Below are 44,550 nucleotides of genomic sequence, written 5' to 3' on the forward strand. Positions count from 1 at the left end.
CTACCTAATTATGGTGAAAAACCCGACGGGTGGAGACCCTCTGGAAAGCGTGTCAAGCGGGGCCTGTACCAAACGGCAAAGGGGTGGTTGGTCAACGCTGAGGCGAATGCTGCCGCCAACCTGCTTAAGAAAGTCAGCAGAACCTTGGGGCTTTGCCTTCAGGAACTGTCTAGAGGCGCTTTGACAACGCCTTTGCGACGACCGTGTAAGAATCCCCCGCCTTCAGGCCGGGGAGGATGTCAATTGGTTAAGTCGTCAACCCAGGGATCCCATTGCCCCAAGGTGGTTGGCCAGCGCCCCCAGGCTGGCATAGACACCCTGGAGAGAGGCAAGGGCTTGATCCCAAAGGGTGTGGGTCAGCGACCACCTGTCCAACCCCATGGCACCGCACAACAGCAGCAAGTAGAGGTTGGCAAAGGTGAAGAGGGAGGTTGCCCGCTCCCGGCTGTGCGGCTCCTGGAGCAACTGCACCGCCTTCCAAATTAGAAGGGATCCCAGCAGGGTCGCCGCGCTCAAGTAAAAGGATCCCAGCACGTGCAAAGGGTAAACCAGCAGTAGACTGACCGGCACCAGCAACAGGGCGTAGAGAAGAATCTGGGCGGCAGTCGGCCTTTCTCCGGCCACCACCGGCAGCATCGGCACCCCGGCGCGGGCATAGTCTTCTCGCTTTAAAATCGCTAGGGCCCAGAAGTGGGGCGGGGTCCACAAAAAGATGAGGGCAAACATCACCCAAGCAGCCCAGCTCAGCTCGCCCGTAGCCGCTGCCCAGCCCACTAAAGGGGGGATCGCCCCCGCTGCTCCGCCGATGACGATGTTCTGGGGGCTGGAACGCTTCAGCCAGTGGGTATAGACCCCTACATACACCAGGATCCCCGCCATGGCCAAGCTGGCAGCCAGCAAATTGGTAAAACAGGCCAGCAAGCCAAAGGACATCACAGCCAGGATCCCGGCAAACCTCAGGGCATGGCGTGCCCGAATGCGGCCAGAAGGCAAAGGACGATGGCGGGTTCGCTCCATCATCCGATCAATATCGGCGTCGTACACCATGTTGATGACATTGGCTGCTGCCGCCGCCATCCCCCCCCCCAAGAGGGTGACGCCAAACTTGAAAGGATCCGTATTGCCCGCCATCCACATGGCTCCAGCCGTGGTCATCAGCAAGAGGGCGATGATCTTCGGCTTCACCAACTGGCTATAGCTGCGCAAAACCTGCGCAAGACTTTGGTGATGGCCAAAAGGGATCCCTGTCACCGTGTTCTGACAAGGATCTGGACGGTAGGTTTGAAGGATATCTGCCATGGAACTACTTGCCGTTGATTTCTGCGGCCGCGGCTACCCTCCGAGGGCTCCGGGGAGAGCTTCCTTCCTACTGGCTTTCAAGGCTGTTGCTCGTACGCCAGGCCAGCACCGTAAAGCCCAGCAAGCACCCCAGCAAAGCTGCCCCAATCATCTGGTGGGCTACCGTCAAGGGCTCCACCTGCAGCCGGTAGCGATAGGTAAGAACGCCAACCCCTACTTGCGCCAGCAAAAGGCCCACCGAACCATGGCCCAGCAGCTTGAGAATCCGCGGGAGCTGCCGGCGTCGCCAACTTGTGGCCACCGCCACCACCAACACCGCCAGTGTGGCCGGAGCCACCCCCAGCAAGTGACCGTTCATCACCCCGCACAGCTCGCCAGCAGCTAAGCACTGGTGCAACGCCCATTGGGAAGCCACCAAAGCTCCGAGAAGGCTCTGGACGTACACCAGCAGCACTGCCCCCAAGCCGAGCCAGGGCAAGTAGCCAACAGAAGCTCTCCCCTCCTCCGAAGGAGCGACGCTTGGCAGGGCCAGCAATCCCAAGGTGAGCAGCGTGGCAAAAAACAGCAGGCCCGTGCCCAGGTGAGCCGTCACAATGTCAAAGCGCAACAGCTCCGTTACCGTCAGCCCGCCCAGGATCCCTTGGGCCACGACCAAGACAAAAGCCCAGCTCAGGCCCCAGGGCAGCCAAGCGGGCAAGGCCTTGCGCTTCAGCCAGGCAAACCCCGTTAGCAGCAGGGTGGCCAAGCCCACCCCAGCAGCCACCAGGCGGTGAAACCACTCCAGAAACACCTGCAGGTTCATCTGCTCAGTGGGGACAAGCTCTCCATAGCAGAGGGGCCAATCTGGACAGGATAAGCCAGCATTCATGACTCGAGTGGCACTGCCCAGTCCCATCAACAGCCAAGTGGCCGCTGCTAAACCCAGCAAGGCTTGCCCCATGCGCAGGGAAAGCTCCCTAGACGGCAAGGGATGAGCGTGAGATTGGGAAATCGAAGAGTCCATCGCCGTTGAAAAAGTTATTGCAAGTCAATCCAAGCTCGGAATAATCTGCATAAAAAATAATCGAGATCGATACTTAAGCTATCCATTTCAGTTAGCGAACTTAAATAGGTCTTTGAGGTCTAACTGGCTCAGCATCTAGCTATAGGCAGACAAGGAGACTGACTCCCCTGTAACGGATCCTAAATGCAGACTTGCGGCTGGCGAAGGCTTTTTAAGAATTTCTTTGTGCTGAGCCACGCCTCCTCTGCATGCATCGTTCATCTTCCAGAAGCTCTGTCGATCCTGCCAATCAAGCCGCTCCCCTCTACCAATTCCCAGCGATGAAGATTCTGAAGAGATCCCTAAGCCTGGGCAATCCTCTCCAGCTCCCGTGACCTAAATGGATATGAAGGATGGGTGTGGCCCGCTTCGGCTCTGTTCGCAGAACAGATTTTGTCTAGGGCGGGCGTGCCTTGCATTTGCAGTGGGGAAGAGCAGTCGTGAGTGCGCTCAGTAACATCATTTTGGTGGGTATTGGGGTTCTGCTGACCCTGGCCAGCCTCTGGTATGGCCAGAATCACCATCTGCTTCCCGAAGCGGCAGCCAACTCAGCTCCCCTCTTCGATAGCCTCTTCAACAGCACCATCACCATCGCCACCGGCATCTTTCTAGTGGTGGAAGGGGTGCTCCTCTACTGTGTCATCCGCTACCGCAAGCGACGGGGGGAGCACGGCGACGGGGATCCCAGTCACGGCAATGTGCTGTTGGAGATCGTGTGGACAGCAGTGCCGGCTCTGATCATCCTTTGGTTGGGCCTAGCCAGCATAGATGTCTACCAGGCTATTTACGGAGGCACCAATGTGGGCGGGCATATGCACGCGGCCATGGGGATGGGCTCTTCCGAGGAAGCCAAGGCAGGGGAGCCGGGCTATGCCTATACCCCTGTGGTGCTACCTGGGAAAGAGATGGGCCAGCCGGATCTGGTCGTTCAGGTGCAGGGCATGCAATACGGTTGGCTGTTTACCTATGAATCGGGCTTGGTGACTAGTGAGCTGCACCTTCCCCTCAACAGGCGGGTGCGCTTGAATATGACGGCCCTTGATGTCAACCATGCCTTCTGGGTGCCGCAATTTCGCCTAAAGCAGGATCTCATTCCAGGCCGAGAGACCCACCTGGAGTTTGTGCCTACCCAGTTGGGGACTTACCCCATCATCTGCGCGGAGCTGTGCGGCCCCTACCACGGGGTGATGGCTACGCAATTGATTGTGGAAAGACCAGAAGACTTCGAGCGCTGGCAGCAGGAGCAACTTTTAGCCGCTCGCGGCGATAGCAGTGCCCTAGCTCTTGCTGCAGACTCTCCCCCCACTCACCATCACCCTCCGGCTGATTCCCCTGCGGCTGCTTCGGCTTTTGCCCAAGTCCACCACCAGCGTTTGGGGGTCTCGCCTGCGGATTTGACCTCTCTCAAACTCCACAAGGACTCCGTCCTGCTGACGCGAACGGGAACAGGCTGAAACTAGGAGCTTTTTTGCAATGACTCAGCTACAGGGCAATCCTAGCCTCGTTGCTGCCCCCAGGGGCAGCCTGGATCCGCCTGCAGAACCTTGGTGGCGCTTCTTGACCTTCTCTACGGATCACAAGGTCATCGGGATCCAGTATTTGGTGACCACCTTTTTCTTCTACTTGGTGGGGGGAGCGCTGGCTGTAGCAGTACGAGCCGAACTGGCTACCCCAGAGGCGGACTTTCTTGGCTTTGAGCGGTACAATGGCGCTTTTACCCTGCACGCCACGATCATGATCTTTTTGTGGATCGTGCCGGCTTTGGTGGGGGGCTTCGGCAATTACCTCGTGCCGCTGATGATTGGGGCACGGGACATGGCCTTTCCCAAGCTCAATGCAGTGGCCTTTTGGCTGGTTCCGCCTACTGGGATCTTGCTCTTGGCTAGCTTGTTTCTAGAACCCCCATCTGCTGGCTGGACTTCCTACCCGCCTCTGAGTTTAGTTAGCGGCAAGGTGGGGGAAGAGCTCTGGATCCTGAGTATCTTGCTGGCGGGGACGTCTTCAATCCTAGGCGCAGTTAACTTCATCACCACCATCCTGAAAATGCGCATGCCCGGCATGAGGATGCAGGACATGCCGCTGTTTTGCTGGGCCATGCTAGCAGCGTCTGTTCTCACCCTCATTGCAACACCGGTTTTGGCTGGCGCGTTGATCTTGCTGAGTTTTGACCTGTTGGCGGGCACGTCCTTTTTTAACCCCAGCGGTGGCGGGGATCCGGTGGTGTACCAGCACATGTTCTGGTTTTACTCCCACCCGGCGGTTTACATCATGATCTTGCCGGTCTTCGGTATCATCTCCGAGATTTTGCCGGTGCATGCCCGCAAGCCTATCTTTGCCTACAAGGCCATCGCCTATTCCAGCTTGGCTATTTGCTTTTTGGGGTTGATCGTCTGGGCGCACCACATGTTTACCAGCGGCACCCCGGACTGGATGCGGGTGTTCTTCATGATTGCCACTATGTCCGTTGCTGTTCCCACGGGGATCAAGGTGTTTAGTTGGCTAGCTACTTTGTGGGGCGGCAAAATCCACTTCCGGTCGGCCATGCTGTTTAGCCTTGGCTTTATCTCGATGTTTGTCATTGGGGGGTTGAGCGGCATTATCCTCGCTTCAGTGCCCCTGGATATCCACGTCCACGACACCTACTTTGTGGTGGCCCACCTACACTACGTGTTGTTTGGCGGCAGCGTGTTCGGGATCTATGCCGGCATCTACCACTGGTTCCCCAAGATGACCGGGCGGCTGCTGAACGAGTTCTGGGGGCGGGTGCATTTTGTGTTGACCTTTGTCGGCTTCAACATGTGCTTTTTGCCGATGCACAAGCTGGGCCTGATGGGCATGCCCCGCCGCGTGGCCCAGTACGACCCGCAATTTGCCGACCTCAACTGGATTAGCTCCGTGGGGGCTTTTGTTCTAGCCATTTCCACGCTGCCCTTCTTGGTGAACGCCATCTACTCCTGGGTGGCCGGGCCCAAGGCCGGCGACAACCCCTGGCAGGCTCTAACCCTGGAGTGGGCGACTTCTTCCCCGCCGCCTGCCCACAACTTCTACGGGGATCCCATTCTGCTGACCGGCCCCTACGACTACGGCCTGCACAGCAAGGAGACTTTGGATTACTTTGCCGCCCAGTTGCAGAGCTTGCGGGAGCTGGCGTTGGCGGAAGCAAAGCCTACGACTTCTTCTTAGCAGGGGGTCTCCATCTTCTACTCACCGGGCATTCCAGTCTTGATCCCGGCTGGGCTGGCCACACGGTCTCAGGAATTCTAAGGTTCGATTGGTTTATTTTTTGAGTGGAGAAGAATATGCAAGGATCCCTTGCTGCTGATGCCTTGATAGCCGGCCACACTCAGGCCCACACCGCTCACGCTGAGCACCCAGATCATCGCATTTTTGGTCTGCTGATGTTCTTGGTGGCGGAAGGCTGCTTATTCTTGGGCCTGTTCATGGCCTACTTGGCTTACAGCCTCACGGCCCCCGTCTGGCCGCCGGAAGGGACGCCGGAGCGGGAATTGCTCTTGCCTGGGATCAACACGGCGATTTTGCTCGCCAGCAGCTTGGTTATCCACCAGGCCAAGCCCGCCATCCAGGCCAATAACGTCAAGGGGCTACGGCTGTGGTTTGCCCTCACTGCCCTGATGGGTGCGATTTTCTTGGCCGGGCAGCTCTACGAGTACAGCCACCTGGAGTTTGGCCTTACCACCAACTTGTTTGCCAGCACCTTCTATGTCTTGACCGGGTTTCACGGGCTACATGTGGCGGCGGGGCTGCTGTTTATTTTGGCGGTGCTTTGGCGATCCCTGAAGCCGGGTCACTACAGCGCCCAACACTACTTTGGCGTCGAGGCTGCTGAGATCTACTGGCACTTTGTGGATGGGGTTTGGATTGTGCTGTTTATCCTGCTCTACCTACTCTGAGTTCCGAAGAGGGATCCTCCCTGGTGAAGGATCTGATCCCGGTGGGTAGGCTGCCCGTTGCTAGAACTGTCCCTGAACGAAAAGGCTCAGGATTTCTGGAGAATGGCCACAATCTGGATCAGAGCCTCTTGAAACACTTCTCGCTCCGGTTGACCTTGCTTGAGCTGATACTCCAGTTGTAAAAGTTGCTGCATCACCTGCAGCAGCGCCGAGCTTTTTAGGGATCCCACCTCTTTTTGGAGAAAATAAACCCGGTTGGGATTGGCAATCTCTGCTTTTTGGGCGATGACTTTGGGATCCCGTTCTCCCTCCTCCAGCAATAGCTTTACCCACAGCCAGGTGCGAAATTGCCCCACCAACACCGCCAGGATCTTCAGGGCCGGCTCGTTGTGATCCAAAAGATGGGCCAGGATGCGCAGGGCCTGATCCAAGTTGCCCTGGCGCAGGGAGGCGGCCAGTTGAAAGCTGTTGTAGGCGCTGGCGGGCACCAAAGCCTCGATTTGCTCAGGGGAGATGGGATCCCGTTGGTTGACCGTAAACAAAGCCAGCTTTTCCAGTTCCATCGCCAAGCGGCGGGAGTCGTTGCCCACGGCTTCCGCCAACTTCTGGGCTGCCTCTGGGCTGAGCTTGAGATCCCGCTGCCGGGCCTCGCTGTATACCTGCCTCAGGATACCCTCTTCATCCCAGGGGGCCAGTTGGGGAAACTCGCGGGCAAGGGCCACTTGCTTGAGGAGCTTGGTGGATTTGAGCCGTCCATCGGGCTTGTTGCGGGTGGTCAACAACAAATGGGTGGTGGGGGGTAAAGAGGCTAACGTCCGCTCCAGTTCCCTTACCCACTCTTCCGGACAATCCTGGGTGAGCGTCGTCTCTTCCAGCCAAACCAGGCGAGCGTTGGATCCCAGGGGCGGGGTCATGGCCAGGTTAAGTCCGGCCAGTGTGGACTCCGGCGGCAGGCGATCGTAGTTAAAAGCGGCCCAGTCGGGATCCAGCACTTGCTCCCGCAACTGGTGCACCGCCTGCATCAGCCGATAGGTGTCATCTCCCCAGTAAAGGTAGACAGGCATACTCCCCCAAGTCCCCTCAGCTTGGTCTCCAGCTTTTTTCCGTAGTTTCTCTAGGCGTTATTTTGCTTACGTTAATCAGCGGCAGGTTCCGGATCTTTATCCGGGATCTTCCGGAGAAAGCCTGGCCAAGTTTCAGCTTCTTTTCTCTCTAAAAAAACGCCAGCTTTGCATGATCTAGCTTGGCAAATTCTGTATTCCCACTGAAGAACTATCATCAATCTTCTCCTAAGCTGGGCTTAGAGACGGGGTTGGAGGGAGGGCTGCAAGCGTATGGACACCATTGGCGAACTGGAGTTCAAGGTGCAGGTTTTAGCCCGCTGCCTGGGATCTGCTCTGGGTTTAGGCCGGCCTATTCGTGTGCAAATTCATTATTGTAATCCCCAAGTCTTCAATGCAGGCCAGTTGGGAGCAGGGGTTTCCCCTTTCAACTCTGAAGAGGTTGGGAAATCCCAGCCCCACCCGCTAGCCTCGTTTGCCTAAAGGGCGCTTCGAGGTCGGCGAGGCAGCTAACTCTAGCAATGAGTCTGCGAGTTCTAGAAGGGGGATCCCGCTTGCCTTCCCGCCCTTGCCCCTGTTCGCTGGGGAGATAAACTCGGAAGATAGGCCTGAAGCACAAGTGCCCAGGGCGCTGGAAGGAGCCATGGAACGAGCAACGCGACTGTGGCGCGGCCTGCTGCTGCGGGATTTTCCTATCGAGTCCTGGTGGCAGGGCAGCCTTTTAAGCCGAGTGTCGGGATCCCTGCGGAGTTGGGGCAAAAGCAGCCTACTGGTGCAAACCTCTGACTGGATCGGTTTGGGCCTGGTGCTGCTGTATTGGGTCTTTTCGGCGCAAAGCTCCACCGGCATCCTAGGTCTGATTTTGCTGGCCATGGCGGCGCTTGTGGTCTTGGGCTGGCTGGTGGAAACCCCAACTTGGCTGCCCGTCCATCTGCCCCTAGGCCTGTTTTGGGGAATTGCCACCCTGGCCACGATCCTTTCGCCGGTTCCCTATGCAGCGCGGGAGGGCTGGCTGAAGTTGACGCTCTACCTGGCCGGCTATCTGCTGCTGCAGCGTCTGCTTCGCCAACTGCAGTTTCGGGATTGGATCGTCGGATCCCTGCTTTTGGTCAGCTTGGCGATGGGGATCCATGGCCTGCGGCAATACTTATATGGGGCAGCGGAACTGGCCACCTGGGTGGATCCGGAGTCGGGTTTGGCGGGTCTGACGCGGGTGTACAGCTATCTGCGCAATCCAAATCTGTATGGGGGCTACTTGATCCCGGTCATTCCTCTGGGGCTGGCCGCCACTTGGATTTGGCCCAGTTGGGGGGCGAAACTCCTGGCCGGGTTTACGACGGCGGTGAACCTGATTTGCCTGTTGCTCACCTACAGTCGTGGCGCCTGGATTGGGGGGCTGGCCATGCTCACCCTGATGGCCGTGCTGTTGGCACAGTGGCATTCTGTCGATTTGCCGGCTCGTTGGCGGCGTTGGGCCTTGCCGGTTCTGTTGAGTGGAGGGGGGGCTGCTCTGTTGCTCGGGATCCTGACGGTACGCTCCCTGCGGCTGCGGGTGCAGAGCCTTTTTTGGGGGCGGCTAGACACCAGCAACAACTTTCGCCTCAATGTCTGGGCGGCGGTCTTGGACATGATCCGCGACTTTCCCATCTTGGGGATCGGCCCCGGCAATGTTGCCTTTAACCGCGTCTATCCCCTCTACCAACGAGGCAACTTCAGCGCCCTCGGAGCCTATTCGGTGCCGCTGCAGCTCACCGTGGAGACTGGCTTCATCGGCTCCTTAACTTTCGCCTGGTTCCTCTTGGTGCTCTGGGATCACGGCTGGAGATGCTGGAAAACTTTGCTCAACTTGCGGGATCCCCAGGGTCTGTGGGTGGCAGCGGGCTTGGCTGCTTGCACCGGCATGATGGTCCACGGCTTGGTGGATACCATCTGGTATCGTCCCCAGGTACAAATGCTGTGGTGGCTTGCGGTAGCGCTCATTACAGCCAGCTTGGCCTCTCTTAGCCCTCAGCCGCCCGTGGATGTTGGTGAGACCCCATCGGAGACTTCCTCCCGTTAGGGTAGCTTAAGCTTGACCTTCCAGTCTTGACGGGAGCCAACCCAGAGTGGTAAGCATCTTCAGTAGGAGATAAAAAATGTATCCGTTTTTACAATTCACAGGTGTTGGTAGTGTTAGAAATTAGCGGAACTGTTCAGGGTGCAGGAGGCACATGAAAAAAATCGAGGCGGTGATCCGGCCATTTAAGTTGGATGAGGTCAAAATTGCTTTGGTCAATGCCGGGATTGTCGGCATGACCGTAAGTGAAGTACGGGGTTTTGGCCGGCAAAAGGGACAAACCGAGCGTTACCGGGGATCCGAGTACACGGTAGAGTTCCTACAAAAGCTGAAAGTGGAGATCGTGGTCGAAGATGACCTGGTGGATACGGTGGTGGAGAAGCTGATTGCAGCGGCTCGCACCGGCGAAATTGGGGACGGCAAGATTTTCATCAGCCCCGTCGAAAAAACCATCCGCATCCGCACTGGCGAACTCAACCAAGATGCCCTGTAAGGAGGGATCTTTGGGGTTTGGGCTACCCGTCCTGAGCCTTGTGGGGGTTTGCTGCATGTCTCTTTTGCTGTATCTCTGATGAGGTGTTCTTGCCCCACTTTCCGGGTAACGTCTTTTGAGAAGTACTGTCCCTTTAGGTGAGTCCAAAAGCATGAGTACAACAATGATCCAAAAGCTCAAGAGCCAGGTGCCCCAGTGGCTCTGGCGACCGGCCAGGTGGAGTCTGACTGCTGCTCTAATGGCTGCGCTGGTCTTTCTATTCGGCCAGGGAACTGCCTTTGCTCAAGAGGCCGAGGCAGTTCAGAAACACGCTGACATTGTTTGGACGATCGTGGCAGCAGCCTTGGTGTTCTTCATGCAGGCGGGGTTCGCCATGGTGGAGACGGGCTTTACCCGCGCCAAGAACGCCGCCAACATCATGATGAAGAACTTGATGGACTTCTGCATGGGCTGTTGCGCCTTCTGGTTCATCGGGTTTGGCCTCATGTTCGGCAAAAGTACTGGCTTCTTCGGCACTGACTGGTTTGCTTTTGGCTGGCAGCAGGCTTACGAGGCAGATGGCTGGCCCTTTACTTTCTTTGTCTTCCAGATGGTGTTTGCCGCTACCGCCGCCACCATTGTTTCCGGAGCGATGGCAGAGCGCACCAAGTTCTTGGCCTACTTGATCTACTCCATCGTTATTTCTGGGCTAATCTACCCCATCTCTGGGGGTTGGGCCTGGAACGGGCTGTTCGGCGACTACAACGGCGGCACCAAGGGCTGGTTGGAAAACCTGGGCTACATTGATTTCGCTGGATCGGGGGTGGTGCATTTGGTAGGCGGCGCTGCGGCCTTGGCAGGCGCCATTGTGCTCGGCCCTCGCATTGGCAAGTACGGCCCCAATGGAGAGCCGCGGGCTATTCCCGGCCACAACCTGCCGCTGGGGATGTTGGGGGTGTTTATCCTCGCCTTGGGCTGGATCGGGTTTAATGCCGGTTCCACCACTGCAGCCTCTGTCGATATTGGCTGGATTGCCATGAATACGCTGCTGGCAGCTTCGGCTGGAGCAATTGGGGCGATGTTCACCTCTTGGGTTCATTTTGGCAAGCCGGATATGACCTTTGCCGCCAACGGTGTCCTGGCCGGCTTGGTGGGGATCACTGCCCCTTGCGATAGCGTCCATCCTTTGGGTGCTCTGATCATCGGCTCGGTGGCCGGGATTCTGGTGGTGATTTCGGTGGTGATTTTGGATACGGTGCTGAAGGTTGACGACCCGGTGGGGGCCATCTCGGTACACGGTACCTGCGGCATTTGGGGACTCTTGGCAGCCGGGATCCCTTGGTTTGCCCACGCCGATTCAGGGGTGACCTGGGCGCAATTTGGGGTGCAGGTGGTGGGGGCTTTGGCCTATTTCTTCTGGCCCTTTATCACCTGCTTGATCCTGTTTTTGATCCTCAAGGCAACCGTTGGCCTGCGCACCAGCGCTGAAGAGGAGCTGGCCGGCTTGGATGTGGGCGAGCACGGCAACATAGCCTACCCCGACTTCGTTACTGCTGCCACCGAGGTGGAGGGAGCTTGAGCTTTTGCGCTCGGTTCGACGGGAGGCTGTCGGATCTGAGCGACACAGGACTGAAAATCAAGAGAGGGGGTCAGGTCTGGCCCTCTCTTTTGTGGCTTGTTGATGTATTTGGTGGCATTGGTGTAGGTGGTTACGGGTAGGAGGGGAGAAATAGCTCAAAATCGAGGTGTGGGACTTGGAATCGAGATGAAAAGTCAGATAGGTGAGACTGTTTTCTCTCGTCTTCGGCAGGGGATCCTTTTGGGTTTGAGGACAGGGGGGAAAGTCCTGCTGGGGATTGGAGCTTTGCTGGGGTTGGGAAGTTTGGTTGCCCCGCCTGCTCTGGCCCAGACGGATCTCACGGCTCTGGAACAGGCTCTCCCACCCGAGGCTTGGGCTGAGCTACAAACCTTACTGAAAACTCAGCAATACCACGCCGACATCGTCTGGACAACGGTGGCCGGGGCGCTGGTGTTTTTCATGCAGGCGGGCTTTGCCATGGTGGAGGCAGGCTTCACGCGGGCTAAAAATGCTACCAACATTGTCCTGAAGAACCTGATGGACTTCTGCTTCGGGGCCTGCGCTTTTTGGTTTTTGGGGTTTGGGCTGATGTTCGGATCCCATGTGGCCGGTTTTTTGGGCACCAACTGGTTTTTTTTCAACTGGCAACAGGGAGCTGAAGCCGGCAGTCAAAACGATGCTTGGCCTTTCACGTTCTTCTGTTTCCAACTGGTGTTTGCCGCCACCGCTGCCACCATTGTCTCCGGGGCAATGGCGGAACGCACCCGCTTTTTGGCTTATTTGATTTACTCCATCGTCATCTCTGGGGCGATCTACCCGATTTCCGGGGGCTGGGCCTGGAATGGCCTGTTTGCCGACTACAACGGTGGTACAGCCGGCTGGCTGGAAAACCTGGGCTACATTGACTTTGCCGGGTCGGGGGTGGTGCACTTGGTGGGTGGGGCTGCAGCTTTTGCGGGAACTTTGGTGTTGGGGCCGCGCTTGGGCAAGTATGGTCCCAATGGGGAGCCGCGGGCTATTCCCGGGCATAGCTTACCCTTGGGCATGTTGGGGGCGTTGATCCTGTGGCTGGGCTGGATTGGCTTTAATGCCGGCTCTACAACGGCAGCGATTCCTGATATTGGCTGGATTGCTTTCAATACCTATTTGGCCGGGGCGGCAGGAGCCATCGGCGCTCTCTGTACTTCCTGGGCCATTTTTACCAAGCCGGACATGACGTTTGCAGCCAATGGGACACTGGCGGGGCTGGTGGGCATTACTGCTCCTTGCAACACTGTTCATCCTTTGGGGGCAATCCTTATCGGCTCGGTGGCCGGGGTGTTGGTGGTGTTGTCGGTGCTGTTTATCGAGGGCACCTTGAAGGTGGATGACCCGGTGGGGGCGGTGTCGGTACATGGGGTGTGCGGCGCTTGGGGGGTCATTGCTGCAGGGATCCCGTGGTTTGCCCATGCGGAAGCGGGGGTGACTTGGGCGGTGTTGCCGGTACAGATTCTGGGGGTTATTGCCCTGGGAGGATGGTCTTTTATCTGTTGTCTGGCTTTGTTTTTGATTTTGAAGGGCACCATCGGTCTGCGCGTCTCGGCAGAAGAAGAGTTGGCCGGCTTGGATATTGGCGAGCACGGCAACATTGCCTACCCTGACTTTGTCACTGCTTCGGGAGAGTTGGAAGGTTGAGTTGAGCAGTACACTGGGATCCGGTTGGATGCGCTTTTGGATCCCATGCACCTGTTGATCCCGGCGGCTGGCAGCGGCAAGCGGATGGGGGCGGCGGTCAACAAGCTGTTGCTGCCCCTTTTGGGCCAGCCTATCTTGACTTGGACGTTGCAGGCGGCGGATCGGGCCCGTTCCATCGAGTGGATCGGCATTCTCTCTCAGCCCGGCGACTGGCCGGCCATAGAGCAGATCCTGGCGTCCATCGAGCTGGCCACGCCGGTGCAGCTTCTGCAAGGGGGGGCGACGCGGCAGGAGTCGGTTTACAGGGGGGTGGAGTATCTCTATGGGCGGGGAACGGTGGAGCGGGTATTGATTCACGATGGGGCCCGCTGCTTGGCCACCCCTGAATTGTTCGATCGCTGCAGCGCTGCCTTGGAGCAGGTGGACGGCTTGATTGCGGCGATCCCTGTCAAGGACACGATCAAGGTCACCGAGACCGGCCCCAAGGGGATCCAAATCCAATCGACACCGGAGCGCAGCCGGCTGTGGGCAGCCCAAACGCCGCAGGGGTTTCGCCTGTCGCTGTTGTGGCAAGCCCATCGGGAGGCGCTGGCCCAGGGGTGGCAGGTAACCGATGACGCAGCCCTATTCGAGAAGCTGGGTTGGCCGGTTTACATCGTGGAAGGGGAGGAGTCTAACCTGAAGTTAACCACCCCCTGGGATCTGGTGCTGGCCGAGCAAATTCTCCAGCAGCGCCTTGAGCTGGCGCGCTAGCTCAACTCACTATGGCGATGGCCCTGACGCAGAGCCGCCTTTTGCCACACCCGACTGCGCCAGCGGCTGAGCAACAGGCCGGCCAAGCCGGCGACATAGATCAGCATGGCCAACCAGCCCCCCACAGCCCCCCATCCCAACCCCGGCAGGAAGGGGATCCAACTGTGGGAAAAGATCAGCATCTGCGCCAAAGGCAAGAAAAAGAGCCAGCTCATCCCGAGCATGATCGCCATGGGGGCCCGCACGTCTCCCGCGCCGCGCAGGGATCCCGCGGCAGAGAAGTTGATGCCATCGAAGAGAAACGAAACCGCGATGATCTGCAAAAGCCTCCCCCCCAACTCCACAATCGCCGCGGCGTTGGCATCTGTCCCGGCCACGAACAGGCCGAGCAAGGCTTCTCTAAAAAGCGCCAGCCCGCCGCCGATCACGGCCATGTAGCCGACCGTCCAGGCTATCACCGCATTCCCCAAGCGCATCGCCCAAGCCGGCTGCCCGGCGCCAACGGCCTGGCCCACCAGGACGGTTGCCGCCTGTTCCAAGCCGAGGGCCGGCAAATAGGCAAAGCGAGACAACATCAGACACAGGTGGGCCGTTGCCCCCTCCACAGCCCCCAACTGGCCCAGCAGCAACTGAAACACCGTGAAAGAGCTCATGTCCGCCAAAGCGTAGATCCCCATGGGCAGGCCCAGCCGCAGCAAGGGCCGCAGGGACTTGTGAGCCAAAAGCCAGGTTTGCCGCGTAGCGTAGTCGCGCTGGATCCAGGCCGAGAGAAACAGCAGCAGGTAAAGGGCCAGCTCCCCGTATTCCGACAGGATCGTGCCCCAGGCGGCTCCGGCAATCCCCCAGCCCAGGCCGAAAATGAACAGGGCATTGAGGATGCCGTTGAACAGCACGCTCCAGCCACTCACAGGGTGATCCAGGTGCAACCAATGCCGTTAAAAAAACCCGCCAAGGCAAAGCTGCCCAAGAGAGCGGATCCCCCCCAAACGCGAACTTGCCAATAATCTGCCGCTTGCTCCGCCACCCCCGCCGGCAGGGGCAGCCCTGAATACAGCAAGCTCCCCAACAGCGACAAGAGGCCACAAAGGGGCAATAGGCCCAACCCCAGCTCAACTCCCGACCAGGCATAGCGAGAGGCCCCCTTCGGATCTCCGCCGGCGTAGGTTTGCGCCACCAAGGTTTGCACTGCTCGCCCCAGACTCATGAAAGGGGTCAAGGCCACTTGGGTGGGCAACCAAGCGGCGTTCATCCCGGCCAAGGCTTGGCTGGAGATCTGGCCGATAAACCAGGTGTCGGTTATGCCCATCAGCGCCTGAATGCCAGCGCTGAGCGCCAAGGGCATCGCCAACCTCAGCACAACCCCATGATCCACCCCTGGGATCCCGCGGGCATCCAGCCGCTGCGCTACAACTCCCATGTCCTCCCTGCTCGCCCGTGGCACGCAAAAGCGCGCAACCCTCTGCCCAGGCAGCCTGTATTCTATTGTACTACACATAATACAGGCCAGGTCAAGGGACAGAGCCTGCAGGGGATCCCATCCTCGGGGGTAGCCCTCTGCTGCTAGGATGGGAAGAAACCCGATGAGCCAACCGACTTCGTCCTACTGGCCGGTGCACATTGTCGGCGCCGGCCCTGGGGATCCCGAGCTGATTACCCTGCGCGGCCAGAGAGTACTCTCAGAAGCAGATGTAGTATTCTATACCGGCTCTTTGATGCCGGAGGGGCTGCTGGCCCATTGTCGCCCCGACGTGGAGGCCATCGACACGCGCTCCCTCACCTTGGAAACGCTGCTGCCCCAGATGGTGGAGCGGGTTAAGGCGGGGCGGCGGGTGGTGCGGCTGCAGGATGGGGATCCGTCTCTTTACGGCGCTCTGCACGAGTTGCTGATTCGGCTGGCGGAGGCCGGGATCCCCTTTGAGATCGTGCCGGGGGTGAGCGCCTTTCAACTGGCAGCCGCCCGTTTGCAGGTGGAGCTAACGGTGCCGGAGCTGGTGCAGACGGTCATCCTCACCCGCGCCAGCGGTCGGACGCGCGTGCCGGAAGCAGAAGCCCTGGCCAGCCTGGCGGCCCACCGCGCCTCTTTGTGTCTGTATCTGAGCGCCCGCCATGTGGAACAGGCCCAGGCGGATCTAATGACCCACTATCCCGCCGATACCCCTGTGGCCATCTGCTACCGTCTGGGCTGGCCGGACGAGCGGATCTGGCTGGGATCCCTGGCGGAGATGGCGGCCCTCACCCGGCAAGCCGGCCTAGAGCGCACCGTGCTCTACCTCATCAGTCCCGCCCTACGGGGCTTGGCAGGAGCCGGCTCGGCCCGCTCGCGGCTCTACAGCCCTGACCACGCCCACCTCTTCCGTCCCAAACGGCACCGTTAGACTCTACTGCAACTGGCTTTTTTAGGACTTGCCTTGGAGGCCCCCGGCCTGTCGCAGCTACTTTGGGCACCTGGGCGTGTTGCCCTGCTGGTCAGCGAAAAAGGCCGCCAGCCCCCGCCCAAGACCTACCCTGCTGCCGGTGGAGGGAGCAGGTTCCGGCAGAACTGGGCGGGGCAGCCGTCGAAATCCACCCGCTTGATCTGGGAGATGAGGAGGCCCTGCCTTGCCCCGCCGTTGCAGCCCAGAGAACAGGGTTAAGATTAAGTTAGTTAGCTTGGGCCTAGCCAGATTGGCCGGAAGGAGCCGTAGCCCCTGGAGGGTGGGGATAGGGCTCTGGCCCAAGCAGCGACCAAGCGGGAACGACAATGCCTCTCGACAACCTGCGCGGACTTTATCAGCAAGTCATCCTGGAACGCTACAGAAAGCCCCGCAACTTCGGCAGGGTCGATCCGGTTCATCGTCGCCAACGCGGCCATAACCCCTCCTGTGGCGACACCATCGACCTCACCTTGCAATTGGATCCCGGCCAGGAGCGGATTGCCGATATCAAATTTGAGGGAGAGGGCTGCGCCATTGCCCTGGCTTCTGCCGATCTTATGGCCGATGCCGTGCGCGGGCGCACCATCCCCGAAGCGCTGCAGTTGGTCGAGCGCTTCCAGGCCATGATGCGCGGCGGCGAAGAGTTTCCGCGGGAGTACCGCTCCCTCAATGCCATGAAGGGAGTTGCCCAGTTCCCGGTACGCATCAAGTGCGCCAACCTGGCCTGGCATGCCCTCAAACACGCCCTGGAATCGCCCGCACCCAGTGGATCCCCGGACAACCCAGGTTTTGTGAGCAACGAAGACGCCGACTAGGTTCCGACCTCCGGGCGGCAATGGAGGGGATCCCTGTAATCCAGAGAACTCCTGGGATCAGGGATGCCCGGGCTGCCTCTTTGCTCGGCTGGGAGCCAATGACCTCACCAGCAAGCCCTTCAACGCCGCCACCCTGGCCGCCGCAACCGCGGCTCTGCTGAGCTGGGATCCCTGAACTCACCCCACAGCTCCGTGGGATCCCCGCCGCTATCCGCCAAATGGCGTAGAAAAATCCTAGAAATCGCGTACGTGGATTCTCGGTGTTTTCCGTTTTTTTACGGATATTTGGGCTATGATGGGGACGTAAACGTTGGAAATGCGGAGGAAATACAGATGCAAGCTGGTGTAGATCTAACGCTAGATTACCGTACTTACCGCTTGGCGGCGTTGCTGAGCGAGCACTTTCCCATGGGGGAGCTACTGGGGGTTTCCCTCAAGTGGCAGGACGATGCTTCTGCTGTAGACAAGCTGCAGACTGAGGTCGCCCGTTCCTGGAGGGAGCAGATCGAGCAGCGCTATCTCGTTCCTCGGCACAAGTAATCGGGAACTCTCGAACGAACCCTCTCAAACGGAAACGACCATGAATGCCTCTTTGAATTCTCTCCCTGTTGCTCCGGCCCTTAGTATCGAAGCAATCGTGGAGCAAGTTTTCCGCAGCGGCTTTCTCAGTTTGCAGCAAGAAAACCTCATCAACGAGCTGCTCTTTCAGCGGCGCTACTCTGAGGCCGACTTGGAAATGCTGGATCGCCTGACTTTGGCGTTGCTGAACCAGCAAGTCGAAGCGGACAAACCTTCTGTAGCAAAAGCTGCCTGACCGGCAAAACGCATCAAGTTCCTCCAAAGCAAAAGGGGATCCACAAAGGATCCCCTCACCTGTCGATATTGAGTTAGAACCTTTGGGCTGCAGCGGCTGGGTGTGAGGGCTAGACCGCAACCGTCTTCTTCACCTGAGCCGCCAAAGCGCCAGAAGCATACTTGGCCGCCATCTCGTCCAGGGTAACCACCGGGACTTTGGTGCCGTGGCCGGCACAGCCGAAGGCGATGTAGCGCTCGGCGCACACTTTTTGCATTTCCTTGATAGAAGGCTTGAGGAAAGAGCGGGGATCAAAGTCCTTCGGATTCTCGGCCAGGGCGCGGCGCACCGCAGCCGTGATGGCCAGACGGTTGTCGGTGTCGATGTTAACTTTGCGCACTCCGTTTTTGATGCCCCGCTGAATTTCTTCCAGCGGCACACCGTAGGTTTCGGGAATGGAGCCGCCGTACTGGTTGATGATGTCGATGAGCTCCTTGGGCACCGACGAGGAACCGTGCATCACCAGGTGGGTGTTGGGCAGGCGGCGGTGGATCTCGGCGATGCGCTCCATGTCGAGAATGTCGCCCGTGGGCTTGCGGGAGAACTTGTAGGCGCCGTGGCTGGTGCCGATGGCCACAGCCAGCGCATCCACTTGGGTTTGCTCCACAAAGTCCACGGCTTGATCCGGATCGGTGAGCAGTTGGTCGTGGCTGAGGGCCCCTTCAGCGCCGTGGCCATCTTCTGCTTCCCCGCGGCCTGTCTCCAGGGATCCCAGGCAGCCCAGTTCTCCTTCCACGCTCACGCCGACAGCGTGGGCCACCTTCACCACCTCGGCAGTAACGGCCACGTTGTACTCATAGCTGGCCGGCGTTTTGGCGTCTTCTTTGAGGGAGCCATCCATCATGACGCTGGTGAAGCCGTTGCGGATGGCGGAGTAGCAGGTGGCGGGGCTGTTGCCGTGGTCTTGGTGCATGGCGACGGGAATGTGGGGATAGGTTTCCACTGCCGCCAGGATCAGGTGGCGCAAAAAGTGCTCGCCCGCATACTTGCGCGCCCCTCGAGAGGCTTGCAGGATGACTGGACTGTTGGTTTCATGGGCAGCTTGCATGATTGCTTGAATCTGCTCCATGTTGTTAACGTTGAAAGCCGGAATGCCGTAGTCATGTTCGGCGGCATGATCCAGCAGGATCCGCATGGGAACGAGAGCCATCGGTTACCTCCTGAGGTGCTGACCTGATGCGTGTGAGATTTGCTTACCGTTAATCTTAAGGTATCTTTTACGTTTTGCGGGATGTGACCCCGGAGATTTGGGGATTTCGCCAAAGCCTCCTTGCCACTATTGGCCGCAATGCTCGCGCTGAGGCGCAACGATCCCGCTGCGCTCTCCAGATACACTAGACATGGGTAGAGCGGGGTGCGCTCCGAGGTAAACGTCGCCTTGTCTACGCCCGCCTGTTAACTTCTAGCTTTTTGTGGACATTATTTTCGCCTTTCGTTTTGCATTTTGTCTTGTTTGTCCGGAGGATTGAGAAGGTGCATTGTAATCCGTGGCCAATCCTGGGCGCGAGCTGGGGAAGGACTTTGTCGGGCCGGGGTAGAAGACTGCGTCCCGACGACGCGAAAGGACTCCGTCCCGCTGACGCAATCGGTTTGGCCATAGCCTGCTGGGCAGTGGTGGGCCTTCCATCGGCGGCATGGGGGATCCCTGGGCAATCGCCGGATCAAGCGGCGGCCTGGGTGAGAAATAATCCTGTGCTGCGGCCCCGCCCGGGCGAAACCTTGAACATTCACCGCGTGGAGCCGGATGGATCCCGATTTACCTTTTTGGCCTCGGTGGCCCCGCCGGGCCGGATCATCAACCCGCTGGATCGGGAGACGATTCGCTCGGAGCGCATGACCTTCTTTCGCCCGCAAGGGCTGACGGCAGAGGATCTTTTCCAAGCCATTCGCGAGATCTACGGGCCGGAGATCGCCGCCGATTTGGATCGGGCGGTGGAGGTGATCCGCTACCCGGCCCCTGAAGCCTTGGCCAACAATCCCGGCTACAGTCTTGCCCTGGCCACCCAAGGCGTGGTGCTGCGGGGGGATCAGTTTGTCTATTGGCTGGAGCTAACACAAAACCCGGATGGCCGCGTGCAGCAGGGCCAGGTGTGGGTGTTCCAAGAAGAATGGCTACCCAAGGTGGAAGGGGAGTTGGCCGAACGCTTTCCCCTACAGGTGATGAGCCGCTGAGCTGGGTTTGCAACTTCCCTTGGGCGGGCGGAGGTTCGCGGCTGCTGGGATCCGCCCCTGAATCCAGCACCGGCATCCAAGCTTCTTAGAACTGACAGCCAGGGGTTGGGGGCACGGCTGTGGTTTTGCTGGTTGGCCTCACGTTGTTCGGCAGCGCCTTTTGCCTTTTTTGGGGGCAGTTGTTGGTGGGCAAATTGCTGCTGCCGCTCTGGGGGGGATCCCCCCTGGTTTGGAATACCTGCCTGGTCTTTTTCCAGCTCGCTTTGCTGCTGGGCTACCTGTGGGCAGACCGGCTGGGGCGAGGGCTCGCTCCCGGCTGGGGCGTGCTGCTGCACGGGATCCTCCTGCTGGCGGGGCTGAAGTTTTTGCCCTTTCAGTTTGGGATCCCTGGCCAACTGGAAGGGGTCTTCCCTTCCCTAGCTCTGTTGGCTGACTTGACAGCAAGGGCGGGAGTACCCTTGCTTCTCCTGTCGGGGACGACGCCGTTGCTGCAGCGGGCGCTGGGAGAGGCGAAAAGGGATCCCTACGGGCTCTACGTGGCCAGCAATGCCGGCAGCCTAGCGGGGCTGCTGGGCTATCCGCTGCTCTTGGAGCCGCGGTTGTCTCTGTCGGGGCAAACCCACCTGTGGACGGGATCCTACGCTCTGGTCGCAGCGCTGGTGCTGCTGGGTGGGGTGGGGCTCATGCTGAACGGGCGGGAGGTGACTTTCCCGAGGGGAGATCCCGTGGAGGAGATCCCCCCCGTCTCCTGGCGGGAGCGTTGGCGCTGGGCCGGCTGGGCCTTTTTGCCGGCGGGCCTGTTGGTGGCGGCCACCACCCTCTTGACCACCGACGTGGCGGCGGTGCCCCTGCTGTGGGCCGTTCCCCTGAGCCTTTACCTCATGACCTTCATACTGGCCTTCGGCGGCCTCTACCCCAATGACTTGGCTTTAGGGACAACGGCTCTGCTGGCCTGTGGAGCGCTAGGGGCCCAGGTTCTGGGCTGGGCGAGACCTTGGTTTTGGGTGTTGCCGCTACATCTGGGGGCTTTTGGCCTGGTGAGCTGGGCCTGTCACAGTCAGTTGGCCAGATCCCGTCCACCCGCCCAGCAGTTGACGCAGTTTTACCTGTGGCTGGCTGTGGGAGGCAGCTTGGGAGGGCTGTTCTCCGCTTTGCTGGCGCCGCAGATGTTTGAGACCTTACTGGAGTACCCCCTGCTCTTGGGGGTGTCGCTGGCGGCCTTAGCGGCACGGGGAGGGCGGCTGGGCCTGTCGCTAGGGCTGGGGTTGCTCTTGCCTTTGTTGCTGTTGGGCTTTCGTCCTCAGGCGCTCTTTCGCCTTGGAGCCGCTGGGGGCTTGGCTCTGGGGATGGCCCTTCTGGGGTCTGTAGGAGAAGGCAGCAGAAGGCGCTGGGTGGGAACAGGGATGGGTCTAGTGTTGCTGCTAGGACAAACCTGGCTGCCGCCGGGGCTCCAGGTGGTGGCCGAGGAGCGCAGCGCCTTTGGCCTCCACCGGATTGTGGAATACCACGCTGAGGACGGATCCTTCCGCAGCCTGCTCCACGGCACCACCCTGCACGGCAGCCAAAACCTGGATCCCCAAAAGGCCCTGGAGCCGCTCACCTATTTTTCCCGCGAGGGGCCGGTGGGTCAGGTGTTCCAGCGGTGGCGGGCGCAGCCGCCCTCTTCTCCGGCCCAGGTGGCGGTGCTGGGGCTGGGGATCGGCACCTTGGCCGCCTACGCCGAGCCAGGGGATGAGTGGACGTTTTTCGAGTTGGATCCCACCGTGGCCGACTGGGCGGGCCGCTACTTCCCCTATCTCGATTGGGCCAGCCGGCGGGCGCAGGTGCGGGTGATCTTGGGCGATGCCCGGCTCCGCCTGCAAGGGATCCCCGATGGCAGCTACGACCTGATGGTGATAGATGCCTTCAGCTCCGACGCCGTGCCGGTGCATCTGCTTACCCAGGAGGCCCTGACCCTCTACCTCCGCAAGCTCAAGCCCCAGGGCTGGCTGCTCTTTAACATCACCAACCGCCACCTGGACTTGGCGCCAGTGCTGGCCGCCTTGGCAAGAGCATTGCGGCTTCCCGCCTGGCAGCAAGCCCATGAAGAGCTCACCGCCGCCCAGCGCCGGGCAGGGCTAGCCCCTTCCCACTGGGTGCTGATGGCCAAAAGCCCTGGTGGCCGGCAAGACTGGGATCCCTGGCAGCCCCTTTTGCCCCAAGCTGGGGATCCCCTCTGGCGAGATGATTTTTCCAACCTGCTACATGTAATCCGCTGGCCCCAGCTTCCCCTGCTGGGAGATATCCAGATCCCAGCTCCGAAGCAGAATCCGGCTGTTATCGCTGCGCGACGCTTCGGCAATGCGTCAGCCTTATTCAGCAAGACGGCTAAAGAAATCTTTACAATGCAGATTTAGTATGAGTTATGATTGTTTGAAGCATAACTAATGTCTGCTCAGGAGCCTGGCTTATGTCTCCTTCAACCCTGCAAGCCCCTACTGTCGATTGGCAAGCCGTCATGGCTGAAGCCTCTGGAGCTTGTTTCGTGGCCATCGGCGGCAGCTTGCGGCCCAATTCTTTGACTTATCAGGCGCTAGAGGTGGTGCGGCGCGAGTTTGAGAGGTTGAGGCTTCTCTTGCACATCCTCGACCTGCGGCAAATGAAGTTGCCCTTTGCCGATGGTTCGGAATCCTACCCGGACTATCCCGACGTGGAGGTTTTGCGGGCAACAATGAAGCGGGCCGATGGGATCATCCTGGCTAGCCCTGAGTACCACGGCGGCATCAGCGGCAGCCTGAAGAATGCTCTCGATCTCTTGAGCTTTGAACACTTAGAGGGCAAGGTCTTCGGGCTGATCAGCGTTTTGGGCGGTGAGAGCAACAGCAATACCCTCAACCAGATGCGTTTAATTGTGCGGTGGGTGCATGGCTGGGCGATCCCGGAGCAGATTGCCATTGGTCGGGCTTGGAGCGCCTTCGATGAGCAGGGCAACCTCAAGGACGAAAACCTACGCCAGCGCTTGCAACGCTTTGTGCAGAGCTTGGTCACCAACACCTCCAAACTGCGCGGGTCCCGGCTCCCAGCTCCTTGAAAAGGGCCTAGGTTCCCCAGCAGCCCCATTTTCAAGAGGGGCTTCCCCTTTCCTGGGAGAGGGGCTGACGCCCAAGTAACGGCATGGCTAAGGTGGGCCAAGAGAAAGCTGCGGCCGCTTTCCCTCTGCAGAAACCTGCATAACCCACGTCGGGCCATGGTTCAACCTCCTTCCCCCTATTCTTCCAGTGGAGCTGGGGCCATCTCTCCCCTAGTTGCCCTACAGGCAACCTTGCAACAGATGCGGGAGCAGAGCGATGCCAATGCCCTCATTCAGCTCACGCTGGAGTATGTCAAGGCGGTGTTTGGGGCGCCGCTGATCTGGCTGGCCTTTTATGACTATCAAAATCACCAGTTGCTGGGTCAGGGAGGGTTTAGCCTTGTGGAGGAGCCAACTCTCTTGCGAGGGGTGCATCCCCTGCAGCCGGGGGAGATCTTGGAGCAGGTGGTGATCGAGCAGCGGCCCATCAGCGTGCCCGATCTTTCCCAGGAGCCGCGCATGGGCCTTTGGCAGCGGGAAGCCAGGCGCCTGGGCGGGATCCAAGGCTGCTTCATCTACCCCTTTTCAGCAGCAGGGCGGCGGCGCTGCCTGGGGATCCTGATGCTGGGATCCCAGATGTGGGGGGTTACCACCCGCGAGGAAGAGAAAGCGCTCCTGGGGATTTTGCTGGGCCAGTTGGCCGCCTCTTTGCAGGAGCTGGAAAATGCCTGGAGGCAGCAGAGCGAAAAACGCCTTGAGGATTCGCTCCTGAGGCTGGGAACGGCGATATGCCAGGCGGGATCCCTGCAGGAACGGGTCAGCCTGGTGAGGCAGGAGCTGCAGACTTGCCTGGGCGCCGTCCATATCCAGGTGTACTGGCACGAGCGCAGCCGGGGGCGGTTTGTTCCCCATGGAAGCGCCTCTAGACCCAGCCAGCCACCTACTCCTGCCCCCATGTCCAAAGAGGCCAAAGCAGGAGCAGCGTCGCCAGGAGATGGCGGCCTTTCGCTGCGGGAGTTGGGAGATATGTACTACACCCTCGCCGATGGCCAGGTGGTGGTAGGCGGCACAGGGACGACCCGCTCCGAGATCCCCCTCAAGCTGATGCAGCAGTTGCGGGCCCAGGCGGCCTTGGCCGCCCCCATCTTGCTGGAGAAAGATCTGCTGGGGTTCATTTGGGTGCAATCGGATGTGCCCCGCACCTGGCAAGCTGTGGAGCGCCAGTTGGTGGCCGCCGCCGCCAATGGGCTGGCCTTAGCCGCCCCCCTGGAAAATCTGGATCGCCGCATCCGCCAGTTGGCCGACGAGCAAGAGTTTGTGCAGCAGGTGGGCCGTTCGCTTTACAACCCGGCGGAGCTGCCGCAGGCTCTCCAGCAAGCCGTCGTCGGCCTGGGCCAGCGTCTGCAAGCCAGTGCGGTGGCCGTCCTGACAGTGGATCCCGATAGGCCGAACCCCCGCCTCTTCTCCGAGTACCGCAGCGAGGGCAAGCAGGCTCTGCCGCCGCAGTTCAGCTCCTTAAGCGAGCAAGACTGGCAGGATCTGCTGCGCAGCGAGGTGGTGGCGGCGGAAAACTACGACCAGGATCTGCGCCTGCTCTCCTGGCGGCAAGAACTGGCCCCTTTGGGGGTGCGCTCCCTCATGCTGACTCATACCGGCGCCAGCGGCACTGCCACCCCCGAAGGGCTGATCCTAGTGCTCCACCCGCGGCCAAGGGCTTGGAGCCGAGAAGAACGGCAACTGCTGCGCGGGACTGCCCAACAAGTGGGATTGCTCCTGCGGCAACTTCGGTCTCAGCAACGGCAGGAACGGCAAGAGCACTTGCTCAGCGGCCTGATCGCCACTTGTCTGACTTTGCAAAACCTGGCCACCCCTGAGGCTCTCTACGCCACCATCGCCCAACAGGCGGCCCAACTCCTCCAGATCCCTTTGGCGCTGGTGGTCAGTTGGCAGCCGGGGGAGAGCCGGGCCTGCTTGCAGCCGCCCTTTGCCGCTGCCCCCGAGTTCTGCCCCAGCGGCCCCACTGAGATCAATCGGCAGGATCCCTTGCTGGCCGCTGCGCTGCAGGCGAGGGGTCCCCTCCCGCTTGCCCAAGACCAGATCCCGGCTGCCAGCCGCGCCTGGTTAAACTCGGTGGGCCTGGGATCCTGGCTGCTGGTGCCCTTGGGGGAGACGGATCCCTCGCTGCCGGAGCCCCTGGGGGTTTTGATCCTGGGAGCAGAGGCGGACAGAGTCTGGGAGGCAGAGGAGCAGGCGGCTGTGACGTTGATGGCCCAAACCTGTGGCTGGACGCTGCGGCGCTTGCTTTGGGTGCAAACTTTGCAGGAGCGGCAGGAGGTGCTCAGCGAGTTGAATTGGTACAAGCACCGCCGCCTGCTGGATCTGCAAAATGCCCTGCTGGACGGCCTGCGCCGCCTTGGCCAAGTGCCGGGCATCCGGGGAGATGAGGCCACCCGCTGGCAAAAGGTGGTGGAAATCGGCAGGGAGCTGCGGGATCTGGCCGTCTTCGCCGAGCCGCTGTTGCAGACGGAAACGTGGCAGGTGCAGCCGCAGTTGCTGTCGGTGCCCCTAGCAACCTTGGTGCGCAAAAGCCTGCGCCGAGTGGAGGGCCTGACCCAAAAACGCAAGCTGTGGCCGCGCGCCCACGGCGACCTCAGCCTCGTCGTCCAGGGCGATGTCGGGCGATTGGAGATGATCCTCTGGGAAGTGCTGCTGGCCGCTGCCTTGCGCAGCCCGGAGGGGGGGCGGCTGGATCTGTGGAGCCAAGCCACAGAGGGCTATGCAGAGCTGCTGGTGGTGGATCAGGGCAGCTTCGATCCCCACCTGCTGACGGCCTTGCAATGGGATCCGCAACAGGTCATCTACGCCGATCCCCTCTTCCAATCGCCGCTCTCGGCGAGCCCCGGCCTGGAACTTGGCCTGTGCCAACGGCTACTGCAGCGGATGGGAGGGCAGCTCTCCTTCTATTCCTCTGGGGATGGGCGCTCCGTTGCCCGGCTGCTCCTGCCGCTGGCTGGCAAGGAACTGCGTCCCCCGGCCGTAGCCTCAGGGGGACAAGGCCCTCAGCAGCCAAAACAGGGGCAGCAGGGCCAGCGCCCCGCGATCTAGCTGCCGCAGGTGTAGGCGGTGCCAGCGCAAGGGGTGGTCGGGGCCGGTCAGCCCACGCGCCTGCATGGCCATGGCTGTCTGCTCTGCCCGCAGGAGCAGGTTTTCAAAAAAGCGCTCCACCAGAGCCAGCAGGGTTTGGATCCCGCCCCGGAAGCTGAGGGATCCCCAGCGGACATCGCGGGTGCGCACCGCCCGCACCAGGTTTTGCACCTCCTCCATCACCAGCGGCAGAAAGCGCAGCGCCAAGGTGAGAGTGAGGATCACCTCCGCAACTGGCCATCCCCAGCGTTTTAGAGGCTGCACCAGGTGGCCGATCCCCTCTGTGATCTCTTCTGGGGCTGTGGTCAGCAAAAACAAATTGGTGGCGTAGAGCAGCGTAAAGATGAGGGTGCCCAGCCGCAAAGCCACCGACAGGGAACGGCGGGACACCTGAAAGGTTCGCTCCCCTAGGGAAACCTGCAGCAAGCGGTAGCGGTAGGGAGTCGGCCAGGCACGGGTTTGCTCCCGCCAGGCCCGCTTGGCTGCTGCGCGGGATCCCTCTTCCACCCCCCCGTCATAGCCGGGGATGAGCCCATAGCCCACCACCTGCGCGTCCTGCCGCTGCGGCTGCGGGAAAACCCCCAACCCATCGGGAGCGAAGCTGGTGATCCCAAAAGTGAGCAGGCTGAGGGCTAACACCAGCGAGAGCTGGCCCGACCAGACCCGACGCGGCAGGCGGGCTGCCACCGTCAAGAACAACAGAACCGCCACCACGGCCAGGCGCCAGCCATTGCCAGCCAAAATTGGGCTGAGCAGAAAGCTGAGCAGCCAGGCCAGCTTCACGCGCGGATCGAGGCGGTGCAGCCAGGTGCGCGGCTCTTCCAGGTAGATTCCCAGCGGGGCATTGCGCAGAATATCCACTGCAGGCAAACGGGAGACAGGTTATCCCCCAAAAGGAGAACGGAAGCTGGCAGCAGGAAAGGCTTAGAGTCGCTCCACCAGACGGGTTGAGCCGGATTGGGCAGCGACCCATCCCCCTGGGGCCCCCTCTCGCTCAACGCGCAACCAGACAGGCACCTGTCCTTCGCCAGCCTGCACCTCTACCACCCGCAGCAAAGCTTGGCGCGGGGCGGCCCCGACGATAGCCCCAGTCAGGCTGGGCTGCTGGCGAATGTTAATGCCCTCATTGGCAATCACCCGCACCTGTCGCACACCCCGCCACTCGGCCAGAGGGCCGGTCAATTCAGGCTCAGGCGTGGGTTCTGGCTGGCCCGGAGCGTCGATGGCAACCGGCGGCTGCTCCAGTTGCACCTGGGGCTGCTCCAGCGGCGGCGCTGGCGGCGTGAACAGGCTCCTCAGCATCTGCCAGATCACCAGCAGGGAGAGGATGCCCACGCCGACCACTCCGGCCAAGCCGATGCCGAGGGGAATGGCAGGGCGCTCACCCCGACCACGGCGGGATCCCAGGCGGCTGCGGCGGTAACGCTCCACCTCCTGCGATCCCCACTCGTGGGCGTGTGGGATCCCTTCCTCGAAGGGGGGCTTGGCCGGCCCCTCGCCGCGCCGGTAGGCGGGCAAATCGGACATACGCGGGGGCTCTGGAGGAGGCGCTGTCCCTCCCCGCGGAAAGGGGGCGGGCGGGCGAGGCGATTCTTGTGTTTGCTCAGTTAGGCGTGGGCCACCCACCATAGCAGGCAAATGGGGTGCGGGGTGGAAAGATGGGGGAGATAGCGTCCCCGCCGGCGAGCTCTCGCGACTGGGCATCTCGTCCAGGTAAGCCTGAACCTGGGGGTTGTCGAAGTAAGCTTGCAAGGTTGCTTGGGCAGTTTCCAGGCCGCGAAACTCTGGGAACACCTCCTCTTGAAACCACCTTTCTGTGAAGCGGCACAGACCCGGCAGATGGTCAGGGGAGCCGGCGGAGTGTTCTTCGATAAACTGCAGGGCCTCTGTTTCTTGGCTGGAGCGCAGATGGTCAAGCGCCTCCTCGGTCTGCCCCAGCAACAGGCTGCAGATGGCCTGCTCCAGATGGACATCCTGCCGCTGGGCCAGGCGGGCCAAGTAGCCGCGGGCACGCCGCACCAAGGCCGGACGTTTTTCCAGATAGCCTGCTGCCAGCAACACCTGCACGGCCAAGTAGGCGGCCACCAGCGAGGGACGCTCGGCCTCTCGCTCAAACAGCTCCTGCTGTTCTTGGAGAGTAAGGTGACGGCGCACCCGCTGGATGAAGCGCAAGAAATCTTCTGTGCTGAGGCCAGAGCCATCCTGCCCACTTCCTTCAATGCCACCCCGCTCGTCCAGCATGGCTTTCAGGAGGGCAAGCCCTTGCTGCCGCGCCAGGACAGGATCGGCAAGCGCCTCTTTGCCGATTTGGGCGGGGGCGCTAGTCTCAAGGCTGAGGAGCTGCAAAATGCGGTAGGGACGCAGCTTGCCCAGATCAAGGCGGAGCTCTGCTTGCAGCTGCGGAAAAGCCTGATACTCCTCCAGCTCCGCCAGGCCCGCCTGCAGAGAGCGCGCCGCCTCTTCGTAGGATCCCTGTTGCCAGGCTTCCCGGCCCAGCTCCAACCGGGCAATGGCCCGCGCCAAAATGGCGTCAGAACGGGCAGGGTGGCCCTGCTCCAGCATCTGTTGAGCCAAATCTAAGGCCGCTTGGTACTCTCCGACTTCGCAATACAAACACAGCACTCCTGGCAAGAGGGGCTCTTCCACCGTCAGGGTGGGATCCGCCGGTGTCAGGTGTTCGTCGTAGTTTTGTCGCGCCTCTGGGTTAAGCAACACCGAGGCTGCCTCTTGAATAAGCTGAGCGCGAGCTTCCACGGCCTGCGGCGAAAACCCCAGCAGCCAAGAGCGCTCGCCCGGCTTGGGATCGAGCCGCTCTCGGTAGGCCTGCTCGATCTGATGCTCGTCCGCCCGTGGTGACAGCATCAAAACCCGGTAGTAGTCGAGGGGCACCCGCACCGTCATGGCTTTTGTCCGCTTTCCTGCTCGCGTCAAGGCGTCTTTGGACACCTGACCCCTATCGACTTAACTGTAGTCCTTTTCCTCGGCAAAAGGGATCCCCTCTTGCCTAGAGCCTACCAGTCCCAGCTCCCCGGCTCCCCCTTGAAGGGGCCTACGACCTTGGAGGTAATCCAGCCGCCGTAGAAATCTCCCGGCTGGGGCCGGACTCGTTCTCCATCCACCCGGCACTCCTGCACGCGGCCCGCATAAAAAGCGAGGTGGTCGCGGATGGGCCAAAACTCCGGGCTGGGATCCGGATAGCTCCAGGCGGCATCCACGGCCACCTGGGATCCAACTTGCACCGTCCAGTAGCGGGCAGATCCTTTGAACTCGCAGAAGGAGGTGCGGGCGCTGGGGCGGAGATACTCCAGCCGCACATCGGCGGGGGGGATGTAGTAGGTGGGCGGGTGGCTGGTTTCCAGGATGCGGTAGCAGCGGCAGCTGTGGGCGATGAGCTCGCCATTAAAGAAAACTTCCACCCGCTCGGCGGTTGGCTCCAGGCGGGGCGGGCGCGGGTAGTCCCAGACGGATTCTTGTCCGGGCCGGGGCGGGATGGGCCGGGGGCGCATGGGCAGTCTCCAAAACAGGACGGATGCACCTAGAGCAGGCGGGTGGCCTCTACCAGTTTGGCGTACTGCACCAGCAGCAGAGACTGGTGCTCCGGCAACACCTGAATCACCCCTTGCTGTTGCAGGCGGCCCAGCACCGCCGCCGCTACCTCCCGGCTGACCTGGCTGATATCGGCCAAATCCTGGAGGGGAGGGTAAACAATGCGCACGCCCTGCTCGGTTTTCTCGCCAAAGGCCTCTGCCAGTTGTACCAGCGCATGCACCACCCGCAGCGGGGGGCTTTGTCGATCCAGATCGGCCTGCAAATTGGCCAGGCGCAGGCGGCGGGAGAGGCTGCAAGCCAGGCGATAACACAGGTGCGGCTCCTGCAGCATCAGCGCCTTGAAGGTGGCCGCCGGGATCCCGGCCGCCCGCAGCGGGGTCAGGGCCAGCACATCCCGCGAGCGGGGGGCTTCGTCCAGCACCGCCATTTCCCCCACCCAAGCGCCCGGCCCGAGCAAAGCCAGGGTTTGGGCGCTGTCTTGTGTCCCTTCTGCTGTGCGAATCCCCACAGACCGCCGCACCTTGGCCCAGCCAGAGAGGATCAAATAAACGACGTTGCCCCAGGCATCCTGCATCAAGAGCGCCTGTCCTGCCGCAATATCCCGCAGCTTCACCTGGGATCCCAACCATTGCAGAGAGGCTGCTGAGAGTTGGGCCAGCGTCGGCACCGCCTTGAGCTCGGAGAGGAGGGCAGCAGAGACATCAGAATTCATGCCGGTTGACCCTAGCGCAAGCCCACTGTAGCCCAGTCGCCGGCTCAAGGGCTATCCTGCAGAGTGTTCGCCCTAGGTCGGGTCCCCTGCCCCAAAATCCGAGAGCTTGTAGCCGCTGCGGCCTCTGGAACCTTTGCAGCTGCCTTGAGTTTGGGGAGTGGGGGCCGAGCGGGAGGAACTCAAACTGCGCCATTATCGTCTAGCTAACAGAGGTTCTGCTTGGGAGGGGATCCCTCCGTCGTTGTCCTTCGATAATCTATGGGTACCTATGGATGCTGCCCTCAGCGACATCAGTGGCCAGCGCTGGTCGGTCTGGGTGAAGGACGTGCCTGTGCGGCCCGAAAAGCTCGCTGACGTGGATCTGGTGCTGCTCTGCCAGCAGGGATCCCGGCCCCACCGCGAGGCCTTCGCTGAGCTGATACGCCGTCACCAGGCCTATGTGGACAAGGTGCTCTACCACCTGGCCCCCGACTGGCCTGACCGGCACGACCTGGCCCAGGAAGTCTGGATCCGGGCCTACCGCCACCTAAAGCGGCTGCAGGAGCCGGCGAAGTTTCGCAGTTGGTTGGGGCGGATTGCCACCAACCTGTTCTATGACGAGCTGCGCAAGCGCAAACGGCAGCAGCAGCCCCTTTCTTTGGATGCCCCGATTTCGATGCGGGACAGTGAGGTGGAATGGGAGCTGCCCAGCGAGAGCCCTAGCCCCCATGAGCACCTCACCACCTGCGAGTTTTACGAGCAATTGCACCAAGCCGTCCGCGACCTGCCTCAGGTTTTTCGCCAGACAATCCTGCTGCGGGAAATTCAGGGGATGGCCTACGAGGAAATTGCCGAGATCACAGGAGTGTCTTTGGGCACCGTTAAGTCTCGCATTGCCCGCGCCCGCGCCCGCTTACAATCCACCCTAAAACCCTACCTCGATGGTGAATGACCATGGTTCGCGGCAACCTTAACCCCGACCGCGAGGACTCCCAGCCAGAACTGCCGCTGGTGGAGGAGCGCTTTGAACAGTTGAGCGCCTACCTGGATGGGGAATTGTCGCCCCAAGAGGCGCGGCAGGTGGAAGACTGGCTGGCCAGCGATCCCCAAGCGCGGCAACTGTACAGCCAACTGGCAGCCTTGCAGGCCGGCTTGGCCAACCTCAAGGCCCCAACTTTGGATCCTGGCCAAACAGAGCTGCTGATCAGCCGCGTGTTCGAGGAGCTGGACCGCAGGCCGGCGCTCGATCTGAGCTGGCGGCGGTGCAGGGGCACCCCTTGGGGACGGGTGGCAGCGGCTGGGGTGGCCTTGGCGGGAGCCGGCTGGGCGGGCTGGCGTTGGTCGCATCCCCAGCCGTTGGTGTCGCTAGAGGAGCCGCCGGTGCGGGTGGCCATCGTGCCTGCCTCTGCCCGGGTTGCCCAGCGCTATCTGTTCGAGCCGGGGCAAAAACAAGATGCCTACTCAATTTTGTTTGAGACAACGCCGAACCTCGGCGACGAGGTGAGCTGGGAATGATTCTGAGCAGGCTTGAGAAAGATTGAGGAGTGGAGGGTGGAAAAAGCAGTTCGCGGAGCTTGCGGTTTGGCAGTTTGCCTTTGGCTAGTTAGTCTGGGATCCTTGTCGGCCCAGGCTGACCCCAGTGGCAGCCATTTCGCAGCGCCGCAGGACTCACGTCCTTATCCCCATGCCCTGGAGCCCACCAACCTGCCCTCACCCAGATCCCGTCTCACCCAACCGCTGGCCGGCTCTCAGGCTTCCACCCCCGCCCAAAACCAACCGGCCTCTCCCGAGATAGAGCTATCGCCTTTTCCCGATTTCCCCCTCCTTAAGGAGTTGGATCCGCCCCTCCCCACCTTGGCCGACCTGGGCATCCATTGGGATCGCCTGGCTCTGCTGCCCGACCTCGAGCTGGCCGAGGAAATGGATAGGGAGTTCAGCCGCCGCTTGGCCCGCCTGAACCGGCAGATTGCCAACCAACAAGAGCGCCTCTACCGCCTGTTGCAAACCTGGGACTCTGACGAGGCCGATATCCGTCAAATTCAGGCCCAACTGAGCCAGTTGCGCACAGAACGGGATCGCCTGGCGCTGGAACACCTGTTGCTGCTGCGGCAGTTGCAAGAGAACTTCGCCCTGCCTCTACCGGCCCGCTCTGCCGCCAGCTCTCCCTGAGGTGGGCCCAAGTTATGATCGGCAGAGGGCAACCACTGACGGAGCTGAGCGATGGCCCAAGTGCCCAGCAACCCAGAGATCGAGCAGTTGGCCGCTGCCATTGGCGAGGAAGTTTACATCGATGTAGCCCGCTGGCACCTCTACCTGCGGGATGCCCATCTGCACACCCTCTTGGCAGAACAACTGGCCCCCCAGGTGAGGGCAGGCAAGGTGGATGAGGACGCGGTCACGGAGATCTTGCAACGGATCCCGGTAAAAGTGGGGGGTGGGCGCAAAGAATTGCCCCTGGCGGATCTGTTGCCGATGCAAAGCCTGCTGAACTTGTTGGATGTGCTGGAGGAGTTCAGCCGCAAATGGGCTCAGTAGAGGGGGAGAAAGCATTGCAGCATCAGCTCAATCGGCTCAAGCAGTCTAGGCGGTCGCTGCCTCCAGCCGGCACCTGGCTCAGGGCCGCTGGTTTTGCCTTGCTGCTGGGGCTGTTGTCGGCCTGTCAGGGAACCGAGTGGGGAGAGCGGCTGCAAAGAGCGGTGCGACCGGTGGGCCTGCCTCCCCCTCTCTCCGCCGACCGACCGGAGACGCCCACGCCTCTGCCGGGATCCCGCTCCCCCTCTGCTCCTGCCACCCCCCCTGCTTCCTTCACGCCCCCGCCCAGCCAGGTCAGCAGCCGTTTCACGGATCTGGAGCCCGGATCCCTGGTGGCCCGTGCTGTCTCTGATCTGGATCGGCTGGGTGTCTTTGCCGATATTGTTGGCAGTGAGTTTCAGCCGCAGCGTAGCGTTCGTCGCGGCGAATTTGCCCGCTGGTTGGTGCTGGCCAACAACGCCATTCACGCCGACCAGCCCAGCCGCCAAATCCGTTTGGGATCCGCTGGCGAGCGCCCCTTGTTTTTGGATGTGCCGGAGGAGGATCCCAACTTTCGCTACATCCAGGCCCTGGGAGCTGCCGGCCTGGTGGTCGGCGATGCCAACCGCGAGTTCCGCCCCAACAGCCTGCTGTCGCGGGCAGAGCTGATCCGCATGAAGGCACCTCTGGATTTGCCGCCCGGCCAGATCAAGGGATCCCGAGCAGAGCTGGAGGAGCGTTGGGGCTTTACCGATGCGGCCCAGATCCCCGACGAGGCCGTTGCCCCCCTGGTGGCGGATCGCAGCCTGGAGAATGCCTCCACGGTGTTGCGCACCTTCGGCCCCATCCGCACGTTTAACCCCTTTGAGCCGGTCAGCCGCGGGGAAGCGGCGATTGCCCTTTCGGCCTTTGGGGAGCGAACGGCTCAGGAAGCTGCCTTGCCAACCCCAACTCCCGCAGCCGAGCCCCCCGACCCTGAGCCTTCTCCTCCTGTTGCCGAGCCAGACCAGACCCCTTCCCCTCCTCCCACCCCTGAGGGCGACCCCTCTCCCAGCGCCACTGGCAACTCTAAACCTCCAGCCGTCACCCCAGGGGCAGGGGAAATTGTGACGCCGCGCGAGCCTCAGCCCTAAATTGAGGGCGATCCCAGCGTAGAAGCGGAGAGGGCCGCAGCGCTTAACCCCCTCTCCTGCTTCGCCCCCCTGAGGCTGGATTGCAAAAGGACCAACCCCCTGGCTGCTCTTGTTGTTGGCGGCGGAAAAATGCTAACTCTCTTGCTGCTCCACAGGGCAAGCTCCTCCCCGCCTATAAAATGGGAGAAGCCAACTTGGAAAATCGACAGGGATCCCGTCTGTGTCTGCGACTGTTCCCGAAATTCGCTCGGAAGACCTGCTGCGCTACACCGTAATCGGGTCGCGGCGGCCCAGCGTCTACTTTTGGGCGGTGGCGCTGACAGGGGGTGGGCTGGGCTTTACCCTGGCGGGTCTTTCCAGCTATTTCCACCGCAACTTGCTCCCCTTTTCCGATCCCGCCAGCCTGGTGTTCATTCCCCAGGGCATTGCCATGCTCTTCTACGGCGTGCTCGGATCCCTGGCGGGGCTGTATCAATGGCTGAGCCTGTACTGGAACCTGGGGGGCGGCTACAACGAGTTCGACCGCCGCACCCAGAAGATAACCCTGGTGCGGCAGGGCTTTCCGGGCAAAAACCGCGAGGTGCGCCTAGAATACGACTTTGCCGAGGTGCAAAGCCTGCGGGTGGAGCTGCGAGAGGGCTTCAACCCTCGCCGCGCCATCTACTTGCGCATAAAAGGACGCGGCGACATCCCCCTCACCGGCGTCGGCCAGCCCCCTCCCCTGGCCGAGATCGAAAACCAAGCCGCTGAGATCGCCCGCTTTCTCAATGTCAGCCTAGAAGGTATTTGAGATTCTGTTTGGTTGTGGACGGCTGCTGGTCAGGGATCCCAGGAATTGAGATAGCCCAGAAACCGTCTCAACAACATCGGGTCAATTGTCCCAGTAAATTTCCCCTTCCGAAGGGAGAAGGGCTGGGGGTAAGGGAGCCGTGCCTTGCGGCGCCCTTGAGGAAGGTCTAGGAACCGCGGCTAGGCAAAGCTGCAGATCCTGCAACGGCCAGAGAAGGGCTGGCCGACCCTGGAGCAAAAGCCTGGGCTGTCGGGAACCCCAAAAACGGGCTTTGCTCCACCGCCTGAGTGGAGAGGGTAAATAGAGGATTGGAGAGGATGCCAGCGAAGATGGTGGCCACCAGCGTCACCACCATGCCCACCCGCAAAGCCGGCATGCCCTCGGCCTGCCAGTCGGTTGGGGGGTAGTTTTGCACCGAAAGCGACATCTCCTGCGGCTCTTTTACCACCATGGTTTTCACCACCCGCACGTAGTAGTAGATGGAGATGACGCTAGTCACCAGGCCCACCAGCACCAGCGTGTATTCTCCTGCCTGCCAGCCGGCCCAGAAGAGATAGAGCTTGCCGAAAAAGCCGGCCAGCGGCGGCAACCCGCCCAGGGAGAGCAGACAAATGCTCAGGCAAAGGGTGAGAAAGGGATCCTTCTGATAGAGGCCGCTGTACTCGTTGATTTCGTCGGTGCCAGTCTTGAGGCTGAAGAGGGTGACACACAGAAAAGCCCCTAGGTTCATGGCCAAATAGACCATCAGGTAAAAAATCAAGCTGGCATAGCCCGCTTCGGTGCCCGCCACCAAACCGATCAAGACAAAGCCCGCCTGCCCAATAGAAGAATAGGCCAGCAGTCGTTTGAGGCGGGTTTGGGCAATCGCCACCACATTCCCCAGCACCATGGTCAAAATGGCCAGCACCGAGAGCACCGCCCGCCACTCTTCTGTCATCGCCGGAAAGACGGTGGCCAAAAAGCGAATGGCCAGGGCAAAGCCTGCCGCCTTGGATCCCACCGACAAGAAGGCCACCACCGGCGTTGGGGATCCCTCATAGACATCAGGAGTCCACTGGTGGAAAGGCACCGCCGCCAGCTTAAAGCCAATGCCGCCCAGGCAGAACACCAAAGCGAGGATCCCCACCAGCCCGGCATTGGCCAGGTAGGGCGCAATAGCCGCCAACTGGGTCTGCCCCCCCGACAGGCCATAAAGCAGCGACATGCCGTAGAGGAAGATAGCGGTGCTGCTGGCCCCCGTCAACAGATACTTCAGGGCCGCCTCGGAAGAACGCGGATCCCGCTTGGTGTAGCCGGCCATCAGGTAGCTGGCGATGCCCAGCGTTTCCAAGGAGACGAACACCATGATGAGATCCGTCGCCCCGGCGAGGAACATGCCCCCCAAGGTGGCCGTGAGGAGCAGCACATAGAACTCGCCCGTGGGCGCGCCTGCCTGGAGGAAGTAGCGCTCCGCCATCATCACCGTCAGGGCTGCCGTCGCCACCACCAGGCCGCGGAAGAGAATGCTCACCGGATCCGCGGCAAAGCTGCCCAAGAAGCTCTCCAACTGGGGCTGCTGCCATTGCAACACCAAGGTCACCAAGGCCCCAAGCAAACCAAAGAGGGAGAGGGCCGGAAGACTTTTGCGCGCCGCCGACCCACCCACCAAATCCACCACCAGGACGATCAACAGCGTGAGGGTAACCACCACCTCCGGCCAAATGGCGCCGGCATGCAGGTTTCCGGTTGGGGCGAAGACATCCATAGGGGAAGACTATGAAGAGAGATTAACGGGATCCAAAGCCAGCATACCGCGATTTCCGGCCTCCCTAGCTTGCTTCTGGCATTTCTTCTCCCAATTGTCTCCATCGACACTTCCTGGTTTCAAGAAAGCTTGGCGCTGGAGGTGAGCACCAATCGTAGGCGAGCGTGGATGAGGCTTAAGTCGGCCAAGCCCAGGTCGATCTCGCCGTCGATGACGATCCCGGTGTTGATCAGCCGATCCAACAGTTCCAGCAGGGATCCCTCGCCGTGGGGTTGGCCGGGGTAGTAGTCCCCCTGGCGGGGCAAGAGAGAGCCCAGATCCCCCAGATCTAGGTTGAGCTCTGCCGGGTCGATCTCCAGCAGGGCGCAGAGTTGCCGAATTTGCTGCCGCAGGGCCTGGAGGCTGCTGCCGGCCCGCTCGATTTGCTCGGCAGAAAGGCGGTTGGCCTCCATCTGTCGCACCACTTGCGCTTCCATCAACTGCCGCAGCAGCTCCACCAAGGTCAGCACCAGCGAGGCCAAACCGGCTTCCGGGCGTTTCCGGCCAGGGGTGAGCCGGGCCCGGCTCAAGTCTTCCGGGCTGGCCGGGCTGATAGCAAGGCGGGGGGAAGGAGCAGCCAACCACTGCTCAAAGGGCTGGAAGAGCTGTTCCAGGCTAAGCAAATGGAGGTGGGGATCCCGCGCCGCCTCTTGCCGCTCTTCGGGCAGGTTGTAGCCCCAGGCAGCCAAAAACAAGAGCACCTGCTCCAGGTCCGGCACCCTTTGCACCTGGCGCAGCGTCTGCAGGCGATCCTCGACAAACCAGAGTTCCTCAGGCGCTACCTGGGTCGCTGCTAGCAGCCGCCGGAGGGTGGTGGCCTTGGGGGCGCGCACCTCCTTGCCCAGGATACGGTGGCGCGGCAGTTGGATCCCTTCGCGGAGCAAAAGCTGCTGGATAAACCGCCCCTCCTTGGTGCTGAGAATGGCCAGGCGGGGCTCGCCAGCAGCCTGGATCTGGCGCATCCAAGCCGCCACTCCCGGATAAAAGCGGTGCAGCCCCAGCCAGCCCTGCAGATCTTCTTCGATCCAGCGATCCCGCACCTCATCCAGCCTTTGGGCTAAAGCCTGCTCGGAGATCCCCGCTCCCTGCAACAACCGCTGCCGCCAGCCGGGCCAGTCTTGGCGCAAAGCGTCTTCGGGGATCCCTTGCTGCAGCCCCCACAGCAGCAGGGGCATCTCCCAGCCGGTCTCGATCAGCGGGCGCAGGCGGTCGAAGGCAGGGCGCAACGACTCCAACTGGGCAGGAGCAAGGCCCCACACCTGGGCGCAGACCCGACAGGAAGAGGCAAAATACTCCGCCCGCCCGTCGCAGAGCACACCATCAAAATCCAGAGCCAAAATGCGGGGGGACATTCGCCGGGGCCTAGCGAACTCCATACCTGAGTCCCCCATAGAGCAAGTTGCAAAAATGGGGCCAGAGGCCAAGTTAATTTAACCAAACTGTTTTGCCGGATTGGCCCAACCTAGTTCGATTCCGAGATGCGAACAGACTTGATCTCCACCGGCTTGAGGGGACGATCCTGCGGGCCGGTGGGTGCAGTAGCAATTTTATCCAACACGTCCTCCCCCTCGATTAGTTGCCCAAAGATGGTGTAGTTGGGCGGCAGGGGATAGTCGGCATGCATGATAAAAAACTGGCTGCCGTTGGTGTTGGGGCCGGCATTGGCCATGGCCAAGGTTCCTCGCGTGTAGGGGCGCTGCACCGGCTCATCGGGAAAGCGGTACCCCGGCCCGCCTCGCCCCGTGCCGGTGGGATCCCCGCCCTGAATCATGAAGCCCCGAATGACACGGTGAAAGATGACGCCATCGTAGAAGTGATCCCGGGCCAAAAAGACAAAATTGTTGACGGCAAGGGGAGCTTCCTGCGGGAACAGCTCCAAAACCATCGTGCCGGCGGTGGTCTCCAGCGTGGCCGTGTAGGACTTGGCCGGGTCGATCACCATGGGGGGAGGACTGTTGTAGGTTTTCACGGTTTTGCCCAACTGTTGTGCCAGGAGCAAATCGTAAGAAGAATGCGGGCGGGCCAGAGCCGAAACAACGCCGGATCCCACCCAAAGCAGCACTGCCAGCAAAGCCAGCTTGAACAGGTGGGTGATGCCAGAGGGCACGCGCACGTTTCTTGCCAGAAAGCTCCGCCCCTATCCTACCAGGATCCGTCCGGCCTTACTCATCCCCCGACCGGAATGGGGGTTTGGCCCGCCGCACCAGCCAGTAGCTAACGGAGAGGGCTAGCGTTGCCGCTGCCAGCCCAATGAGATCTAGACCCCCCAGCTTCTCAAAATCAAAAATAATGATCTTGCGCGCCACCGCGATCAAAGAGGTAACAATCACCAGCTCCACCTGCACCACCTGCTTTTGCAAGTAGGCGGTAATGTTCTCCAGAATCTCCAGCGCGATCAGGATATTCAAAAAAAGGCCGAAAATCTCGATCAAAGTAGTGGAGAAAAACCCGGTTGGCTCCCGCAGCAGATCGGCCACCAGGAAGCGGGCCAAATCCACCACGGCCACCACAATCAGGCCGATCATCAAGATGGAAAGCAGCTTCGAGATCAGGCTTTCGATGCGGGTGATGGCCCGCAAAAAGGGATCCTCCTCTTCGGTTTCGTGAGGATTGTGCAACAGCCACTTGAGAAACCGCATCGACAACCCTTCCCCCCTGCGTCCGGGATCCCATTATCTGCCCTAACCGTTAGCTGGAAGAGATCCCTTGGGGCGACGGTTGCGACACCGCTCAGAACAGTATTTCACCTCTGACCAACAGTCGGCCCACTTCTTGCGCCAGGTGAAGGGCCTGCCGCAGGTGAGACAGATTTTGCTGGGCAAATCCGACTTTTTTCGGTGGCGGGGCATAGCGCGCTAGAAACGACAACTCTTGAATTAACCCCAATGCCCTAGCCTGTGTTCTGCAACTGCAGGGCTTGCGGCCGGGAACGGCTGCGCAAAGCAGCCTCGATCAGCCCCAAAAAGAGGGGATGGGGACGGTTGGGGCGGGAGCGAAACTCGGGATGGAATTGGGTGGCGATGAAAAAGGGGTGGCTGGGCAGCTCGATAATTTCCACCAGGCGGTTATCGGGCGAGACACCACTAATCACGTAGCCGGACTCGAGGAATAGGCTGCGGTAGGCGTTGTTGAACTCATAGCGATGGCGGTGGCGCTCATAGACAATTGACTCACCGTAGAGCTTGGCCGCCAGGGTGTCGGGCAGAATGCGGCAGGGGTAGAGGCCCAGGCGTAGGGTTCCCCCCAAATGTTCCACATCTTTTTGCTCTGGCAACAGGCTGATGACGGGGTGGGGGGTGTCGGGATCGAACTCATAGCTGTTGGCCCGCTCCAGGCCGGCAATGTTGCATCCCCAGTCGATCACCGCACACTGCATGCCCAGGCACAGCCCCAGAAAGGGAATGCCCCGCTCGCGCACGTAGCGAATGGTGGCCACCTTGCCCTCGATGCCGCGGCTGCCAAACCCACCCGGCACCACCACGCCGTCTACATCGGCCAGCAGGGCTTCTGGCCCCTGCTCCTCGACTTCCTCAGAAGAGATCCAGCGCAAAGTAACGCCGGCATTGAGAGCCAGGCCCGCATGGCGCAGGGCTTCCGCTACCGAGAGGTAGGCGTCGGTAAGGCGCACGTATTTGCCGACAATGGCGATCTCCACTTGCTCTTGAGGGTGGTGCAGCCGCTGCACCAGGAGCTCCCACTCGCGCAGATCCGGCTGCTGCGGCTCCAGGTTGAGGATCTGCAAAACCCGCTGCGCCAACCCTTCCTGCTCCAGCACCAAGGGCACATCGTAGATGCTGGGGGCATCCTGGGCCTGGATAACACATTCCACCGGCACGTCGCAAAACTCGGAGATCTTCTCCTTGATGCTGCGGGGCAAGGGCTGCTCGCAGCGGCACACCAACACATCTGGCTGAATCCCAATCGAGCGCAGCTCCTTGACTGAGTGCTGAGTGGGCTTGGTTTTCATTTCCCCCGCCGCCTTGATGAGAGGCACCAGGGTAACATGCACATAGGCCACATTGGCCCGGCCCACATCTTTGCGAAATTGGCGGATGGCCTCCAAAAAGGGCAGAGACTCGATATCCCCCACCGTGCCCCCCACCTCCACCAGCACCACGTCGGGGTTGGTCTCGCGGGCCACCCGCCGGATGCGCTCTTTGATCTCCTGGGTAACATGGGGGATCACCTGCACCGTGCTGCCTTGGTAATCCCCCCGCCGCTCTTTGTAGATCACCGCCTGGTAGATGGCGCCGGTGGTGACGTTGTTGAGCTTGGACATGTTGGTGTCGGTGAAGCGCTCGTAGTGGCCCAAGTCCAAGTCTGTCTCGGCGCCATCGTCGGTGACGAACACTTCCCCATGCTGGTAGGGGCTCATGGTGCCGGGATCCACATTGATGTAGGGATCCAGCTTCAAAATCGACACGGTGTAGTTGCGGGACTTGAGCAGACGCCCCAAGCTGGCTGCCACGATCCCCTTGCCAATGCTGGAGACGACTCCGCCGGTGATGAAGACAAACTTGGCCATACCCCCGATCCCTTGCCCTCTTCTGATTATGCCAGGGATCCCAGGGCTTCCTTAGGGCCGAGAGCGGATGGGGCCGTTGTAGAGGATGGTGGTCTGGAAGGTGCGCCGATCCACCCGCACCTGGGTTTCGATGCTGGGCTGGACGAAGCCGGGCTCGCCGCCGCGGAAGGTGAAGATCCAGGCATCTTCCAACTCTTCAAAGGGCGCGTCGATGGCCGCCCCGTGCATGGCAGCTTCGGCGCGGTAGCGCTGCAAGCCCCCGTTGGCAATTTCAGCCGCTTGGCGGGCCAAGTTCTTGGCCCGGTTGAGATCGCGGAAGTAGCGGCTGATTTCCTCAAAAGTCCCCGTCGGCAGCGGCCTTGGCCGGGGGGGTGTGGGCGGCACAGGCCGCGGATCTGGCACAATCGGCAGAGTGGGAATATCCTGGCTAGGGGGCAGCGGCTCGACTGGAATCGGGGTTCTGGCAGGTTCTGGAAAAAGGGGGGTGACCACCTGCGCCTGGGCAGAAGGCAGGAATCCCCAGATTACAACGCCGCCCAGGCAGAGACGGAAAATGGACTTCATAGAGCCATGCCGATGTGAATTTTTCAATCCCCACTCTACTGAGCCTCTAGTTAGGAAAGTAGAGGCAAAAGCCCGGACTCTTTTTCCACCAGCAGCTAGGCACGTGGGTTGTCTGCGCAACCGGCTTTGTCCTCCCCTGGCGCCTGTTAGCATCCTGAAACGGGATCCTGTCTGCAGACGTTGCCATGGAGTTTGTTACACTTGCCAAGACGGGGCTCCGGCTGAGCCGCGTGGGGTTGGGCACCTGGAGCATGACCGGGGATTGGTGGGGGCCAGCGGATCCCCAGGAAGCGTATGCCACCCTCCGCAAGGCTATTGACCTGGGCATTACGCTCTTTGACACGGCTCCGGCCTATGGCCGCGGCCTTTCGGAAGAGCTTTTGGGACGGGCCATCCGGGATGCCGGCTGCCGGGATCGAGTGGCGATCGCCACCAAGGCCGGCCTGCAGTGGACTAACAGCAAGGTGGTGCGCAACTGCAGCCTAAGTTGGCTAGCTCAGGATCTGGAAAACTCCCTTCGCCGCCTGCAAACCGACGTGATCGACATCTACCAGGTGCATTGGCCGGATCCCTTGGAGCCGCTGGAGGAGACAGCTGCCTTTTTCGGCCGCCTACTCCAGGAAGGCAAGATCCGCGCCATTGGGGTGAGCAACTTTTCTCCAGAGCAGATGGAGCGCTTCCGCCAGGTGGCTGTATTCTCCCTGATCACGATAGTTGGGACTTTCGTATCTGAGATGACACTTTTGCCGGGGTTGAGTGCCTAAACTGACTCGATAACCCTAGTAATTCTAATGATGCCGGTACTTTCAGAACTTGCCCGCAGCCAGGGTATTGATTATTTCCTGATCTCATTTACGGATTTGTTTGGCACGCAGCGCTCCAAGTTGGTGCCTGCTTCAGCAATTGACCGCATGGCCGATGGGCAGGCAGGTTTTGCGGGATTTGCTACGTGGTTGGATTTGACCCCTGCGGATGCGGATGTGTTTGCCCAGCCGGATCGCCAGCGCCTATTCCAATTACCTTGGCAACCAGAGGTGGGGTGGATGCCTGCGGATTTGATTCAGGCCAACGGGGAGCCTTTGGAACAAACGCCACGCTGGGTGCTGAAAAAGGTGTTGGCGCAGGCAGAACGCCTGGGTTTCCGGGTCAAGACGGGGGTGGAATGTGAGTTTATGCTCCTATCCCCTACGGAGTGGGCCATTTCCGATGGGCAGGATTGCCAAGCCAAGCCGTGCTACGACCAGCAAAGCCTGATGCGTCGTTTTGCGGTGATTCGGGGTATCTGCGATGGGATGCAAAAGCTGGGTTGGCATCCCTACCAGAGCGACCACGAGGATGCTAACGGGCAGTTTGAAATGAATTGGTTATTTGACGATGCGCTGGTTACCGCCGACCGTCATGCCTTTTTCAAATACATGGTGAAAAGCATTGCGGAACGGCACGGCTATCGGGCGACGTTCATGCCCAAGCCATTTCCCCATCTGACGGGCAATGGTTGCCATACCCATCTGTCGGTTTGGGATGTGACCGGGACAACCAATTTGTTTGCCGATGCCAAAGGGGAACTGGGTCTCTCGTCGCTGGCGTATTACTTTATCGGCGGGGTGCTGTACCATGCTCCGGCGTTGTGTGCCCTGACCAACCCGACGGTGAATTCCTATCGCCGTCTCCATGCGCCGCCTACGGCTTCGGGGGCCACCTGGGCACCTGCCACGATTAGCTACAGCGGCAACAACCGCACCCACCTGATTCGCATCCCTGAGCCGGGTCGGTTTGAGTTGCGTTTGGCTGATGGTGCGGCTAACCCCTATCTCCTGGCGGCGGGTCTGATTGCAGCGGGGCTGGATGGGATTTGTCACCAGCGTCACCCTGGTACTCGTTGCGACAACAATACCTACACCGACCCGATTCCCGGATTGCCGACTCTGCCTACGTCCCTAATAGAAGCGCTGGAACATTTGGATCGCAGTGCCATGTTTCGGGCGGCTTTGGGGGATGCTTTCGTTGATGCTTACGTGAAGTTGAAAAAACAGCAATGGCAGGAGTACAGCCGCCAGATTACTCCCTGGGAACGAGAAACAACCCTGGACTGCTAAAGGGTTGCCTAGGATACGATGGCAACGGCAATGTTTGTCTAAAATTACCGGGGAATATGTTGACTCCAAGGGGCTTTTATGGCGGGTATGTCAGCCAATCGTACTGTGGAAGCGTGGCCATGTGATCCCCACCGTCTGATTCCAGCAGAAGTGCTCAAGCAACTCCATGTGCGCTCCGACCGGGCGGGATGGGTGCAATTACTGATGCACCTAGCAGTTATGGGGGTCAGTGGGAGTCTGTGGTGGACCCAGATGGGATGGCGCTGGTGGGTTGCCCTGCCTGCGTTGGTGGTTTACGGAACCAGTTTGGCGACCATGTTTGCGGCGTTGCACGAATGCGTCCATCGCACGGCTTTTGCCAGCCCCAAAATCAACGACGGTGTTGCTTGGTTTGCAGGGTTGCTGTCGTTTTATAACAGTACCTTTTACCGCTACTACCACACGTGGCATCATCGCTACACGCAAATTCCCGGCAAGGACCCGGAGCTAGAGGATGGCAAGCCCCAGAATTGGCGGCAGTATCTGCTGGAACTCAGTGGTATTCCCTGGTGGATCGGCAAGCTCAAGACGTACTTTTACCTGGCGACAGGACAACTGCAGCGATACCCTTACGT

At 60.7% G+C, this 44,550-nt stretch carries 42 protein-coding genes; 26 read left to right on the plus strand and 16 right to left on the minus strand.

Going from position 1 to position 44,550, the window contains the following annotated elements:
* Positions 1-255 precede the first annotated feature (255 nt).
* Together SYN65AY6A5_RS03950 and SYN65AY6A5_RS03955 are read right to left on the minus strand one after the other, a co-directional pair.
* Positions 256-1,251 carry a heme o synthase gene (locus SYN65AY6A5_RS03950; protein WP_011430360.1) on the minus strand — a complete coding sequence of 332 codons (996 nt, stop codon included), beginning with the start codon at positions 1,249-1,251 and terminating at the stop codon, positions 256-258.
* A 115-nt stretch (positions 1,252-1,366) separates the two neighbouring features.
* Positions 1,367-2,239 carry a COX15/CtaA family protein gene (locus SYN65AY6A5_RS03955; protein WP_240530977.1) on the minus strand — a complete coding sequence of 291 codons (873 nt, stop codon included), beginning with the start codon at positions 2,237-2,239 and terminating at the stop codon, positions 1,367-1,369.
* A gap of 542 nt (positions 2,240-2,781) precedes the next feature.
* On the opposite strand from SYN65AY6A5_RS03955, the gene SYN65AY6A5_RS03960 reads away from it, so the two are divergent.
* The 3 genes from SYN65AY6A5_RS03960 (at position 2,782) to SYN65AY6A5_RS03970 (ending at position 6,252) form a co-directional block, all read left to right on the plus strand.
* On the plus strand, positions 2,782-3,795 hold the full coding sequence (locus tag SYN65AY6A5_RS03960; protein ID WP_099812093.1) for a cytochrome c oxidase subunit II: 1,014 nt from the start codon (positions 2,782-2,784) through the stop codon (positions 3,793-3,795).
* A 19-nt stretch (positions 3,796-3,814) separates the two neighbouring features.
* The gene (ctaD, locus tag SYN65AY6A5_RS03965; protein WP_099883944.1) at positions 3,815-5,524 is read left to right on the plus strand and encodes a cytochrome c oxidase subunit I; all 1,710 of its coding nucleotides are present in this window, start codon (positions 3,815-3,817) and stop codon (positions 5,522-5,524) included.
* A gap of 116 nt (positions 5,525-5,640) precedes the next feature.
* On the plus strand, positions 5,641-6,252 hold the full coding sequence (locus tag SYN65AY6A5_RS03970; RefSeq protein WP_011430356.1) for a heme-copper oxidase subunit III: 612 nt from the start codon (positions 5,641-5,643) through the stop codon (positions 6,250-6,252).
* Between the two features lie 86 nt (positions 6,253-6,338).
* On the opposite strand, the gene holA is transcribed toward SYN65AY6A5_RS03970, so the two are convergent.
* Positions 6,339-7,316, minus strand: a complete 978-nt coding sequence (holA, locus tag SYN65AY6A5_RS03975; RefSeq protein WP_011430355.1) for a DNA polymerase III subunit delta — start codon at positions 7,314-7,316, stop codon at positions 6,339-6,341.
* A 640-nt stretch (positions 7,317-7,956) separates the two neighbouring features.
* On the opposite strand from holA, the gene SYN65AY6A5_RS03985 reads away from it, so the two are divergent.
* From SYN65AY6A5_RS03985 to ispD, 5 genes are all read left to right on the plus strand, one after another.
* Positions 7,957-9,372 (plus strand): IctB family putative bicarbonate transporter, encoded by a 1,416-nt coding sequence (locus tag SYN65AY6A5_RS03985; RefSeq protein ID WP_099883946.1) that lies wholly within the window; start codon positions 7,957-7,959, stop codon positions 9,370-9,372.
* 151 nt (positions 9,373-9,523) lie between these two features.
* Complete coding sequence (locus SYN65AY6A5_RS03990; RefSeq protein ID WP_011430352.1) at positions 9,524-9,862, plus strand: P-II family nitrogen regulator; 339 nt, start codon at positions 9,524-9,526, stop codon at positions 9,860-9,862.
* A 151-nt stretch (positions 9,863-10,013) separates the two neighbouring features.
* On the plus strand, positions 10,014-11,420 hold the full coding sequence (locus SYN65AY6A5_RS03995) for an ammonium transporter (RefSeq protein ID WP_099812096.1): 1,407 nt from the start codon (positions 10,014-10,016) through the stop codon (positions 11,418-11,420).
* Between the two features lie 303 nt (positions 11,421-11,723).
* Positions 11,724-13,094, plus strand: a complete 1,371-nt coding sequence (locus SYN65AY6A5_RS04000) for an ammonium transporter (protein ID WP_240527655.1) — start codon at positions 11,724-11,726, stop codon at positions 13,092-13,094.
* A 45-nt stretch (positions 13,095-13,139) separates the two neighbouring features.
* On the plus strand, positions 13,140-13,847 hold the full coding sequence (gene ispD / locus SYN65AY6A5_RS04005; protein WP_099813180.1) for a 2-C-methyl-D-erythritol 4-phosphate cytidylyltransferase: 708 nt from the start codon (positions 13,140-13,142) through the stop codon (positions 13,845-13,847).
* On the opposite strand, the gene SYN65AY6A5_RS04010 is transcribed toward ispD, so the two are convergent.
* The gene (locus SYN65AY6A5_RS04010; RefSeq protein WP_041438348.1) at positions 13,844-14,755 is read right to left on the minus strand and encodes an MATE family efflux transporter; all 912 of its coding nucleotides are present in this window, start codon (positions 14,753-14,755) and stop codon (positions 13,844-13,846) included. The genes ispD and SYN65AY6A5_RS04010 overlap by 4 nt on opposite strands.
* On the minus strand, positions 14,752-15,264 hold the full coding sequence (locus tag SYN65AY6A5_RS04015; RefSeq protein ID WP_041438346.1) for an MATE family efflux transporter: 513 nt from the start codon (positions 15,262-15,264) through the stop codon (positions 14,752-14,754). The genes SYN65AY6A5_RS04010 and SYN65AY6A5_RS04015 overlap by 4 nt, the downstream gene beginning before the upstream one ends.
* A 163-nt stretch (positions 15,265-15,427) precedes the next feature.
* On the opposite strand from SYN65AY6A5_RS04015, the gene cobM reads away from it, so the two are divergent.
* The 4 genes from cobM (at position 15,428) to SYN65AY6A5_RS04035 (ending at position 17,890) form a co-directional block, all read left to right on the plus strand.
* A complete protein-coding gene (gene cobM / locus SYN65AY6A5_RS04020) occupies positions 15,428-16,222 on the plus strand; it encodes a precorrin-4 C(11)-methyltransferase (protein WP_099812099.1) in 795 nt (264 codons plus the stop codon).
* A gap of 365 nt (positions 16,223-16,587) precedes the next feature.
* Positions 16,588-17,076, plus strand: a complete 489-nt coding sequence (gene sufU / locus SYN65AY6A5_RS04025) for a Fe-S cluster assembly sulfur transfer protein SufU (protein WP_011430348.1) — start codon at positions 16,588-16,590, stop codon at positions 17,074-17,076.
* Positions 17,077-17,409: 333 nt separating this feature from the next.
* Entirely contained in the window at positions 17,410-17,616 is a 207-nt protein-coding gene (locus SYN65AY6A5_RS04030; protein ID WP_099834884.1) for a hypothetical protein, read from the plus strand.
* 40 nt (positions 17,617-17,656) lie between these two features.
* Positions 17,657-17,890 carry a hypothetical protein gene (locus SYN65AY6A5_RS04035; RefSeq protein ID WP_011430346.1) on the plus strand — a complete coding sequence of 78 codons (234 nt, stop codon included), beginning with the start codon at positions 17,657-17,659 and terminating at the stop codon, positions 17,888-17,890.
* 109 nt (positions 17,891-17,999) lie between these two features.
* Here SYN65AY6A5_RS04035 and fba read toward each other — a convergent pair whose 3' ends face one another.
* Complete coding sequence (fba, locus tag SYN65AY6A5_RS04040; protein WP_011430345.1) at positions 18,000-19,079, minus strand: class II fructose-bisphosphate aldolase; 1,080 nt, start codon at positions 19,077-19,079, stop codon at positions 18,000-18,002.
* A 464-nt stretch (positions 19,080-19,543) separates the two neighbouring features.
* On the opposite strand from fba, the gene SYN65AY6A5_RS04045 reads away from it, so the two are divergent.
* The 4 genes from SYN65AY6A5_RS04045 (at position 19,544) to SYN65AY6A5_RS04060 (ending at position 26,255) form a co-directional block, all read left to right on the plus strand.
* A complete protein-coding gene (locus tag SYN65AY6A5_RS04045; RefSeq protein ID WP_228375204.1) occupies positions 19,544-20,101 on the plus strand; it encodes a hypothetical protein in 558 nt (185 codons plus the stop codon).
* Between the two features lie 119 nt (positions 20,102-20,220).
* The gene (locus SYN65AY6A5_RS04050) at positions 20,221-22,497 is read left to right on the plus strand and encodes a fused MFS/spermidine synthase (RefSeq protein WP_011430342.1); all 2,277 of its coding nucleotides are present in this window, start codon (positions 20,221-20,223) and stop codon (positions 22,495-22,497) included.
* Between the two features lie 53 nt (positions 22,498-22,550).
* Positions 22,551-23,171 (plus strand): NADPH-dependent FMN reductase, encoded by a 621-nt coding sequence (locus SYN65AY6A5_RS04055; RefSeq protein ID WP_240527366.1) that lies wholly within the window; start codon positions 22,551-22,553, stop codon positions 23,169-23,171.
* A gap of 156 nt (positions 23,172-23,327) precedes the next feature.
* Complete coding sequence (locus SYN65AY6A5_RS04060; RefSeq protein WP_099812101.1) at positions 23,328-26,255, plus strand: GAF domain-containing protein; 2,928 nt, start codon at positions 23,328-23,330, stop codon at positions 26,253-26,255.
* On the opposite strand, the gene SYN65AY6A5_RS04065 is transcribed toward SYN65AY6A5_RS04060, so the two are convergent.
* The 4 genes from SYN65AY6A5_RS04065 to SYN65AY6A5_RS04080 form a co-directional block, all read right to left on the minus strand.
* Entirely contained in the window at positions 26,193-27,155 is a 963-nt protein-coding gene (locus tag SYN65AY6A5_RS04065; RefSeq protein ID WP_011430339.1) for a CbiQ family ECF transporter T component, read from the minus strand. The genes SYN65AY6A5_RS04060 and SYN65AY6A5_RS04065 overlap by 63 nt on opposite strands.
* Before the next feature lie 63 nt (positions 27,156-27,218).
* Positions 27,219-29,240 (minus strand): SH3 domain-containing protein, encoded by a 2,022-nt coding sequence (locus tag SYN65AY6A5_RS04070; protein WP_228375202.1) that lies wholly within the window; start codon positions 29,238-29,240, stop codon positions 27,219-27,221.
* 65 nt (positions 29,241-29,305) lie between these two features.
* A complete protein-coding gene (locus SYN65AY6A5_RS04075; RefSeq protein WP_011430337.1) occupies positions 29,306-29,800 on the minus strand; it encodes a DUF427 domain-containing protein in 495 nt (164 codons plus the stop codon).
* A gap of 29 nt (positions 29,801-29,829) precedes the next feature.
* Entirely contained in the window at positions 29,830-30,555 is a 726-nt protein-coding gene (locus tag SYN65AY6A5_RS04080) for a Crp/Fnr family transcriptional regulator (RefSeq protein ID WP_099812102.1), read from the minus strand.
* 268 nt (positions 30,556-30,823) lie between these two features.
* Between SYN65AY6A5_RS04080 and SYN65AY6A5_RS04085 the strand changes: the two genes are divergently transcribed.
* From SYN65AY6A5_RS04085 to SYN65AY6A5_RS04110, 6 genes are all read left to right on the plus strand, one after another.
* On the plus strand, positions 30,824-31,486 hold the full coding sequence (locus tag SYN65AY6A5_RS04085; protein WP_011430335.1) for a sigma-70 family RNA polymerase sigma factor: 663 nt from the start codon (positions 30,824-30,826) through the stop codon (positions 31,484-31,486).
* Between the two features lie 2 nt (positions 31,487-31,488).
* Positions 31,489-32,049 carry a zf-HC2 domain-containing protein gene (locus SYN65AY6A5_RS04090; RefSeq protein WP_083759162.1) on the plus strand — a complete coding sequence of 187 codons (561 nt, stop codon included), beginning with the start codon at positions 31,489-31,491 and terminating at the stop codon, positions 32,047-32,049.
* Positions 32,050-32,115: 66 nt separating this feature from the next.
* Positions 32,116-32,703 carry a hypothetical protein gene (locus SYN65AY6A5_RS04095; RefSeq protein ID WP_228375200.1) on the plus strand — a complete coding sequence of 196 codons (588 nt, stop codon included), beginning with the start codon at positions 32,116-32,118 and terminating at the stop codon, positions 32,701-32,703.
* A 51-nt stretch (positions 32,704-32,754) separates the two neighbouring features.
* The gene (locus SYN65AY6A5_RS04100) at positions 32,755-33,069 is read left to right on the plus strand and encodes a DUF3181 family protein (RefSeq protein ID WP_011430332.1); all 315 of its coding nucleotides are present in this window, start codon (positions 32,755-32,757) and stop codon (positions 33,067-33,069) included.
* Positions 33,057-34,178, plus strand: a complete 1,122-nt coding sequence (locus SYN65AY6A5_RS04105) for an S-layer homology domain-containing protein (RefSeq protein ID WP_099883948.1) — start codon at positions 33,057-33,059, stop codon at positions 34,176-34,178. The genes SYN65AY6A5_RS04100 and SYN65AY6A5_RS04105 overlap by 13 nt, the downstream gene beginning before the upstream one ends.
* A gap of 220 nt (positions 34,179-34,398) precedes the next feature.
* Positions 34,399-34,968, plus strand: coding sequence for a photosystem I assembly protein Ycf4 (locus SYN65AY6A5_RS04110; protein ID WP_099812104.1), 570 nt, complete (start codon positions 34,399-34,401; stop codon positions 34,966-34,968).
* 166 nt (positions 34,969-35,134) lie between these two features.
* On the opposite strand, the gene SYN65AY6A5_RS04115 is transcribed toward SYN65AY6A5_RS04110, so the two are convergent.
* From SYN65AY6A5_RS04115 to SYN65AY6A5_RS04130, 4 genes are all read right to left on the minus strand, one after another.
* On the minus strand, positions 35,135-36,712 hold the full coding sequence (locus SYN65AY6A5_RS04115) for an NAD(P)H-quinone oxidoreductase subunit N (RefSeq protein ID WP_011430329.1): 1,578 nt from the start codon (positions 36,710-36,712) through the stop codon (positions 35,135-35,137).
* 119 nt (positions 36,713-36,831) lie between these two features.
* Positions 36,832-38,103, minus strand: coding sequence for a gas vesicle protein GvpJ (gvpJ, locus tag SYN65AY6A5_RS14115; RefSeq protein ID WP_228375199.1), 1,272 nt, complete (start codon positions 38,101-38,103; stop codon positions 36,832-36,834).
* 110 nt (positions 38,104-38,213) lie between these two features.
* Positions 38,214-38,693 (minus strand): peptidylprolyl isomerase, encoded by a 480-nt coding sequence (locus SYN65AY6A5_RS04125; protein ID WP_011430327.1) that lies wholly within the window; start codon positions 38,691-38,693, stop codon positions 38,214-38,216.
* Positions 38,694-38,913: 220 nt separating this feature from the next.
* On the minus strand, positions 38,914-39,390 hold the full coding sequence (locus SYN65AY6A5_RS04130; protein ID WP_011430326.1) for a phosphate-starvation-inducible PsiE family protein: 477 nt from the start codon (positions 39,388-39,390) through the stop codon (positions 38,914-38,916).
* Positions 39,391-39,457: 67 nt separating this feature from the next.
* On the opposite strand from SYN65AY6A5_RS04130, the gene SYN65AY6A5_RS14745 reads away from it, so the two are divergent.
* Complete coding sequence (locus SYN65AY6A5_RS14745; RefSeq protein WP_011430325.1) at positions 39,458-39,610, plus strand: hypothetical protein; 153 nt, start codon at positions 39,458-39,460, stop codon at positions 39,608-39,610.
* Positions 39,611-39,641: 31 nt separating this feature from the next.
* Here the strand turns inward: SYN65AY6A5_RS14745 and SYN65AY6A5_RS04140 are convergent, their stop codons facing one another.
* Both SYN65AY6A5_RS04140 and SYN65AY6A5_RS04145 read right to left on the minus strand, forming a co-directional pair.
* Complete coding sequence (locus SYN65AY6A5_RS04140) at positions 39,642-41,276, minus strand: CTP synthase (RefSeq protein WP_099883950.1); 1,635 nt, start codon at positions 41,274-41,276, stop codon at positions 39,642-39,644.
* Positions 41,277-41,327: 51 nt separating this feature from the next.
* Positions 41,328-41,840, minus strand: a complete 513-nt coding sequence (locus SYN65AY6A5_RS04145; protein ID WP_041438337.1) for a hypothetical protein — start codon at positions 41,838-41,840, stop codon at positions 41,328-41,330.
* 185 nt (positions 41,841-42,025) lie between these two features.
* On the opposite strand from SYN65AY6A5_RS04145, the gene SYN65AY6A5_RS04150 reads away from it, so the two are divergent.
* The 3 genes from SYN65AY6A5_RS04150 to SYN65AY6A5_RS04160 all read left to right on the plus strand — a co-directional run.
* On the plus strand, positions 42,026-42,604 hold the full coding sequence (locus SYN65AY6A5_RS04150; RefSeq protein ID WP_240530978.1) for an aldo/keto reductase: 579 nt from the start codon (positions 42,026-42,028) through the stop codon (positions 42,602-42,604).
* 30 nt (positions 42,605-42,634) lie between these two features.
* Entirely contained in the window at positions 42,635-43,936 is a 1,302-nt protein-coding gene (glnT, locus tag SYN65AY6A5_RS04155) for a type III glutamate--ammonia ligase (RefSeq protein WP_206336886.1), read from the plus strand.
* An 87-nt stretch (positions 43,937-44,023) separates the two neighbouring features.
* Positions 44,024-44,550 (plus strand): fatty acid desaturase (locus SYN65AY6A5_RS04160; RefSeq protein ID WP_206336962.1); only part of this gene is annotated, 527 nt, incomplete at its 3' end.

It is taken from the genome of Synechococcus sp. 65AY6A5 (genome assembly GCF_002760415.1).
Taxonomy (GTDB): Bacteria; Cyanobacteriota; Cyanobacteriia; order Thermostichales; family Thermostichaceae; genus Thermostichus.

What these genes read in the sequence shown, in the direction of transcription:
- SYN65AY6A5_RS03955 (WP_240530977.1), bottom strand. Translation starts at nt 2,239, where the DNA reads ATGGGGCAAGCCTTGCTGGGTTTAGCAGCGGCCACTTGGCTGTTGATG.
- ctaD (WP_099883944.1), top strand. Translation starts at nt 3,815, where the DNA reads ATGACTCAGCTACAGGGCAATCCTAGCCTCGTTGCTGCCCCCAGGGGC.
- SYN65AY6A5_RS03970 (WP_011430356.1), top strand. Translation starts at nt 5,641, where the DNA reads ATGCAAGGATCCCTTGCTGCTGATGCCTTGATAGCCGGCCACACTCAG.
- holA (WP_011430355.1), bottom strand. Translation starts at nt 7,316, where the DNA reads ATGCCTGTCTACCTTTACTGGGGAGATGACACCTATCGGCTGATGCAG.
- SYN65AY6A5_RS03985 (WP_099883946.1), top strand. Translation starts at nt 7,957, where the DNA reads ATGGAACGAGCAACGCGACTGTGGCGCGGCCTGCTGCTGCGGGATTTT.
- SYN65AY6A5_RS03990 (WP_011430352.1), top strand. Translation starts at nt 9,524, where the DNA reads ATGAAAAAAATCGAGGCGGTGATCCGGCCATTTAAGTTGGATGAGGTC.
- SYN65AY6A5_RS03995 (WP_099812096.1), top strand. Translation starts at nt 10,014, where the DNA reads ATGAGTACAACAATGATCCAAAAGCTCAAGAGCCAGGTGCCCCAGTGG.
- ispD (WP_099813180.1), top strand. Translation starts at nt 13,140, where the DNA reads ATGCACCTGTTGATCCCGGCGGCTGGCAGCGGCAAGCGGATGGGGGCG.
- SYN65AY6A5_RS04015 (WP_041438346.1), bottom strand. Translation starts at nt 15,264, where the DNA reads ATGGGAGTTGTAGCGCAGCGGCTGGATGCCCGCGGGATCCCAGGGGTG.
- cobM (WP_099812099.1), top strand. Translation starts at nt 15,428, where the DNA reads ATGAGCCAACCGACTTCGTCCTACTGGCCGGTGCACATTGTCGGCGCC.
- sufU (WP_011430348.1), top strand. Translation starts at nt 16,588, where the DNA reads ATGCCTCTCGACAACCTGCGCGGACTTTATCAGCAAGTCATCCTGGAA.
- SYN65AY6A5_RS04030 (WP_099834884.1), top strand. Translation starts at nt 17,410, where the DNA reads ATGCAAGCTGGTGTAGATCTAACGCTAGATTACCGTACTTACCGCTTG.
- SYN65AY6A5_RS04035 (WP_011430346.1), top strand. Translation starts at nt 17,657, where the DNA reads ATGAATGCCTCTTTGAATTCTCTCCCTGTTGCTCCGGCCCTTAGTATC.
- fba (WP_011430345.1), bottom strand. Translation starts at nt 19,079, where the DNA reads ATGGCTCTCGTTCCCATGCGGATCCTGCTGGATCATGCCGCCGAACAT.
- SYN65AY6A5_RS04055 (WP_240527366.1), top strand. Translation starts at nt 22,551, where the DNA reads ATGTCTCCTTCAACCCTGCAAGCCCCTACTGTCGATTGGCAAGCCGTC.
- SYN65AY6A5_RS04060 (WP_099812101.1), top strand. Translation starts at nt 23,328, where the DNA reads ATGGTTCAACCTCCTTCCCCCTATTCTTCCAGTGGAGCTGGGGCCATC.
- SYN65AY6A5_RS04075 (WP_011430337.1), bottom strand. Translation starts at nt 29,800, where the DNA reads ATGCGCCCCCGGCCCATCCCGCCCCGGCCCGGACAAGAATCCGTCTGG.
- SYN65AY6A5_RS04080 (WP_099812102.1), bottom strand. Translation starts at nt 30,555, where the DNA reads ATGAATTCTGATGTCTCTGCTGCCCTCCTCTCCGAGCTCAAGGCGGTG.
- SYN65AY6A5_RS04085 (WP_011430335.1), top strand. Translation starts at nt 30,824, where the DNA reads ATGGATGCTGCCCTCAGCGACATCAGTGGCCAGCGCTGGTCGGTCTGG.
- SYN65AY6A5_RS04090 (WP_083759162.1), top strand. Translation starts at nt 31,489, where the DNA reads ATGGTTCGCGGCAACCTTAACCCCGACCGCGAGGACTCCCAGCCAGAA.
- SYN65AY6A5_RS04100 (WP_011430332.1), top strand. Translation starts at nt 32,755, where the DNA reads ATGGCCCAAGTGCCCAGCAACCCAGAGATCGAGCAGTTGGCCGCTGCC.
- SYN65AY6A5_RS04105 (WP_099883948.1), top strand. Translation starts at nt 33,057, where the DNA reads ATGGGCTCAGTAGAGGGGGAGAAAGCATTGCAGCATCAGCTCAATCGG.
- SYN65AY6A5_RS04115 (WP_011430329.1), bottom strand. Translation starts at nt 36,712, where the DNA reads ATGGATGTCTTCGCCCCAACCGGAAACCTGCATGCCGGCGCCATTTGG.
- gvpJ (WP_228375199.1), bottom strand. Translation starts at nt 38,103, where the DNA reads ATGTCCCCCCGCATTTTGGCTCTGGATTTTGATGGTGTGCTCTGCGAC.
- SYN65AY6A5_RS04125 (WP_011430327.1), bottom strand. Translation starts at nt 38,693, where the DNA reads ATGGTGATCGACCCGGCCAAGTCCTACACGGCCACGCTGGAGACCACC.
- SYN65AY6A5_RS04130 (WP_011430326.1), bottom strand. Translation starts at nt 39,390, where the DNA reads ATGCGGTTTCTCAAGTGGCTGTTGCACAATCCTCACGAAACCGAAGAG.
- SYN65AY6A5_RS04140 (WP_099883950.1), bottom strand. Translation starts at nt 41,276, where the DNA reads ATGGCCAAGTTTGTCTTCATCACCGGCGGAGTCGTCTCCAGCATTGGC.
- SYN65AY6A5_RS04145 (WP_041438337.1), bottom strand. Translation starts at nt 41,840, where the DNA reads ATGAAGTCCATTTTCCGTCTCTGCCTGGGCGGCGTTGTAATCTGGGGA.
- SYN65AY6A5_RS04150 (WP_240530978.1), top strand. Translation starts at nt 42,026, where the DNA reads ATGGAGTTTGTTACACTTGCCAAGACGGGGCTCCGGCTGAGCCGCGTG.
- glnT (WP_206336886.1), top strand. Translation starts at nt 42,635, where the DNA reads ATGCCGGTACTTTCAGAACTTGCCCGCAGCCAGGGTATTGATTATTTC.